Source organism: Variovorax sp. GW821-FHT10B04 (genome assembly GCF_059415645.1).
The window spans coordinates 163,770-218,297 of sequence record NZ_JBWKNQ010000011.1 but is presented as its reverse complement, the minus strand read 5'-3'; the positions used below and the strand labels follow the sequence as shown (position 1 = coordinate 218,297).

At 65.5% G+C, this 54,528-nt stretch carries 60 protein-coding genes and 1 tRNA gene (1 of these 61 cut by a window edge); 21 read left to right on the top strand and 40 right to left on the bottom strand.

The features are described from left to right. From AC07PZ_RS24605 to AC07PZ_RS24585, 5 genes are all read right to left on the bottom strand, one after another. Positions 1-788 carry the start of a type VI secretion system Vgr family protein gene (locus AC07PZ_RS24605; protein ID WP_495297768.1) on the bottom strand. The gene continues 1,801 nt to the left of window position 1, outside the view, so 788 of the gene's 2,589 nt are visible here — the first part of the coding sequence; it begins with the start codon at positions 786-788; the stop codon falls past the left edge of the window. A gap of 237 nt (positions 789-1,025) precedes the next feature. Further along, entirely contained in the window at positions 1,026-1,688 is a 663-nt protein-coding gene (locus AC07PZ_RS24600) for a glutathione S-transferase (protein ID WP_495297793.1), read from the bottom strand. 13 nt (positions 1,689-1,701) lie between these two features. Further along, positions 1,702-1,959 carry a hypothetical protein gene (locus AC07PZ_RS24595; RefSeq protein WP_495297767.1) on the bottom strand — a complete coding sequence of 86 codons (258 nt, stop codon included), beginning with the start codon at positions 1,957-1,959 and terminating at the stop codon, positions 1,702-1,704. Positions 1,960-1,970: 11 nt separating this feature from the next. Beyond that, a complete protein-coding gene (locus AC07PZ_RS24590) occupies positions 1,971-2,735 on the bottom strand; it encodes an SDR family NAD(P)-dependent oxidoreductase (RefSeq protein WP_495297766.1) in 765 nt (254 codons plus the stop codon). A gap of 4 nt (positions 2,736-2,739) precedes the next feature. After that, positions 2,740-3,537, bottom strand: a complete 798-nt coding sequence (locus AC07PZ_RS24585) for a Crp/Fnr family transcriptional regulator (RefSeq protein WP_495297765.1) — start codon at positions 3,535-3,537, stop codon at positions 2,740-2,742. Positions 3,538-3,621: 84 nt separating this feature from the next. Between AC07PZ_RS24585 and AC07PZ_RS24580 the strand changes: the two genes are divergently transcribed. The 7 genes from AC07PZ_RS24580 (at position 3,622) to AC07PZ_RS24550 (ending at position 12,092) form a co-directional block, all read left to right on the top strand. After that, positions 3,622-5,583 (top strand): AMP-dependent synthetase/ligase, encoded by a 1,962-nt coding sequence (locus AC07PZ_RS24580; RefSeq protein WP_495297764.1) that lies wholly within the window; start codon positions 3,622-3,624, stop codon positions 5,581-5,583. Beyond that, positions 5,580-6,449 carry an ABC transporter ATP-binding protein gene (locus AC07PZ_RS24575; RefSeq protein WP_495297763.1) on the top strand — a complete coding sequence of 290 codons (870 nt, stop codon included), beginning with the start codon at positions 5,580-5,582 and terminating at the stop codon, positions 6,447-6,449. Before AC07PZ_RS24580 ends, AC07PZ_RS24575 begins: the two co-directional genes overlap by 4 nt. Then, positions 6,449-7,378 carry a branched-chain amino acid ABC transporter permease gene (locus AC07PZ_RS24570; protein WP_495297762.1) on the top strand — a complete coding sequence of 310 codons (930 nt, stop codon included), beginning with the start codon at positions 6,449-6,451 and terminating at the stop codon, positions 7,376-7,378. Before AC07PZ_RS24575 ends, AC07PZ_RS24570 begins: the two co-directional genes overlap by 1 nt. Before the next feature lie 13 nt (positions 7,379-7,391). After that, entirely contained in the window at positions 7,392-8,456 is a 1,065-nt protein-coding gene (locus tag AC07PZ_RS24565; RefSeq protein ID WP_495297761.1) for a branched-chain amino acid ABC transporter permease, read from the top strand. Between the two features lie 82 nt (positions 8,457-8,538). Then, positions 8,539-9,816 (top strand): ABC transporter substrate-binding protein, encoded by a 1,278-nt coding sequence (locus AC07PZ_RS24560; RefSeq protein ID WP_495297792.1) that lies wholly within the window; start codon positions 8,539-8,541, stop codon positions 9,814-9,816. Positions 9,817-10,003: 187 nt separating this feature from the next. After that, positions 10,004-10,816 carry an ABC transporter ATP-binding protein gene (locus tag AC07PZ_RS24555; protein ID WP_495297760.1) on the top strand — a complete coding sequence of 271 codons (813 nt, stop codon included), beginning with the start codon at positions 10,004-10,006 and terminating at the stop codon, positions 10,814-10,816. Between the two features lie 31 nt (positions 10,817-10,847). Next, a complete protein-coding gene (locus AC07PZ_RS24550; RefSeq protein ID WP_495297759.1) occupies positions 10,848-12,092 on the top strand; it encodes a phenylacetate--CoA ligase family protein in 1,245 nt (414 codons plus the stop codon). Positions 12,093-12,135: 43 nt separating this feature from the next. Here the strand turns inward: AC07PZ_RS24550 and AC07PZ_RS24545 are convergent, their stop codons facing one another. Then, on the bottom strand, positions 12,136-13,128 hold the full coding sequence (locus AC07PZ_RS24545; RefSeq protein WP_495297758.1) for an SDR family oxidoreductase: 993 nt from the start codon (positions 13,126-13,128) through the stop codon (positions 12,136-12,138). A gap of 209 nt (positions 13,129-13,337) precedes the next feature. On the opposite strand from AC07PZ_RS24545, the gene AC07PZ_RS24540 reads away from it, so the two are divergent. After that, positions 13,338-14,327: a tripartite tricarboxylate transporter substrate-binding protein gene (locus tag AC07PZ_RS24540; RefSeq protein WP_495297757.1), complete on the top strand. Its 990-nt coding sequence runs from the start codon at positions 13,338-13,340 to the stop codon at positions 14,325-14,327. Between the two features lie 102 nt (positions 14,328-14,429). Here the strand turns inward: AC07PZ_RS24540 and AC07PZ_RS24535 are convergent, their stop codons facing one another. Beyond that, positions 14,430-15,194 (bottom strand): SDR family oxidoreductase, encoded by a 765-nt coding sequence (locus AC07PZ_RS24535; RefSeq protein ID WP_495297756.1) that lies wholly within the window; start codon positions 15,192-15,194, stop codon positions 14,430-14,432. Positions 15,195-15,305: 111 nt separating this feature from the next. Here AC07PZ_RS24535 and AC07PZ_RS24530 point away from each other — a divergent pair, with 111 nt between their 5' ends. After that, positions 15,306-16,229: a LysR family transcriptional regulator gene (locus tag AC07PZ_RS24530; protein ID WP_495297755.1), complete on the top strand. Its 924-nt coding sequence runs from the start codon at positions 15,306-15,308 to the stop codon at positions 16,227-16,229. A gap of 118 nt (positions 16,230-16,347) precedes the next feature. Next, on the top strand, positions 16,348-17,364 hold the full coding sequence (locus AC07PZ_RS24525; protein ID WP_495297754.1) for a Bug family tripartite tricarboxylate transporter substrate binding protein: 1,017 nt from the start codon (positions 16,348-16,350) through the stop codon (positions 17,362-17,364). A 9-nt stretch (positions 17,365-17,373) separates the two neighbouring features. Here AC07PZ_RS24525 and AC07PZ_RS24520 read toward each other — a convergent pair whose 3' ends face one another. Beyond that, positions 17,374-17,700: a DUF1840 domain-containing protein gene (locus AC07PZ_RS24520; protein ID WP_495297753.1), complete on the bottom strand. Its 327-nt coding sequence runs from the start codon at positions 17,698-17,700 to the stop codon at positions 17,374-17,376. Between the two features lie 4 nt (positions 17,701-17,704). Next, positions 17,705-18,967, bottom strand: a complete 1,263-nt coding sequence (locus AC07PZ_RS24515; RefSeq protein ID WP_495297752.1) for a class I SAM-dependent methyltransferase — start codon at positions 18,965-18,967, stop codon at positions 17,705-17,707. 123 nt (positions 18,968-19,090) lie between these two features. On the opposite strand from AC07PZ_RS24515, the gene AC07PZ_RS24510 reads away from it, so the two are divergent. Genes AC07PZ_RS24510 through AC07PZ_RS24485 form a run of 6 tightly spaced genes read left to right on the top strand, consistent with a single transcriptional unit; the run spans position 19,091 to position 25,975 of the window. After that, entirely contained in the window at positions 19,091-21,442 is a 2,352-nt protein-coding gene (locus tag AC07PZ_RS24510; protein ID WP_495297751.1) for a bifunctional salicylyl-CoA 5-hydroxylase/oxidoreductase, read from the top strand. Further along, positions 21,442-21,918, top strand: coding sequence for a MarR family winged helix-turn-helix transcriptional regulator (locus AC07PZ_RS24505; protein ID WP_495297750.1), 477 nt, complete (start codon positions 21,442-21,444; stop codon positions 21,916-21,918). The genes AC07PZ_RS24510 and AC07PZ_RS24505 overlap by 1 nt, the downstream gene beginning before the upstream one ends. Next, the gene (locus AC07PZ_RS24500; RefSeq protein WP_495297749.1) at positions 21,915-22,769 is read left to right on the top strand and encodes an enoyl-CoA hydratase family protein; all 855 of its coding nucleotides are present in this window, start codon (positions 21,915-21,917) and stop codon (positions 22,767-22,769) included. Before AC07PZ_RS24505 ends, AC07PZ_RS24500 begins: the two co-directional genes overlap by 4 nt. 3 nt (positions 22,770-22,772) lie before the next feature. Next, the gene (locus AC07PZ_RS24495; RefSeq protein ID WP_495297748.1) at positions 22,773-23,966 is read left to right on the top strand and encodes an acyl-CoA dehydrogenase family protein; all 1,194 of its coding nucleotides are present in this window, start codon (positions 22,773-22,775) and stop codon (positions 23,964-23,966) included. A gap of 3 nt (positions 23,967-23,969) precedes the next feature. Beyond that, on the top strand, positions 23,970-25,580 hold the full coding sequence (locus AC07PZ_RS24490; RefSeq protein ID WP_495297747.1) for an AMP-binding protein: 1,611 nt from the start codon (positions 23,970-23,972) through the stop codon (positions 25,578-25,580). Continuing rightward, a complete protein-coding gene (locus AC07PZ_RS24485) occupies positions 25,577-25,975 on the top strand; it encodes a RidA family protein (protein WP_495297746.1) in 399 nt (132 codons plus the stop codon). Before AC07PZ_RS24490 ends, AC07PZ_RS24485 begins: the two co-directional genes overlap by 4 nt. A 274-nt stretch (positions 25,976-26,249) precedes the next feature. Here AC07PZ_RS24485 and AC07PZ_RS24480 read toward each other — a convergent pair. The 18 genes from AC07PZ_RS24480 to rplN all read right to left on the bottom strand — a co-directional run bounded on the left by AC07PZ_RS24480 (position 26,250) and on the right by rplN (position 35,144). Further along, a tRNA-Met gene (locus AC07PZ_RS24480) sits at positions 26,250-26,326 on the bottom strand. 18 nt (positions 26,327-26,344) lie between these two features. Then, positions 26,345-26,746 (bottom strand): 50S ribosomal protein L17, encoded by a 402-nt coding sequence (gene rplQ, locus AC07PZ_RS24475; RefSeq protein ID WP_495297745.1) that lies wholly within the window; start codon positions 26,744-26,746, stop codon positions 26,345-26,347. An 80-nt stretch (positions 26,747-26,826) separates the two neighbouring features. Next, entirely contained in the window at positions 26,827-27,816 is a 990-nt protein-coding gene (locus AC07PZ_RS24470; RefSeq protein ID WP_495297744.1) for a DNA-directed RNA polymerase subunit alpha, read from the bottom strand. Between the two features lie 127 nt (positions 27,817-27,943). Continuing rightward, positions 27,944-28,567, bottom strand: a complete 624-nt coding sequence (gene rpsD, locus AC07PZ_RS24465; protein WP_495297743.1) for a 30S ribosomal protein S4 — start codon at positions 28,565-28,567, stop codon at positions 27,944-27,946. Between the two features lie 130 nt (positions 28,568-28,697). Beyond that, the gene (rpsK, locus tag AC07PZ_RS24460) at positions 28,698-29,102 is read right to left on the bottom strand and encodes a 30S ribosomal protein S11 (RefSeq protein ID WP_009124825.1); all 405 of its coding nucleotides are present in this window, start codon (positions 29,100-29,102) and stop codon (positions 28,698-28,700) included. Positions 29,103-29,114: 12 nt separating this feature from the next. Continuing rightward, the gene (gene rpsM / locus AC07PZ_RS24455) at positions 29,115-29,480 is read right to left on the bottom strand and encodes a 30S ribosomal protein S13 (protein WP_495297742.1); all 366 of its coding nucleotides are present in this window, start codon (positions 29,478-29,480) and stop codon (positions 29,115-29,117) included. A 23-nt stretch (positions 29,481-29,503) separates the two neighbouring features. After that, complete coding sequence (gene rpmJ, locus AC07PZ_RS24450; RefSeq protein ID WP_013544106.1) at positions 29,504-29,617, bottom strand: 50S ribosomal protein L36; 114 nt, start codon at positions 29,615-29,617, stop codon at positions 29,504-29,506. 94 nt (positions 29,618-29,711) lie between these two features. Next, positions 29,712-31,022: a preprotein translocase subunit SecY gene (gene secY / locus AC07PZ_RS24445; RefSeq protein WP_495297741.1), complete on the bottom strand. Its 1,311-nt coding sequence runs from the start codon at positions 31,020-31,022 to the stop codon at positions 29,712-29,714. A gap of 22 nt (positions 31,023-31,044) precedes the next feature. Further along, positions 31,045-31,476, bottom strand: a complete 432-nt coding sequence (gene rplO / locus AC07PZ_RS24440; RefSeq protein WP_495297740.1) for a 50S ribosomal protein L15 — start codon at positions 31,474-31,476, stop codon at positions 31,045-31,047. An 11-nt stretch (positions 31,477-31,487) separates the two neighbouring features. Then, entirely contained in the window at positions 31,488-31,670 is a 183-nt protein-coding gene (rpmD, locus tag AC07PZ_RS24435; protein WP_019653974.1) for a 50S ribosomal protein L30, read from the bottom strand. Between the two features lie 22 nt (positions 31,671-31,692). Next, positions 31,693-32,211, bottom strand: coding sequence for a 30S ribosomal protein S5 (rpsE, locus tag AC07PZ_RS24430; protein ID WP_495297739.1), 519 nt, complete (start codon positions 32,209-32,211; stop codon positions 31,693-31,695). Positions 32,212-32,229: 18 nt separating this feature from the next. Next, a complete protein-coding gene (rplR, locus tag AC07PZ_RS24425) occupies positions 32,230-32,595 on the bottom strand; it encodes a 50S ribosomal protein L18 (RefSeq protein WP_495297738.1) in 366 nt (121 codons plus the stop codon). 14 nt (positions 32,596-32,609) lie between these two features. Then, positions 32,610-33,143 (bottom strand): 50S ribosomal protein L6, encoded by a 534-nt coding sequence (gene rplF, locus AC07PZ_RS24420; RefSeq protein WP_495297737.1) that lies wholly within the window; start codon positions 33,141-33,143, stop codon positions 32,610-32,612. Positions 33,144-33,167: 24 nt separating this feature from the next. After that, positions 33,168-33,563: a 30S ribosomal protein S8 gene (rpsH, locus tag AC07PZ_RS24415; protein ID WP_495297736.1), complete on the bottom strand. Its 396-nt coding sequence runs from the start codon at positions 33,561-33,563 to the stop codon at positions 33,168-33,170. A 20-nt stretch (positions 33,564-33,583) separates the two neighbouring features. Next, positions 33,584-33,889, bottom strand: coding sequence for a 30S ribosomal protein S14 (gene rpsN, locus AC07PZ_RS24410; RefSeq protein ID WP_495297735.1), 306 nt, complete (start codon positions 33,887-33,889; stop codon positions 33,584-33,586). 8 nt (positions 33,890-33,897) lie between these two features. After that, the gene (gene rplE / locus AC07PZ_RS24405; RefSeq protein WP_495297734.1) at positions 33,898-34,437 is read right to left on the bottom strand and encodes a 50S ribosomal protein L5; all 540 of its coding nucleotides are present in this window, start codon (positions 34,435-34,437) and stop codon (positions 33,898-33,900) included. An 11-nt stretch (positions 34,438-34,448) separates the two neighbouring features. Then, positions 34,449-34,766, bottom strand: a complete 318-nt coding sequence (rplX, locus tag AC07PZ_RS24400) for a 50S ribosomal protein L24 (protein WP_495297733.1) — start codon at positions 34,764-34,766, stop codon at positions 34,449-34,451. Between the two features lie 9 nt (positions 34,767-34,775). Beyond that, complete coding sequence (gene rplN, locus AC07PZ_RS24395; RefSeq protein ID WP_093382552.1) at positions 34,776-35,144, bottom strand: 50S ribosomal protein L14; 369 nt, start codon at positions 35,142-35,144, stop codon at positions 34,776-34,778. 320 nt (positions 35,145-35,464) lie between these two features. Here rplN and proC point away from each other — a divergent pair, with 320 nt between their 5' ends. Then, the gene (proC, locus tag AC07PZ_RS24390) at positions 35,465-36,307 is read left to right on the top strand and encodes a pyrroline-5-carboxylate reductase (protein WP_495297791.1); all 843 of its coding nucleotides are present in this window, start codon (positions 35,465-35,467) and stop codon (positions 36,305-36,307) included. Positions 36,308-36,362: 55 nt separating this feature from the next. Here proC and ubiA read toward each other — a convergent pair whose 3' ends face one another. The 4 genes from ubiA to recG form a co-directional block, all read right to left on the bottom strand. Further along, entirely contained in the window at positions 36,363-37,253 is an 891-nt protein-coding gene (gene ubiA, locus AC07PZ_RS24385) for a 4-hydroxybenzoate octaprenyltransferase (protein WP_495297732.1), read from the bottom strand. Positions 37,254-37,339: 86 nt separating this feature from the next. After that, the gene (locus AC07PZ_RS24380) at positions 37,340-37,939 is read right to left on the bottom strand and encodes a Dps family protein (RefSeq protein WP_495297731.1); all 600 of its coding nucleotides are present in this window, start codon (positions 37,937-37,939) and stop codon (positions 37,340-37,342) included. Positions 37,940-38,056: 117 nt separating this feature from the next. Continuing rightward, positions 38,057-39,016 (bottom strand): LysR substrate-binding domain-containing protein, encoded by a 960-nt coding sequence (locus tag AC07PZ_RS24375; RefSeq protein WP_495297730.1) that lies wholly within the window; start codon positions 39,014-39,016, stop codon positions 38,057-38,059. A 44-nt stretch (positions 39,017-39,060) separates the two neighbouring features. Beyond that, on the bottom strand, positions 39,061-41,247 hold the full coding sequence (recG, locus tag AC07PZ_RS24370; protein WP_495297729.1) for an ATP-dependent DNA helicase RecG: 2,187 nt from the start codon (positions 41,245-41,247) through the stop codon (positions 39,061-39,063). A 96-nt stretch (positions 41,248-41,343) separates the two neighbouring features. On the opposite strand from recG, the gene queA reads away from it, so the two are divergent. Together queA and tgt are read left to right on the top strand one after the other, a co-directional pair. Further along, the gene (queA, locus tag AC07PZ_RS24365) at positions 41,344-42,387 is read left to right on the top strand and encodes a tRNA preQ1(34) S-adenosylmethionine ribosyltransferase-isomerase QueA (protein ID WP_495297728.1); all 1,044 of its coding nucleotides are present in this window, start codon (positions 41,344-41,346) and stop codon (positions 42,385-42,387) included. A 5-nt stretch (positions 42,388-42,392) separates the two neighbouring features. After that, entirely contained in the window at positions 42,393-43,565 is a 1,173-nt protein-coding gene (gene tgt / locus AC07PZ_RS24360) for a tRNA guanosine(34) transglycosylase Tgt (protein WP_495297727.1), read from the top strand. 60 nt (positions 43,566-43,625) lie between these two features. On the opposite strand, the gene AC07PZ_RS24355 is transcribed toward tgt, so the two are convergent. The 6 genes from AC07PZ_RS24355 to AC07PZ_RS24330 all read right to left on the bottom strand — a co-directional run bounded on the left by AC07PZ_RS24355 (position 43,626) and on the right by AC07PZ_RS24330 (position 49,223). Continuing rightward, entirely contained in the window at positions 43,626-44,030 is a 405-nt protein-coding gene (locus tag AC07PZ_RS24355; protein WP_495297726.1) for a DUF3597 domain-containing protein, read from the bottom strand. Between the two features lie 48 nt (positions 44,031-44,078). Continuing rightward, the gene (locus tag AC07PZ_RS24350) at positions 44,079-45,161 is read right to left on the bottom strand and encodes a serine endopeptidase (RefSeq protein WP_495297725.1); all 1,083 of its coding nucleotides are present in this window, start codon (positions 45,159-45,161) and stop codon (positions 44,079-44,081) included. A gap of 58 nt (positions 45,162-45,219) precedes the next feature. Continuing rightward, the gene (locus tag AC07PZ_RS24345) at positions 45,220-46,017 is read right to left on the bottom strand and encodes a DUF2145 domain-containing protein (protein WP_495297724.1); all 798 of its coding nucleotides are present in this window, start codon (positions 46,015-46,017) and stop codon (positions 45,220-45,222) included. Further along, positions 46,017-46,445, bottom strand: a complete 429-nt coding sequence (locus tag AC07PZ_RS24340) for a hypothetical protein (RefSeq protein WP_495297723.1) — start codon at positions 46,443-46,445, stop codon at positions 46,017-46,019. Before AC07PZ_RS24340 ends, AC07PZ_RS24345 begins: the two co-directional genes overlap by 1 nt. Positions 46,446-46,581: 136 nt before the next feature. Beyond that, complete coding sequence (locus AC07PZ_RS24335; RefSeq protein ID WP_495297722.1) at positions 46,582-47,283, bottom strand: phosphatase PAP2 family protein; 702 nt, start codon at positions 47,281-47,283, stop codon at positions 46,582-46,584. Continuing rightward, complete coding sequence (locus tag AC07PZ_RS24330) at positions 47,283-49,223, bottom strand: MFS transporter (protein ID WP_495297721.1); 1,941 nt, start codon at positions 49,221-49,223, stop codon at positions 47,283-47,285. Before AC07PZ_RS24330 ends, AC07PZ_RS24335 begins: the two co-directional genes overlap by 1 nt. 188 nt (positions 49,224-49,411) lie before the next feature. Between AC07PZ_RS24330 and AC07PZ_RS24325 the strand changes: the two genes are divergently transcribed. Further along, positions 49,412-50,143 (top strand): helix-turn-helix domain-containing protein, encoded by a 732-nt coding sequence (locus AC07PZ_RS24325; RefSeq protein WP_495297720.1) that lies wholly within the window; start codon positions 49,412-49,414, stop codon positions 50,141-50,143. A gap of 174 nt (positions 50,144-50,317) precedes the next feature. Next, positions 50,318-50,917, top strand: a complete 600-nt coding sequence (locus AC07PZ_RS24320; RefSeq protein WP_495297719.1) for a hypothetical protein — start codon at positions 50,318-50,320, stop codon at positions 50,915-50,917. 14 nt (positions 50,918-50,931) lie between these two features. On the opposite strand, the gene AC07PZ_RS24315 is transcribed toward AC07PZ_RS24320, so the two are convergent. From AC07PZ_RS24315 to AC07PZ_RS24305, 3 genes are all read right to left on the bottom strand, one after another. Next, positions 50,932-51,693, bottom strand: coding sequence for a LytR/AlgR family response regulator transcription factor (locus AC07PZ_RS24315; RefSeq protein WP_495297718.1), 762 nt, complete (start codon positions 51,691-51,693; stop codon positions 50,932-50,934). Beyond that, positions 51,690-52,370, bottom strand: coding sequence for a hypothetical protein (locus AC07PZ_RS24310; RefSeq protein ID WP_495297717.1), 681 nt, complete (start codon positions 52,368-52,370; stop codon positions 51,690-51,692). The genes AC07PZ_RS24315 and AC07PZ_RS24310 overlap by 4 nt, the downstream gene beginning before the upstream one ends. A gap of 384 nt (positions 52,371-52,754) precedes the next feature. Continuing rightward, positions 52,755-54,528, bottom strand: a 1,774-nt coding sequence (locus tag AC07PZ_RS24305; protein ID WP_495297716.1) for an Ig-like domain-containing protein, incomplete at its 5' end; no start/stop codon positions are given.

The window sequence follows — 54,528 nt, the reverse complement described above, 5'->3', positions numbered from 1 at the left end:
TACTCCCGGCTGCGGTACGCGCCGCTGGTGAGGCTGTCGCTGATGATGAACTCGTCGATGAACTCCTCGTCGATCTGGTTCTTTCCGTCATGAAAACGCACGCGCCGATACGCTTCGCTGGGATGGGCCGGGAATGCGCCGTTGTTGTCGCACAGCACCAGCCTGTGGCCACCGTCGCTGTGCTCGAAGTGGAAGTTGATGCCCCATTCCTGGCACAGCCGCAACATGAAATCGGCATCGGTCTCGTTGAGTTGCGTCTGCGTATCACGCTCGGGATAGCGGGTGCCGAGCCGCTTCTCGACAGGAAAGACATAGTCGGCAAGCACTTCTTCAAGAATCTCGACGACAGTCTTGTTCTGGAAGATCCTGCAATCGCTGGTGAGCGTCGCCAGATGCAGCCATGGTCGCAAGGTGTACTCGTAATACGCATGCCGGTCCGATGCGCGCAGAAAACGTGCCTTCGTCACGATGCCGCTGATCTGGCGCTCGCCTGCGCCAAACCCTGAGGCGGTGGGTCCGACAAGGCCCGGGACGAATGTGCCCATGCCCTCCAGCTCGATATGAACCGTCAGCTCGCGACCGACCGCCTCGTTGAGCTTGATATCCAGCGCCACGCTGGGGCTGAAGCTCCGATGGTCGGGCGTCTTGAGCAGCAAGCGGTACTCGAAGAGGCGGTTCACCGCTTCGGTACCTTCCAGCCGGACAGGCGTCAAAGCAGGCTCGCCCTGCCACTTCGGCACGGCTGCGCCGGACACGCGCAATGCGCGCGCACTGGATCTGATGGTCATCTTCTACTCCCTGAAACGGGAGGCAGTCTGCCATCCGAACCCATGTGGAGCGGTCCTGGATTCGCCAGAACTTTGCTCACGTCGCAGGCCAGCCACACAACGTGAAATCCAGTCGCCTGACTCGAAATCCAAAGATTACAAAACGAATTCGCAATCTAAACGCGACGCATGTGACGCGTCACGCCAGCGGCATCCGTCAGCCGCATGAAGCGCCGCAGCGGCCTATGGTCTACCGCCTCACGGCGGAAAGGCGACGCCCTCGCCGGCCTTCCAGGCCTCGTACTTGCCCATCACGCGCTCGAAGGCGGCACCGCCTTCCCACGCGGCCAGCCACTCGCGCAGCCGCGGCCACGGTTTGGCGCCGAACCACGCCGGGTCGACCATCGCGAACTGCCGCACGAAGGGTGCGATGGCGGCATCGGCCAGCGCTTCGCGCGGCCCCGCCAGGAAGCGCCGCTGCTGCAGGCGTGCATTGAGCTGGCGCAGGAACGACGCGCCCGTCTCGCGGTGCATCAGCGGATCGGTGTCGCCGTAGCGGCCGGGGTACTTGTAGCGATCAAGCTCGGGCTTGAAGTGCAAGTCGCACTGCGCCACCAGCGCCAGCATGTCGTCGAACGATGCATCGCCCGGCTGCAGCCAGCCTGACGGGTCATGGCGCCGCAACGCCCACAGCATGATGTCCAGGCTCTGCTCGATGACCGCGCCATCGGTGGTCACGAGCACCGGGACCGTGGCCTTGGGCGATACGGCGAGCAACGCGGCCGGCTTGTCGCGCAGCACGACCTCGCGCAGTTCGCAGCGCTGGCCGCTCGCCAGCAGCGCCAGCCGTGCCCGCATCGCATACGGGCAGCGGCGGAAGGAATAGAGCACCGGCAGCGCCGTGCCGATCGGGTCCGCCATGTCGTCCACCGGCTCAGTCCGGCACGAACTTCGCCTTGAACTTCGTCTCGTCGGCGGCGTCCTCGAACGTGACGAGCTGGCCCGACTTGTTGTCGGACAGCCGGTGCGCGGCAAACAGGCTGTAGCGACCCTTCAGGTAGTAACCCTCCATCTCGATCAGCATGTACGGGTAGGGCACGAACACCTGGTGCTCGAACACCACGCGATGGACGTTGCGCGGATTCGGGAACAGCTTGTACTCGGCCGTGGTGATGGCTTGTGCGGTGGCCATGTCGGATGTCTTCAGACGTCGCGCACATCGGCCACCGGCTTGCTGCCGAAGTCCGCGCGCGCGAGATAGGCCAGCACCTTGCCGGCGGCCGTGGCGGGCGAGTCGAGCAACCCGTCGTCCTTGAGCTTCAGGAAGCGGCTGCGGTCGGGGAACAGGCCGGCGTCGGTGCCGCGCATCTGCACCTGCATGTCGGTGTCGATCACGCCCGGTGCGAGCGACACGATCTTCGCGCCGTTCGGCAGCGCGGCTTCTTCCAGCGCGACGCAGCGCGAGAAGTGGTCCATGCCGGCCTTGGCCGCGCAGTACGGCGCCTGGCTGGCCATCGCGTTGCGGCCCAGTCCGGACGAGATGTTGAGCACCTTGCGAACGCCGCGCCACGACTGCGTGGCCGCGAGGAAGGCGGCCGTCAGCAGCATCGGCGCCTCGAGCCCGATGCGCAGCGACTGCGCGAGGTCAGGCGACGCGGCGGCCGACAGCGGGCCGAGCCGGCCGACGGTGCCCGCGTTGTTGATCAGCGTGACGCTGTCGAAGGCCGCGCCGTCCTGCTGCGCAAGCCACGTGCGAACGCGCTCGGCCGCCGCCGCCGGCTCGGCCAGGTCGAAGGACCATTGCTCGAGCGACGCGCCGGCCTGCTGAGCCTGGCCCGCCAGCGCCTCGTCGGTCTTGCGCGAGATGCAGACCAGCGCGTGGCCGGACTGCAGCAGTTGCCCCGCCATGGCACGGCCCATGCCGCGCGAGGCGCCGGTGATGAGGGTGAGGTGTTTCGATGAAGTCATGTGTCTATGCGCCTGAGCTGCTGGAGGAAAGGGAAAGGTCGGCGCGCGCTGCGCGCCGTGGGGAAAGAGACGAAGCCGGAGAGGCCGCCACGCTGCCGCGCAGTGCCGCGAGATCGATCACCCGCAGGCCGCCGTATTCGACCCGGATCATGCCCTGTGCCTCGAGCGCGCGCAGCGCCTCGTTCACGCGCTGGCGCGACAGGCCGATCAGGTAGGCCAGTTCCTGTTGCGTGATGCGCAGCATGCCGCCCACACCGGGGAACAGCACCGGGTTGAACAGCGCCGCGAGGTTGCGCGCCACCCGCGCGTCGGGGTTGTTGAGCCGGTCGGCCTCGCGCGCCGCGATGAACTGGCCGAGCCGCTCGTTGAGCTGGTTCATCACGAAGCGGTTGAAGCCGATCGAATGGTCGAGCAGCCAGTGGAACTCGTCGATCGGCAGGCCGGCCACGAGGCTGCGGCGCAGCGCCTGGATGTTGTAGCGGTAGGGCTCGCGCTTCATCGCCGTGCCCTCGCCGAACCAGCCGCCCGGCGGCAGGCCGCTGTAGGTCATCGACGTGCCGTCGGCGCGGTCGTTGCTCATCTTCAGCAGGCCTTCGATCACGCCGAACCAATAGGTCGGCGGACGGCCGATGCGGCAGACCAGATCGCCGGGCTCGGCCTCGCCGACCACCACGGCACCTTCGGCGCGGCGACGCTCGGCCGGCGCCAGCGTGTGCAGCCACGGGACGTTGTCGAGCTCGGCGGCGGTGGCCGCACGCACGCGGTCGCGGATCGAATTGCCGCTGGGACTGCCGATCGGCATCGGGAAACTCCGGGGAGTGGTATCCCGGAGATTGTCGTCGCAACGACAACTTGGCGTCAAAGTGCAACCTACGATCCGCCCACTGTGACGACACCTCCCACCACCTTTCCCCGCCTGCTGCTGGCCCATGCACGGCAACAGCCCGACGCTCCGGCCGTGCGCGAGAAGGACCTCGGCATCTGGCAGACCTGGACCTGGGCGGACACGGCGCAGGCCGTGCGCGAGATGGCCTGCGGCCTCGCGAGCCTGGGCTTCCGGCCCTTCGACAACCTGGCCATCGTGGGTGCCAACCGGCCGCATCTCTACATGGCGGTGATCGCGGCGCAGAGCCTGCGCGGCGTGCCGGTGCCGCTCTACCAGGACGCGGTGGCGAGCGAGATGGTGTTCATGCTGGACGACGCGGGCATCGAGTTCGTGATCGCGGAAGACCAGGAGCAGGTCGACAAGCTGCTCGAATGCCGCGAGCTGCAACGGCAGGCAGGCGGCGTGCAGCGGCTGCGCCACATCGTCTATGACGACCCGCGCGGCCTGCGCCACTACGACCAGCCGGGGCTGATGAGCTTCGCGCAGCTGCGTGAACTCGGCCGCGGCTTCATGGCCACCGACCCGGACTTCTTCGACGCGGCCGTCGCGAGCGGCGAGCCGGACGACGTCGGCGTGATCCTCTACACCTCCGGCACCACCGGCCGGCCCAAGGGCGTGTGCCAGACGCATGCGAGCTTCATCGCGGCGGGCCGCGGCGGCGTGACCACCGACCGGCTCGGCCCGGGCGACGACGTGATGAGCTACCTGCCGATGGCCTGGGTCGGCGACCACCTGTTCTCGGTGGCGCAGTGGCTGGTGGGCGGCTTCACGCTCAACTGCCCCGAGTCGGCCGCGACCGTGATGAACGACATGCGCGAGATCGGACCGAGCTACTACTTCGGCCCGCCGCGCACCTTCGAAGGCCTGCTGACCTCGGTGTCGATCCGCATGGAAGACGCGGCCGCGCCGAAGCGCTGGCTGTATGCGAAGTTCATGGCGCTGGCCCGCCGCGTGGGTGCGGACATCCTGAACGGCGCGCCGGTGAGCGCCGTCGATCGCTTCATGTACGGCGTCGGCAACGTGCTGATCTACGGCCCGCTGCGCAACGTGCTGGGCATGAGCCGCATCCGCGTGGCGTACACCGCGGGCGCGGCGATCGGCCCCGACCTGTTCCGCTTCTACCGCTCGATCGGCGTCAACCTGAAGCAGTTCTACGGCCAGACCGAAACCTGCGCCTACGTGTGCCTGCAGGAAGACGGCAAGGTCAAGCTGCAGACCGTGGGCCCGGCGGCGCCCGGCATGGAACTGCGCATCGCCGACAACGGCGAGGTGCTGGTGCGCGGCGTGTCGGTGCTCAAGGAGTACTACAAGCGCCCCGACGCCACGGCCGAGGTGCTCGACGCCGATGGCTTCTTCCACACCGGCGACGCCGGCGTGCTCGACAGCGAAGGCCACCTGCGCATCATCGACCGCGCGAAGGACGTGGGCCGCATGGCCGGCGGCGCGATGTTCGCGCCCAACTACATCGAGAACAAGCTCAAGTTCTTCCCGCAGATCAAGGAAGCCGTGTGCTTCGGCGACGCGCGCGACGCGGTCTGCGCCTTCATCAACATCGACTACGAGGCGGTCGGCAACTGGGCCGAGCGGCGCGGACTGGCCTATGGCGGCTACGTCGACCTGGCCGGCAAGCCCGACGTGCTGGCGCTGGTGGCCGACTGCGTCGCCCAGGTGAACGCCGACCTGGCCGCGGAACCCGGCATGGCCGACACGCAGGTCGCGCGCTTCCTGGTGCTGCACAAGGAACTCGACCCGGACGACGACGAGATGACCCGCACGCGCAAGGTGCGGCGCGGCTTCGTGGCGCAGAAATACGCGGTGCTGGTCGATGCGCTGTATGGCGGCAAGGCCGAGCAGTTCATCGAGACGCAGGTGAAGTTCGAGGACGGCCGCACCGGCTCGGTCAGCGCGACGCTGACGATCGTCGATGCGAAGCGGTTCGCTGAAGTGAAGGCGGCAGCATGAGTTCAGAAAAAAGCAGGGCGACGACGGATGGCCAGAAACCATCCTTCGACAGGCCGTCCAAGCCTGCACAGGCAGGCTCGGAGCCACGGCCTGTCGTCCTCGACATCCAGAACATCTCCCTGAGCTTCGGCGGCGTGAAGGCGCTGACGGACATCAGCTTCAACGTGCGCGAGCGCGAGGTGCGGGCCATCATCGGACCGAACGGCGCGGGCAAGAGCTCGATGCTCAACTGCATCAACGGCGTCTACCAGCCGCAGCAGGGCTCCATCACCTTCCGCGGCGAAGTCTTCAAGCACATGAACTCGCGCCAGGTGGCCGAGATGGGCGTGGCGCGCACCTTCCAGAACCTGGCGCTCTTCAAGGGCATGAGCGCGCTCGACAACATCATGACGGGGCGCAACCTCAAGATGAAGAGCGGCCTGCTGGCGCAGGCCTTCCGCAACCCCTTCGGCTGGGGCTCGGCCGAGCGCGAGGAGCTGGAGCAGCGCGAGTTCGTCGAGCACATCATCGATTTCCTCGAGATCCAGGCGTATCGCAAGACGCCGGTCGGCCAGCTGCCCTACGGCCTGCAGAAGCGCGTCGACCTCGGCCGCGCGCTGGCGATGGAACCGCAGGTGCTGCTGCTCGACGAGCCCATGGCCGGCATGAACGTGGAAGAGAAGCAGGACATGAGCCGCTTCATCCTCGACGTGAACGACGAGTTCGGCACGACCATCGTGCTGATCGAGCACGACATGGGCGTGGTGATGGACATCTCCGACCGCGTGGTGGTGCTCGACTACGGCAAGAAGATCGGCGACGGCACGCCGGACGAAGTGCGCAACAACGACGACGTGATCCGGGCTTACCTCGGGGTGGAACACTGATGGGCTTTTTCCTCGAAACCCTGTTCGGCGGCCTCATGGTCGGCATGCTGTACGCGCTGGTCGCGCTCGGCTTCGTGCTGATCTTCAAGGCCTCCGGCGTCTTCAACTTCGCGCAGGGCGCGATGGTGCTGTTCGCGGCATTGGCGATGGCGCGCTTCGCGGAATGGCTGCCGCGCTGGCTGGGCTTCGACAGCCTGCTGCTGGCCAACGTGCTGGCCTTCATCGCGGCGGCGCTGTGCATGGTCGGCGTGGCCTGGGCGGTGGAACGCTTCGCGCTGCGCCGGCTGGTCAACCAGGAAGGCATCACGCTGCTGATGGCGACGCTCGGCATCGCCAACGTGCTCGACGGCGGCGGCCAGCTGATCTTCGGCAGCGCCACCTACAAGATCGACATCGGCATGCCGAAGGATCCGCTGCTGGTGCTCGAGAACATCTTCGAAGGCGGCCTGCTGCTGAACCAGGAGGACCTCTATGCTGCGGTGGCCGCCGCGGCGCTGGTCGCGCTGCTGACCCTGTTCTTCCAGAAGACGCGCACCGGCCGCGCACTGCGCGCCGTGGCGGACGACCACCAGGCCGCGCAGTCGATCGGCATTCCGCTCGGCCGCATCTGGGTCATCGTGTGGTCGGTCGGCGGGCTGGTCGCGCTGGTGGCGGGCCTGATCTGGGGCAGCAAGCTGGGCGTGCAGTACTCGATCTCGCTGGTCGCGCTGAAGGCCTTCCCGGTCGTGATCCTCGGCGGCCTCACCTCGGTGCCGGGCGCGATCCTGGGCGGACTGATCATCGGCGTGGGCGAGAAGCTGTCCGAGATCTACCTCGGCCCGTACGTGGGCGGCGGCATCGAGAACTGGTTCGCGTACGTGCTGGCGCTGGGCGTCTTGCTCATTCGTCCTCAAGGCCTCTTTGGCGACAAGATCATCGACCGCGTCTGAAGAGATCGACACCATGTTCTACAGAGAAAACGGTCAATTCAAGAGCAGCTATCGGGCCGACCTGGCGCTGTTCCCGATCGCGCAGGACCGCTGGGCCATGCTCGCGCTGGCGGCGATCTGCTTCGTCGCGGTGCCGATGCTGGTCAGCGACTACACCTTCCGCGCGGTGCTGATCCCCTTCCTGATCCTCGCGCTGGCGGCCATCGGCCTGAACGTGCTGGTCGGCTACTGCGGCCAGATCTCGCTCGGGACCGGCGCCTTCATGGCGGTGGGCGCCTATGCGGCCTACAACCTGCAGGCGCGCATCGAGGGCATGCCGCTCATCCTGTCGATCCTCGGCGGCGGACTCGCAGCCACGGTGCTGGGCGTGCTGTTCGGCATTCCGAGCCTGCGCATCCGCGGGTTGTACCTGGCGGTGGCGACGCTGGCCGCGCAGTTCTTCATCGACTGGTTCACCAACCGCGTGAAGTGGGTCACCAACGACTCGCCCTCCGGCTCGGTCGGCGTGCGCGTGCTGCAGATGCTGGGCTACGAGTTCAGCACGCCGGTGCAGAAGTACCTGCTGTGCCTGTGCTTCGTGGTGGTCTTCGGCTTCCTTGCGAAGAACCTGGTGCGCGGCGCGATCGGCCGCGAATGGATGGCGATGCGCGACATGGACGTGGCCGCGGCCGTCATCGGCATCCGCCCGGTGTACGCCAAGCTCACGGCCTTCGCGGTCAGCAGCTTCATCGTCGGCGTGGCGGGCGCGCTGTGGGGCTTCGTGCACCTGGGCGCCTGGGAGCCCGCGGCCTTCGGCATCGACAAGTCGTTCCAGCTGCTGTTCATGATCATCATCGGCGGGCTCGGCTCGATCGCCGGCTGCTTCTTCGGCGCCGCCTTCATCGTGCTGCTGCCGCTGCTGCTGAACTACGTGCCGCATTGGCTCGGCCTGTCGATCTCGACGGCCACCGCGTCGCACCTGGAACACATGATCTTCGGCGCGCTGATCGTGTTCTTCCTGATCGTCGAGCCGCACGGCCTGGCGCGGCTGTGGTCCACCGCCCGACAGAAGCTGCGCCTGTGGCCCTTCCCACACTGAAGACCTCCCCATTCGCTTCCCGTGACCTGACCAACTAGGAGACAAGAGAATGAAACTCAGAATGCAGATCGTCGCCGCAGCCATGGCTGTGGCATCTCTGGTGGGCGGTGCGTCCGTCGCCACGGCGCAGCCGGCCGAGCAGTTCGTGCCGCTGCTGGTCTACCGCACCGGCCAGTTCGCGCCGCTGGGCATTCCATGGGCCGACGGCAAGCAGGACTACCTGAAGCTGGTGAACGCGCGCGACGGCGGCGTCAACGGCGTCAAGCTGACCTACGAGGAATGCGAGACCGCGTACGACGCGGCCAAGGGCGTGGAGTGCTACGAGCGCCTGAAGACCAAGGGCACCGGCGCATCGGGCTTCGACACGCAGTCGACCGGCATCACCTTCGCGGTGACCGACAAGGCCTTCGTCGACAAGGTCGTGGTCGAGACGCCCGGCTACGGCCTGTCGCAATCGGCCGACGGCACGGTGTTCGAGTGGAACTTCCCGCTGCTGGGCACCTACTGGACGGCTGCCGACGTGATGATGCAGGACATCGCGAAGAAGGAAAAAGGCAACCTCAAGGGCAAGAAGATCGCGCTGGTCTACCACGACTCGCCCTATGGCAAGGAGCCGATCACGCTGCTGCAGAAGCGCGCCGCCGCGCAGGGCTTCGAACTGTCGCTGTTCCCGGTCACGCCACCCGGCGTGGAGCAGAAGTCGACCTGGCTGCAGATCCGCCAGCAGAAGCCGGACTACGTGCTGTTCTGGTCGGCCGGCGTGATGACGCCCGCCGGCATCCGCGAGGCGCAGGCCAGCGGCTATCCGCGCGAGAAGATCTACGCGATCTGGTGGGCCGGCTCCGACCATGACGTGAAGGACATCGGCACCGGCGCCAAGGGCTACAACGCGATCACCATCCACAACAGCGCGGCCAAGGACAAGGTCCAGGACGACCTGAAGAAGATCGTCTACGACAAGGGCCAGGGCACCGGCCCGGCCGAGAGCGTCGGCTCGCTGGCCCACACCCGCGGAATGATGATCTCGATGCTGCAGGTCGAGGCGATCCGCGCCGCGCAGGAGAAGTACGGCAAGGGCAAGGCGATGACGCCCGAGCAGGTGCGTTGGGGCTTCGAGAACCTGAACCTCACGGCCGACAAGCTGAAGGCGCTGGGCTTCGGCGAGATCATGCGGCCGGTCAAGACCTCGTGCAGCAACCACATGGGTGACGACTGGGCACGCATCGTCCAGTGGGACGGCGCCAAGTGGGAGATCAAGTCCGACTGGTACCAGTCCGACAAGAGCTTCATCGACCCGCTGGTGAAGGAATACGCGGAGAAGTACGCGAAGGACAAGAACATCAAGCCAAGGGCCTGCTGAACCCCAGTCTTCGCGCACTTCGTGTCGCTTCGCCAACCCCCTCACCGGGGGCAGCACCAGCGACCCGGCAAAGCCGGTCCCGCGGTGTTTCCCGAAGGGAGCGCGTAGCGACCGCTGTCGGCTCGCAAGAGCCGGCATGTGAAAGGCGGGCGCAGGCCACGGCCTTTCACATGCTTCGGACCACACCATGAGCGAACCCAACATCCTCCTCAACGTCAACGGCATCGAGGTCATCTACAACCACGTGATCCTGGTGCTCAAGGGCGTGTCGCTGACGGTGCCCGAAGGCGGCATCGTCGCGCTGCTCGGCGGCAACGGCGCCGGCAAGACGACCACGCTGCGCGCCGTGAGCAACCTGCTCGCCGGCGAACGCGGCGCGGTGACCAAGGGCACGATCGAGCTGCGCGGCGAGCGCATCGAGGCGCTCACGCCCTCGGCGCTGGTGCAGCGCGGCCTGGTGCAGGTGATGGAAGGCCGCCACTGCTTCGCGCACCTGACGATCGAGGACAACCTCATGACCGGCGCCTACACGCGCACCGACGGCAAGGCCGCCGTGGCGCAGACGCTGGAGAAGGTCTACGCCTACTTCCCGCGGTTGAAGACGCGCCGCGGCTCGCAGGCGGCCTACACCTCCGGCGGCGAACAGCAGATGTGCGCCATCGGCCGCGCGCTGATGGCCAACCCGAGCATGGTGCTGCTCGACGAGCCGTCGATGGGCCTGGCGCCGCAGATCGTCGAGGAGGTCTTCGCGATCGTGAAGGACCTGAACGAGAAGGAGCGCGTGACCTTCCTGCTCGCCGAGCAGAACACCAGCATGGCACTGCGCTTCGCCGACTACGGCTACATCCTCGAGAACGGCCGCATCGTGATGGACGGCGAAGCGAAGAGCCTGCGCGAGAACGAGGACGTCAAGGAGTTCTACCTGGGCGTCGGCGGCGCCGACCGCAAGAGCTTCCGCGACGTGAAGAGCTACAAGCGGCGCAAGCGCTGGCTGGCCTGAAGCCGACAAGGCACAACAAGGGAGCAACGGCATGTCCGACCACTACGACGCGCTCGAACTGCGCGCACCCGCCGAACGCGAAGCTGCACTGATGGTGGCCTTGCCGCGCCAGCTTCGGCACGCGCAGTCCGCCGCACCGGCCTTCGCCGAGGTCCTCGCAGGCATCGACTGCGGCACCGTTGCGACACGCGAGGCGCTGTCGAAGCTGCCCGTCACGCGCAAGACCGACCTGCTGGAACGCCAGAAACGGCTGCGCGCGAGCGACCCGTTCGGCGGCTTCAGCGCGATCGGCCGCGGCTCGGCCATGCCGCGCATCTACGCCAGCCCCGGCACCATCTACGAGCCCGAAGGCGCGGGCCGCGACTACTGGCGCACCGCGCGGGCGCTGCATGCCGCGGGCTTTCGCGCGGGCGAGCTGGTGCACAACAGCTTCAGCTACCACCTGACACCGGCCGGCACGATCCTCGAAAGCGGCGCGCATGCGCTGGGCTGCACCGTGTTCCCCGGCGGCACCGGCCAGACCGAGCAGCAACTCGAGGCCATGCTGGAACTGCGGCCGAACGGCTACGTCGGCACGCCGAGCTTCCTGCGCATCCTGATGGAGAAGGCGGCGGCGGCGAACCTCGCACTGCCGAGTCTCACCAAGGCGCTGCTCTCGGGCGAAGCCTTCCCGCCCAGCCTGCGCGACTGGCTGGCCGAGCGCGGCGTGCAGGGCATGCAGTGCTATGCGACCGCCGACGTGGGCCTGATCGCCTACGAGACGCAGGCGCGCGAGGGGCTGGTGCTCGACGAGGGCGTGCTGCTGGAGATCGTGCGCCCCGGCACCGGCGACCCGGTGCCGGAAGGCGAGGTCGGTGAAGTGGTCGTGACCACCTTCAACCGCGACTATCCGCTGGTGCGTTTCGGCACGGGCGATCTGTCGGCCGTGCTGCCCGGCGCCTGCCCCACCGGCCGCACCAACACGCGCATCCGCGGCTGGCTCGGACGTGCCGACCAGACGACCAAGGTGCGCGGCATGTTCGTGCATCCGGGGCAGGTCGCCACGGTGCTCAAGCGCTTTCCGGAAGCAGCGCGCGCACGGCTGGTGGTCGAAGGCGAGATGGCGGACGACCGCATGACGCTGCACGTCGAGGCTGCAGCCGACGAAGCCCTGGCCACGCGCATCGCGGACGCCGTGCGCGAAGTGACCAAGCTGCGCTGCGCCATCACCTTCGTGCCGCTCGGTGGCTTGCCGAACGACGGCAAGGTGATCGAGGACGCACGCAGCTACAAGTAGCGGGCCGCGCCCGCCACGCCGTCGGAGGCGGCAGCGTCGACGCTCAGATCGCGGCAACGCTGCCGGTGACGGGCAGCACGATGCCGGTGATGTAGCCCGCGCAGACCGGCGAAGCCAGGAACACATAGGCCGGCGACAGCTCCTCGGGCTGCGCAACGCGCTTGAAGTCCGTCTCCTTGCCGAACTTCTTCACGTCGGAGGCGGTCTTGTCGGCCGGATTCAGCGGCGTCCACACCGGGCCGGGCGCAACCGCATTCACGCGGATGCCGCGGTCGATCACGTTGAGCGCCAGCGCCTTGGTGAACGCGTGGATCGCGCCCTTGGTCGCCGAATAGTCGATCAGGTTGCGGCTGCCCTGCAGCCCGGTGCGCGAGCCCGTGTTGATGATCGAGCCGCCCGCCGGCAGATGCGGCAACGCGGCGCGCGCCATGCGCATGTAGCCGCCGATGTTGGTCTGCAGCGTGAGGTCGATGCGCTCGTCGCTGATGTCCTCCAGCGACTCGGCATGCATCTGGAAGGCGGCGTTGTTGACCAGCACGTCGAGCCGGCCGAAGGTCTTGACGGCTTTCTCGACAGCACGCTGGCAAAAGGCCGCGCGCCGCACGTCGCCCGGGATCAGCAGGCAGCGCCGGCCTTCGGCCTCGACCGCGGCCCGGGTCTCTTCGGCATCGGCGTGCTCGTTCAGGTAGACGACGGCGACGTCGGCGCCTTCGCGCGCGAACAGCACGGCGACCGCACGGCCGATGCCGGAATCCCCGCCCGTCACGATCGCGCTCATGCCGGCCAGCTTGCCGCTGCCCTGGTAGCCCGGCGCGTTGTAGCGGGGCCGCAGCTTCATGTCGGCTTCGCGGCCCGGTTTCTTCTGCTGCTCGCCGGTCTGCCGGCTGGGCTGCACGCGTGCGCCGGCCTGCACCGCCTTCGTACTCTTCTTGGCCGGTGCGGCTTGGTCCCTGGTTTTTTGACCGCGCTGGATCGCGCGATGCGTCTGTGCGAGTGCGCTGCCGTCGGCGTTGCGCGAGGGGCTGGAACGGGCCACGGAAAGCTCCTGTGCAGATGGATGACGTGTCCACGCTAGCCAACGCCCGGCCCGGGGCCTGTCGTCCAACACCGATGCCGATCGCCCGAAACGCGGCCTCCGAACCCCTCTGTTTTCGAGGGTTTTTACTAAGGGTTTCCAAGCTGGGTCAGTTGGCGGTCAGCCCCTAAGATTTCCGGTTTTGTAACTTTTGCAACCAGGACGAGACCATGAAGAAGCTGCTTGCGCTCACGGCTGTTGCCGTGGCCACATTGACCGCGCATACCGCACAGGCGGAAGACTTTCCCGGCAAGGACAAGGTGATCACCATCGTCGTCCCCTTCGCAGCCGGCGGCCCGACCGACCGCGTGGCACGCGACCTGGCCGAAGCGCTGCGCAAGCCGCTGGGCGGCGTCAGCATCGTGATCGACAACGCGGCCGGCGCCGGCAGCACCATCGGCAATGCCAAGGTCGCGCGCGCCAAGCCCGACGGCTACACGCTGCTGGTCACCCACGTGGGCATGGCCACCACGCCGGTGCTCTACCGCAAGCTGCCCTACAACTACGAGACCGACTTCGAGTACCTGGGCATGATCAACGACGTGCCGATGACGCTGATCGGCAAGCCGCAGCTCGAAGCCAAGAACTTCGGCGAACTGCGCAGCTGGATCGCCAAGAATCCGGGCAAGGTGAACCTGGGCAATGCCGGCATCGGCTCCGCCTCGCACCTGTGCGGCCTGCTGTTCCAGAACGAACTGAAGGCTGAAATGACGACGGTGCCGTACAAGGGCACGGCACCGGCCATCGCCGACCTGCTGGGCGGCCAGATCGACATCCTGTGCGACCAGACCACCAACACCACGAGCCAGATCGAGGCCAAGAAGGTCAAGGCCTATGGCGTGACCACGCTGAAACGCCTGACCACGCCGGCGCTGAAGGACCTGCCGACGCTCGACGAGTCGGGCCTGAAGAACTTCCAGGTCACGATCTGGCACGGCCTGTACGCGCCCAAGGGCACGCCGGCACCGGTGCTGAAGGCGCTCAACGACGCACTGAAGGTCGCGCTGAAGGACCCGGAATTCATCACCAAGGAAGAAGGCCTGGGCGCGGTGATCGTCAACGACAAGCGCGTCGAACCTGCCGAACACAAGAAGTTCGTGATGTCCGAAGTCGCGCGCTTCGGTCCGGTGATCAAGGCAGCGGGCGTGTACGCGGACTGATCCGCCGTACCGTCGCCTGAATAACGGCCAAGGCCGCCGCACTTCGGTGCCGGCGGCCTTTTTGCTTTCGGCCGGCCGTGGCAGCCGGCACGGAGCGCAGCCTCAAGCCGCGAAGCCGCCATCGATCGTCAGGTTCGCGCCGGTAACGAAGCCCGCCAGCGGACTCGCGAGGTAGGCGACCATGCCGGCGATCTCTTCGGCGCGGCCGAAGCGTGGCAGTGCCATCAGCGAACGCAAGCCCTCGGCGTTGGGGCCGTCGGCGGGATTCATCTCGGTGTCGACCGGACCCGGCTGCACGTTGTTGACCGTGATGCCGCGCGGGCCGAGGTCGCGCGACAGGCCCTGCACCAGCCCTTGCAGCGCGGACTTGCTCATCGCGTAGACGCTGCCGCCGGCGAAGGGCATGCGCTCGGCGTTGGTGCTGCCGATGTTGATCACACGGCCGCCCTCGCCCATGTGCGCCACGGCGGCCTGGGTGGCCACGAACACGGCGCGGATGTTGACCGCCACGGTCTGGTCGAAGTCGGCCAGCGAGAAGTCGCCGATGCCGCCGAGCCGCAGCACGCCCGCGTTGTTGACCAGGATGTCGAGCCGACCGAAGCGGCGCGCCACGTCGTCGATGCCGGCACGCAACGCGGCGGCATCGGCGCTGTCGATGCGCAGGGCGAGCGCACGTCCGCCTTCGGCCTCGATGCTGCGCACCAGCGCATCGGCCGCTTCGCCGGAGCTGCTGTAGCTGAAGGCGACGGTGGCGCCGTCCTGCGCGAGGCGACGCACGATGGCGGCGCCGATGCCGCGCGAACCGCCGGTCACGAAGGCGATCTTGCCGGTCAGAACGGTGGGGAGAAGAGTGGAAGCGGTGGTCATGTGGAAGTCCTTGGTTGCTTGTTGAAGGCCTCCAGTCTCGGTTTTTCATTGCTTCTCCGGTAGCCATGAATTCCGTCAATCAGATTCAACTCATGGTTGAAAATAGAGTGCATGGAACCGCTCAATCACCTCGAATCCTTCGTCCAGAGCGCCGAGGGCGGCAGCTTTTCCGCCGCGGCGCGGCGGCTGGGCCTGACGCCTGCGGCCGTGAGCAAGAACGTGGCACGGCTGGAGGCGCGGCTCGGCGTGCGGCTGTTCCAGCGCAGCACACGGCGCCTGACGCTCACCGAAGCCGGCGAGCGCTTCCTGCAGCAGGTGGGCGGTGCACTCGCGACGCTGCAGGACGCGGTGGCCGGTGTCGACAAGGACGACGGCCAGCCGGCCGGAACGCTGAAGGTCAGCATGGGCCAGGCCTTCGGGCGCGCTTATCTGGTGCCGATGCTCGGCGACTTCCTGGCCCGTTGCCCCAAGGTACTGCCCGACTGGCATTTCGACAACCGGCAGATCGACCTTGTCGGCGAAGGCTTCGACGCGGCGATCGGTGGCGGCATCGTGCTCACGCCCGGCGTGGTGGCGCGCGAGCTGGCACGGGTGCACGTGGTCGCGGTCGCATCGCCGCACTACATGGAAGGCCGCGCGACGCCGAAGCGGCCGGCGGACCTGGCTGCGCTCGAGGGCATCGCGCGACGTTCGTCACCGACCGGCCGCGTGCACGTCTGGACGCTGCGCAATGCACGCGGCCAGGAAGGCACGGTCGAGTTTCGGCCGCGCGCGATCTTCAGCGACCCCGAGGCGCAACGCCAGGCGGCGCTGATGGACCTGGGCGTGGCGCTGCTGCCGATGCCCTTCGCGGCGCCCGCGCTGCAAAGCGGCGCGCTCGTTCGGTTGCTGCCGGGCTGGTACGCGGATGCGGGGGCGCTGTCGCTCTACTACCCGAGCAAGAAGCTGCTGCCGGCCAAGACGCGTGCTTTCGTGGACTTCGTGGTGGAGCGCTTTCGCTCGGACGGCTTTGCGGCAATGGTCGACGGGCGCTGAGGAACGCGGCCGAAGTGCTCTGGCCGGCGCGCCGGCCACCGTGCCACCGGGGTTACTACCGGCGGAAAAGCGGGCACGGCGCCTGTACAACGGTCTCTGCAAAAAACGGAGACACACCATGACCCAACACATCCACCGCAGCCGGCGCAGCGCGCTCGCCGCCGGCGCGGCGGCGTCCCTGCTGCTGCTGGCAGGCGTTGCGGCCGCCGACACCGGCTGGCCGACCAAACCGGTGCGCATCGTCGTGCCCTTTGCGGCCGGCGGCACCACCGACATCCTGGCACGCGCCATGGCGCCCGAACTGTCGAAAGCCTTCGGGCAGCAGTTCATCGTCGACAACCGCGCCGGCGCCGGCGGCAACGTGGGCACGGACATCGTGGCGAAGGCGCCCAACGACGGCTATACGCTGCTGATGGGCACGGTCGGCACGCACGGCATCAACCGGGCGCTGTATCCGAAGCTGCCCTTCGACCCGATCAAGGATTTCGTGCCGATCACGCTGGTGGCGGCCGTGCCGAACGTGATGGAGATGAACACCGAGAAGGCCAAGGCGCTCGGCATCCGCAACGTGGCCGACTTCGTGGCCTATGCCAAGACGCATCCGGGCAAGCTGAACATGGCGTCCAGCGGCAGCGGCACGTCGATCCATCTGGCAGGCGAACTCTTCAAGAGCATGACGGGCAGTTTCATGACCCACATTCCGTACCGGGGATCGGGGCCGGCGCTGCTCGACATGGTGGCTGGCAACGCCGACGTGATGTTCGACAACCTGCCGTCGTCGATGCAGCAGATCAAGGGCGGCAAGCTGGTTGCGCTGGCCGTGACCAGCGCGCAGCGTTCGCCGGCACTGCCGGATGTACCGACGGTCGAAGAGGCCGGCGGCCCGGCGCTGAAAGGCTTCGAAGCCAGTTCATGGTTCGGCCTGCTGGCGCCCGCCGGCACCTCGCCGGAGATCGTCAACCGCATTCAGCAGGAGGTGGCGAAGTCGCTCGGCACGCCAGCCATGAAGGAGAAACTGATGGCCCAGGGCGCGATTCCCAGTGGCAACACGCCTGCCGAATTCGTGAAGCTCATCGACAGCGAGCACACCAAATGGGCCAAGGTCGTGAAGGACTCTGGCGCCACGGTGGATTGAAGCGCCTGGTCAAACGGTCCAGACGATCGCCTTTTGGTCTTCGAGCGACCGCTTGATCATCTCGATCAGCGGCGCGGCGCGCTGGTGCAGGCCGACATGCTCGCGTTCGGCCTTGGTGTCGTGATCTTCCACCGCATACGCATCATGGTTGTGCGGGCTGACGGAAGCTTCCTGGCCGATGGCGGTTTCCAGTGCCGACAGCGCGGCCGGCATCTGCTCCAGCGTGATGACGCCTTCAGGTGCCACCGGCTTGCCGATGATGTTGAACAGTTGCCGCGCGTTGGTCTCGAGCATGACGACGTCGGCAGTGGCTTGCGATTTGAATCGATAGAGCATTGGATTATTTGTAGATGTAGTCCCGGGTGAAAGGGTACACCGATTGCGCGCCCCGCAGGGAGCGGGCCGCCACCTTGCCGTCGGGGCGCGTCGACAGCATCTGGTGCAGCGAGATCCAGCCCTGCTCGAAGCTCATCGCCGAACCCGCCAGGTAAAGGCGGTACGCACGCAGCACCCGCTCGGCCTGTTCGGCGTTGCTGCTGCGCGTGAGAACCGCACGTGCCTCGTCGAGTTGCGCCTCGAGCGCGTCCGACCAGGCCCACAGCGTGCGCGCGTAGTGCGGACGCAGGCTTTCCGTGTCGACCATCTCCAGGCCGGACGCCGCGGTCTCACGCAGCACATGGGTGACGTGCAGCAGCTCGCCGCCCGGGAAGATGTATTTCTCGATGAAGTCGCCCATGCCGGCGCCCAACTGCTGATAGTCGAGTCGGCCCGAGGTGATGCCGTGGTTCAGCACCAGCCCGCCCGGCTTCAGCAGCGAGTAGATCTTGTTGAAGTACACCGGCATGTTGGCGCTGCCGACGTGCTCGAACATGCCGACCGACGAGATCTTGTCGAAGGGCTGCGCCACGTCGAGCTCGCGGTAGTCGCGCAGTTCGACGCGCACGCGGTCCTGCAGGCCCTTCTCGGCGATCAGCTTCGTGACGTGCGCATGCTGGTTCTTCGACAGCGTGATGCCGGTCGCATCGACGCCGTAATGCTCGGCGGCCCAGAGCAGCAGCCCGCCCCAGCCGGAGCCGATGTCGAGCAGGCGCTCACCCGGCTGCAGATTGAGCTTGCGGCAGATGTGGTCGATCTTCGCTTCCTGCGCCTGGGCCAGCGTCATGCCGTCCTCGCGGTAGTAGGCGCACGAATAGACGCGGCGCGGGTCGAGCCACAGCGCGTAGAAATCGTCCGATACGTCGTAATGGAACTGGATCTGCGCGGCGTCCTTGCGCAGGGTGTGCAGGCCACGCGACTTCGCGTGCGTCATGAAGCGGCCCCAGAAACCGGGCCGCGCCTCGGCCGGGTTCTCCGGCAGCAAGCCGACCGTGGCATCGATGATGTCGCGCATCGCACCTTCGATCTGGACGCGTCCTTCGACATAGGCCTCGCCGATGGTGCCCACCTGCCGGGCCGCCAACTTGGCCAGCGCGGACCACTCGGTGAAAGCGAGGGTCACCCGGGAATTCGGCTGGGCGACGCGCCGACCGTCCGGTAGCTGAAGGGCAATAGGGACAGGCAATGTTGCCAGTTGGGACTCGATTTTCGGGATCAGGCTGGACATGTTGTCAATATAAACCTTTGGGGAATTCGGATTTTTGCGAGCGAAAAAAGACTCGTCAACCGCCCCCTTCGGATAACCCCATGCCCATTGACACCAGAATGTTTATGCCTAAACTATTTATTCATGAATAACCTCGCGTCCAAGCTTCAGCGCATCCTCTGTATCGGTGGTGGTCCTGCGGGGCTCTACTTCGCCTTGCTCATGAAGGCAAGGCATCCGCAACTCGAGATCACGGTGGTCGAACGCAACCGGCCGTTCGACACTTTCGGCTGGGGTGTGGTGCTGAGCGACCAGACGCTCGCCAACCTGGCCGCGGCCGAATCCGGCACGGCCGGGCTGATCGGCGAGTCGTTCCACCATTGGGACGACATTCAGGTGTTCTACAAGGACAAGCAGGTGCGCTCGGGCGGTCACGGCTTCTGCGGCATCGGCCGCAAGCGGCTGCTGAACATCCTGCAGGAACGCTGCATCGCACTGGGTGTGAACCTGGTGTTCGAGACCAACGTCACCGACGACCAGGCCCTGGCCGCGCAGTACGACGCCGATCTCGTGATCGCCAGCGACGGCCTGAACAGCCGCATCCGCGAACGCTATGCGGATGTTTACCAGCCCGACATCGACCTGCGCAAATGCCGCTTCGTCTGGCTCGGCACGCACCAGACCTTCGACGCCTTCACCTTCGCCTTCGAACAGACCGAGCACGGCTGGTTCCAGGCGCATGCCTACCAGTTCGACGAGGACACTTCCACCTTCATCGTCGAGACACCCGAAGAGGTCTGGAAGGCGCATGGCCTCGACGCGATGGAACAGCACGAAGCCGTGGCGTTCTGCGAAAAGCTCTTCGCCAGGTACCTGGGCGGCCACGCGCTGATCAGCAACGCATCGCACCTGCGCGGCTCGGCCAACTGGATCCGCTTCCCGCGCGTGGTCTGCAAGCACTGGACGCATCGCGTCGAGATCGACGGCAAGACCGTGCCGGTCGTGCTGATGGGCGACGCGGCACACACCGCACATTTCTCGATCGGCTCGGGCACCAAGCTCGCGCTGGAAGACGCGATCGACCTGGCCGATGAATTCGGCAAGGGCGGCGAAATCGACGAAGTGCTGACCGGCTACGAAGCACGGCGCAGCGTCGAAGTGCTGAAGATCCAGAACGCTGCGCGCAATTCCACCGAGTGGTTCGAGAACGTCTCGCGCTACACCGGCATGGAGATCGAGCAGTTCGCCTATTCGATGCTCACGCGCAGCCAGCGCATCAGCCACGAGAACCTGCGTCTGCGCGACGCGGCCTGGCTGGGCGGTTTCGAGCGCTGGCTGGCCGGCGGCAAGAAGGCCATCCCGCCGATGCTGATGCCCTTGCAGGTGCGCGGCCTCCAGCTCAAGAACCGCATCGTGGTCTCGCCGATGGCGACCTACAGCGCGGTCGACGGCGTGCCGCAGGACTTCCATCTGGTGCACCTTGGCGCACGCGCGCTCGGCGGCGCGGCACTGGTGTTCGTCGAGATGACGAGCCCGACGCCGGAAGGCCGGATCACGCCGGGCTGCCCCGGCCTCTACACCGATGCGCAGGGCCAGGCCTTCAAGCGCATCGTCGACTTCGTTCATGCGCAGAGCAGCGCGAAGATCGGCATCCAGCTCGGCCACAGCGGGCCGAAGGGCTCGACGCAGGTGGGCTGGGAAGGCACGGACGAGCCGCTGCCGACGGGCAACTGGCCGCTGCTCGCCGCCAGCGCACTGGCCTACGGCGAACAGAACCAGACGCCCGCAGCCATGACACGGGCCGACATGGACCGGTTGCGCGAGCAGTTCGTCGCATCGACGCGGCGCGCGGCCGAAGCAGGCTTCGACTGGCTCGAACTGCACTGCGCGCACGGCTACGTGCTCGCGTCCTTCCTGAGTCCGCTGACCAACCTGCGCAGCGACGACTACGGCGGCGACATCGACGGCCGCGCGCGCTATCCGCTGGAGGTGTTCGACGCGATGCGCGCCGCCTGGCCGGCCGATCGCCCGATGAGCGTGCGCATCTCGGCGCACGACTGGGCCCCCGGCGGCAACACGGACGACGACGCAGTGGCGATCGCAAGGCTGTTCAAGGCGGCCGGCTGCGACTTCATCGACGTGTCTTCAGGCCAGACCACGCGTGCCGCCAAACCGGTGTACGGCCGCATGTACCAGACGCCGTTCGCCGACCGCATCCGCAACGAGGTCGGCATCGCGACCATCGCCGTCGGCGCGATCACCGACGCGGACCAGGCCAACAGCATCATCGCGGCCGGCCGCGCCGACCTCTGCGCTGTCGCGCGCCCGCACCTGGCCGATCCGGCCTGGACGCTGCACGAGGCGGCCAAGCTGCAGAGCCGGTACGTCGAATGGCCCCGGCAGTACATCGCCGGACGCGACCAGATGTACCGCGAGATCGCCAAGCAGCAACAGATGGCCGCGACCGCGGCCCGGAACGAAGAATCGGAGACCTGATGGACCTCGAAGCACGCGCGCACAGCGAACACCCCGACGAGCTGCGGCTCTGGTTGCGGCTGCTGACCTGCACTCAGCTGATCGAGAAGGATGTGCGCAACAGCCTGCGCGAGCAGTTCGCGACCACGCTGCCGCGCTTCGACCTGCTCTCGCAGCTCGAGCGTTCGCCCGAGGGCCTGAAGATGAACGAACTCTCGCGCCGGATGATGGTGACCGGCGGCAACGTCACCGGCATCACCGACCAGTTGGTGACCGAGGAACTGGTCGAACGCGTGAACGTCGAGGGCGACCGGCGCGCCTGGCGCGTCCGCCTCACGGCCCGCGGACGCAAACTGTTCCACGAGATGGCGCAACAGCACGAAGCCTGGATCGTCGAAGCCTTCGCAGGCCTCAATGCGCGCGAGATCGCGCAACTGCACAAGCTGCTTGGCAAGGTCAAGCAGCACGCTCAGCACAACACCCTGGAGACAGCATGAAGCACTACATCGGCGCAGGCAACCCCATGCACGCGCAATTCGAAGCCAAGGCAGGCTACGTGGCCCGGCATTTCAGCTGGTCGTACGACGAAGGCGTCGGCACCATCACGCTGAACCGGCCCGAGCGCAAGAACCCGCTGACCTTCGAGTCGTATGCAGAACTGCGCGACCTGTTCCGCGCGCTGCACTACGCGACCGACGTGAAGGCCATCGTCATCACCGGCGCCGGCGGCAACTTCTGCTCGGGCGGCGACGTGCACGAAATCATCGGACCGCTGACGAAGATGAGCATGCCGGAGATGCTCGAGTTCACCCGCATGACCGGCGATCTGGTGAAGGCGATCCGGCAGTGCCCGCAGCCTGTCATCGGCGCCATCGACGGCATCTGCGCCGGCGCCGGCGCGATGATCGCGTTGGCCTGCGACATGCGCTACGGCAGCCCGTCCACGCGCACGGCGTTCTTGTTCACCCGCGTCGGCCTGGCCGGCGCCGACATGGGCGCTTGCGCCCTGCTGCCCCGCATGATCGGCCAGGGCCGCGCGTCGGAACTGCTGTTCACCGGCCGCGCGATGAGCGCGCAGGAAGGCCTCTCCTGGGGTTTCTTCAACGCGCTGCACGAAGGCGATGCGTTGCTCGCCGCGGCGACGTCCGTCGCGCGCGACCTGGTGGCCGGCCCGACCTTCGCACACGGCATGACCAAGACGATGCTGTCGCAGGAATGGTCGATGACCATCGAGCAGGCGATCGAGGCCGAAGCGCAGGCGCAAGCGATCTGCATGCAGACGGCCGACTTCACACGCGCCTACGAAGCCTTCGCGGCCAAGCAGAAGCCCGTGTTCGGCGGGGACTGAAGGATGAGTTCCGGTCCCACTACCCTCGTGCCGTCGACCGCGCACCTCGCGTTGCCTTTCTTCGACGATGCACACCGCGAACTGACCGACGGCCTGCTGCCCTGGGCCGCAGCGCAGGAGGTTGACGAACGCGACGATCGCGCCGCCTGCCGCGACTGGGTTCGGCGCCTGGGCGACGGCGGCTGGCTGCGCTACTGCGTGCCGGGCGCGTCCGGCGGTGCGCTCGAACGGCTGGACTCGCGGGCGCTCGTTCTGCTGCGCGAGACGCTCGGCTTCCATTCGCCGCTGGCCGACTTCGCCTTCGCGATGCAAGGCCTGGGCAGTGGAGCCATCACATTGGCTGGCAGCGCCGATCAACAGACGACCTACTTGCGCGCCGTGGCCAAGGGCGACAAGCTCGCAGCCTTCGCGCTCAGCGAGCCGGACGCAGGCTCCGATGTCGGTGCGATGGCCATGACGGCCGTGCCCACCGCCGACGGCTGGCGGCTCGACGGCCAGAAGACCTGGATCAGCAACGGCGGCATCGCCGACTTCTACTGCGTCTTCGCCAAGACCGAGCCGACCGCCGGCACGCGCGGCATCACGGCCTTCATCGTCGACGCGACGACGCCCGGCCTGGACACCTCGGCGCACATCGAGGTGATGGCGCCGCATCCGCTCGCCACGCTGCGTTTCGACAACTGTGTGGTGCCGCGCACGGCGCAACTCGGCGAGCTGAACGGCGGCTTCAAGCTGGCGATGCGCACGCTCGACATCTTCCGCGCATCGGTCGCCGCGGCCGCGCTCGGCATGGCACGCCGCGCGCTCGCGGAAGCGATTGCCCATGCGCAGCGTCGTCGCATGTTCGGCCACACGCTGGCGGATTTCCAGCTGACGCAAGCCAAGCTCGGCGACATGGCCGCGCTGGTCGACGGCGCAGCGCTGCTCACCTACCGCGCGGCGTGGATGCGCGACGAGGCCGAACGCAGCGGCAAGCCGTCGAGCGACCTCACCGCCGCCGCCGCGATGGCCAAGATGGCAGCGACCGAGAACGCGCAGCGCGTGATCGACATGGCACTGCAGATGCACGGCGGGCTCGGCGTACAGGTGGGCACGAAAGTTGAAAGTCTGTATCGCGACATCCGGGCGCTGCGCATCTATGAAGGCGCGACCGAAGTCCAGCAATTGATCATTGGCAAATCCGTTCTGCGGGGGTAGATCTTGAGCGCGCAAATCGACCGATTCGTCCACGACGGGCTGCCGCCCGCCGACCAGTTGCCGATCTTCCGGTATGACCTGCCGGAACTTCAGCTGCCCGATCAACTGAACCTGGTCGAGGAACTGCTCGACAAGGCGGCCGCCAAGGGCTTCGGCGACCGGCCGATGCTGCGCTCGCCGAACCGCACGCTGACCTATGCGGAAGCCGCGCTGGAAGTCAACCGGATCGCACAGGTGCTGACGGAAGACCTCGGCCTGGTGCCGGGCAATCGCGTACTGCTGCGCGGCGGCAATTCGATTCCGATGGCGCTCGGCTGGCTGGCGGTCGTCAAGGCCGGACTGATCGCCGTGGCCACGATGCCATTGCTGCGCGCGCGCGAGCTGGGCGACATCATCGACAAATCGCGCCCGGCGGTTGCGCTGTGCGAAGGCCGTCTGCTCGAAGAGATGCAGCTGGCACAGCAGGCCTTTCCGTCGCTGCACACGATCGTCCCGTTCCGCTCGGACGCGCCCGATTCGTTGGAAGCACGCGCGGCCACCAAGAGCGGACACTTCCCCGCCTGCCCGACCGCAGCCGACGACATCGCCCTGCTCGCCTTCACGTCCGGCACGACCGGCAAACCGAAGGCCCCCGCCACCACGCACCGCGACGTGCTCGCGATGTGCGAGACCTGGCCGCGCCACATCCTGAAGGCGACGCCGGACGACATCGTGCTCGGCTCGCCGCCTCTGGCCTTCACCTTCGGGTTGGGCGGCCTGCTGATCTACCCGATGTGGGCCGGATCATCGATCTACTACCCGGACGTGCCTTACACACCCGAAGGCATGGTCAAGCTGATCAACGAGGTCGGCGCCACCATCTGCTACACCGCACCGACTTTCTATCGCCAGATGGCGCCCTTCGCGAAGCAACACGGCCTGCGCACGCTGCGCATCACAGTGAGCGCCGGCGAGGCGCTGCCCGATGCGACGCGCCAACTCTGGAAGGACGCCACCGGCATCGAGATGCTCGACGGCATCGGCGGCACCGAGGTGTTCCACATCTACATTTCCGCAGCCGGCCATGAAGTGCGACGTGGCGCGATCGGCAAGGCCGTGCCTGGCTTCACGGCCAAGGTCGTCGACAAGGACGGCAACGAGGTACCGCGCGGCACCATCGGACGGCTCGCACTGATCGGCCCGGTCGGATGCCGCTATTTCGACGACGTTCGCCAGAAGGACTATGTGAAGGACGGCTGGAACTACCCGGGCGATTCGTTCACGCAGGACGATGACGGCTATTTCTTCTATCAGGCACGCGCCGACGACATGATCATCACGGCCGGCTACAACGTCGGCGGCCCCGAGGTCGAGGATGCGCTGCTGCAGCACCCGGCCGTGGCCGAATGCGGCGTGATCGGCAAGCCCGACGACGATCGAGGCATGATCGTCAAGGCCTACTGCGTGCTCAAGCCGGGCACGGATGGCGACGCTGCGTTGGTCAAGGCCCTCCAGGATCATGTGAAGGCAACCATCGCACCTTACAAATACCCGCGAGAGATCGAGTTCGTGGCGGTGCTTCCTCGCACCGAGACCGGCAAACTCCAGCGATTCAGACTCAGACAGACATCATGATGAACAAACTCCTGCAACCGGCCGGCTGGCTTCCGCCCAAAGGTTATGCCAACGGAATCGCGGCACGCGGTACACAGATCTTCGTTGGCGGCCAGATCGGCTGGAACGGACAACAGCAGTTCGAATCGGACGATTTCATCGAACAGACTGGACAGGCCCTGCGCAACATCGTCGAGGTGCTGCGTGAAGCCGGTGCCGGCCCGGAGCATATGGTCCGGATGACCTGGTACATCACGGATCGCGACGAATACAACAGCCGGCTCGCCGAACTCGGGCCGGTGTATCGGGAAGCAATGGGCCGAAACTTTCCGGCCATGACCTGCGTGCAGGTGGCCGCGCTGGTCGAGGCGCGTGCGAAGGTGGAGATCGAGGTCACGGCCGTCTTGCCTGATTAGGCTTCCCCAGGGCCGCGGCACGCCTTGTGTCGCTTGGCCGACTCTCGTCCGCTCGGGATCCCGGCTGCCCGGGCACGGCTGGGGTCTTTGGGGCGCGTCCCCGATTCTTGTCCGGGCTTACTCGTCGTGCTGCCAGCGAGACTTCAAACTCCAGCACTTTTCAGCGAATTCAACCAGTACAACCAACTTCGCAGTTGCGTGCTTTTTGCTTTTTTGGAAAAGCGATTCGGAAATAGAAAAAGCCTCTTTGATTTCTCAAAGAGGCTTTCCGATTTGGTTGCGCGAGCAAGATTTGAACTTGCGACCTTTGGGTTATGAGCCCAACGAGCTACCAGGCTGCTCCATCGCGCGGCAGACTTAAATTATAGCTTATTCCGAAGCGCTTTGCGAATCTTCCGAAACTTCTTTTTCCTCAGCACGGTCGACCAGCTCGACGAGCGCCATCGGGGCATTGTCGCCCACACGGAAACCCATCTTCAGGATGCGGGTGTAGCCGCCTGGACGTGCCGCAAAGCGCGGGCCCAGATCGTTGAACAGCTTCACGACGCTGTCGCGATCACGCAGGCGGTCGAAAGCCAGACGCTTGTTGGCGACGGTGGGCTTCTTGGCCAGGGTGATCATCGGCTCGATGACGCGGCGCAGTTCCTTGGCCTTGGGGACCGTGGTCTTGATGACTTCATGCTCGATGAGCGAATTCATCATGTTTTGCAGCATCGCAAGGCGGTGCGAGCTGGTGCGGTTGAGTTTGCGGAGTCCGTGTCCGTGACGCATGGTGCTTTTCCTTTACTTTATAAAACAGGCAGCCGTATCAGGTACTGCCCGGTGCACTGGCCTGAGAGGCCTTTGAAAAATTAACGGCGATCGAGGCCGGCCGGTGGCCAGCTTTCGAGCTTCATACCCAGGGTGAGGCCGCGCGAAGCGAGCACTTCCTTGATTTCGTTGAGCGACTTGCGACCCAGGTTAGGCGTCTTCAGCAGCTCATTCTCGGTACGCTGAATCAGGTCGCCGATGTAGTAGATGTTCTCGGCCTTCAGGCAGTTCGCAGAACGCACCGTGAGTTCGAGTTCATCGACCGGACGCAGCAGGATCGGATCGAACTGCTGGGCGCTGCGCGGTGCCGGTGCATCGAATGCAGCGAGTTCGCCGCCTTCGAGCTGCGCAAACACAGCCAGTTGCTCGACCAGGATTTTAGCCGACGCGCGCACGGCATCTTCTGCCGTGATCGCGCCATTGGTCTCGATCTCGATCAGCAGCTTGTCCAGGTCCGTACGCTGCTCGACACGAGCGCTTTCGACGGTGTAACTCACGCGCTTGACGGGCGAGAAGGATGCGTCGAGCACGATCCGGCCGATCGACTTGGTCGGTTCATCAGCGTAGCGACGCATCGTGCCGGGCACGTAGCCGCGACCCTTTTCAACCTTGATCTGCATGTCGAGCTTGCCGCCTTGCGACAGGTGCGCGATCACGTGATCTGGGTTGATGATTTCGACGTCATGCGGCGTCTGGATGTCGGAAGCGGTAACCGGACCTTCGCCGTCCTTGCGCAGGCTCAGCGTGACTTCATCGCGGTTGTGGAGCTTGAACACCACACCCTTGAGGTTCAACAGGATGTTGACGACGTCTTCCTGAACGCCGTCGATCGACGAATACTCGTGGAGCACGCCTGCGATCGTGACTTCGGTGGCCGAATAACCGACCATCGACGACAGCAGCACGCGACGCAGTGCGTTGCCGAGCGTATGACCGTAGCCGCGCTCGAAAGGCTCGAGCGTGACCTTGGCCTTGTTGGCCGCGAGTTGCTCGACCTGGATGGTCTTGGGTTTCAGCAGGGTGGTTTGCATGCAGACTTCCTCTCAATACCCCCGGTTCGTTACACCGGTAAGGCTGGTGAAGCGCCCGGCGCACGTGCAGGGCGCGCCAGGAACGGGAACAACAAAAACAACTCGCGCCAGAGGCGCGAGCAGGGGATCAACGCGAATACAGTTCGACGATCAACGACTCGTTGATGTCGGCAGCGAATTCGTCGCGATCCGGCACCTTCTTGAAGGTACCTTCAGCCTTGTCGGCATTGACTTCGACCCATGCCGGCATGCCGACTTGGGCCGCCAGTTGCAGCGCTTCGGCCACGCGGGTTTGCTTCTTCGACTTGTCGCGCACGGCGATCACGTCGCCGGTCTTCACCAGGTACGACGGGATGTTCACCGATCGGCCGTTGACCGTGATCGCCTTGTGCGACACGAGCTGGCGTGCTTCGGCGCGGGTCGAACCGAAGCCCATGCGGTACACCACGTTGTCCAGACGGGACTCGAGCAGCGACAGCAGGTTCGCGCCGGTGTTGCCACGGCGGCGATCGGCTTCTTCGAAGTAACGGCGGAACTGCTTTTCGAGCACGCCGTACATGCGCTTGACCTTCTGCTTTTCACGCAGCTGCAGACCGAAGTCCGACGTGCGTTGGCCCGAAGTACGGCCGTGCTGGCCTGGCTTGGAATCGAACTTCGACTTGTCCTGGATCGAGCGACGAGCACTCTTCAGGAACAGGTCGGTGCCTTCACGGCGGGAGAGTTTGGCCTTGGGGCCGAGATAGCGTGCCACTTGAGCTTCCTTTTATGTCATCTACCGCAGACTCTGCGGGAGCCGTTGGCGGCGTGCCGACGGCGGTGGGCTTGTTGAAAAGCAAAAATGCGCAGCCGCTGTGAAGCGGACTGCGCGTTGCATCGCACGCTTAGATGCGACGACGCTTCTGAGGACGGCAACCGTTGTGCGGCACCGGGGTCACGTCGGCGATCGAGTTGATGCGAATGCCCAGTGCGGCCAGGGCGCGCACCGACGATTCACGACCTGGGCCGGGGCCCTTGATCTCGACGTCGAGGTTCTTGATGCCTTGTTCGACAGCAGCGCGACCAGCAACTTCGGAAGCAACCTGGGCAGCGAACGGCGTCGACTTGCGCGAGCCCTTGAAGCCTTGGCCACCCGACGAAGCCCACGACAGAGCATTGCCCTGGCGGTCCGTGATCGTGATGATCGTGTTGTTGAACGAGGCGTGCACGTGAGCAATACCGTCCGCAACGTTCTTGCGAACCTTCTTGCGAACGCGCTGTGCGGCGTTATTGGCAGGAGCTTTAGCCATGCTGTTTTATCCTTACTTCTTCAGGGACTGCGCGGCCTTGCGCGGACCCTTGCGGGTGCGGGCGTTGGTGCGCGTGCGCTGACCGCGCATCGGCAGACCGCGGCGATGACGGAAGCCGCGATAGCAACCGATGTCCATCAGGCGCTTGATGTTCATCGTCGTTTCGCGACGCAGGTCGCCTTCGATCGTGAACAGCGCGATCTGGTCGCGGATCTTTTCGAGATCGGTGTCCGTCAGGTCCTTGATCTTCTTCGAATACTCGATGCCGCTCGCTTCGCAGATTTGACGGGCGCGGGTGCGACCGATACCGAAGATGGCGGTCAGGCCGATCTCAGCGTGCTTGTGCGGCGGAATGTTGATGCCAGCAATACGTGCCATGTGCGTCCTCTAAATCTCTTTGATCAACCCTGGCGCTGCTTGTGGCGCGGGTCGGTACAGATCACGCGCACAACACCCTTGCGGCGAATGACCTTGCAATTGCGACAAATGGTTTTGACCGAAGCCGAAACTCTCATTTCATTCTCCTAAACTTTTTCAACGCGGCGAACGATCGCCTGAAACACAATGCGCGTCCGCCTTTCGGCGTCTACTTTCGAATCTTCCAGACCTCTAGGAGGTCTTGAAGTTGGCCTTTTTGAGCAACGACTCGTACTGCTGCGACATCATGTAGTTCTGCACTTGGGCCATGAAGTCCATCGTGACGACAACGATGATCAGCAACGACGTTCCACCGAAATAGAACGGCACGTTGTACTTGAGGATCAGGAACTCCGGCAGCAGGCAAACAAAGGTGATGTACACCGCGCCAGCCAGCGTCAGACGAACCAGGATCTTGTCGATATAGCGCGCGGTCTGATCACCCGGGCGGATGCCCGGAATGAATGCACCGCTCTTCTTCAAGTTGTCGGCCGTTTCGCGGCTGTTGAACACGAGCGCCGTATAGAAGAAGCAGAAGAACACGATCGCCGTGGCGTAGAGCATCACATAGATCGGCTGTCCGGGTGTGAGCGCACCGGCAATGTCCTTGACCCAGCGCATGCTTTCGCCCGTGCTCAGCCAGCCAACGAGCGTTGCCGGCAGCAGGATGATCGATGACGCGAAGATCGGCGGAATGACACCGGCCATGTTCAGCTTGAGTGGCAGATGCGACGACTGACCGCCGTACACCTTGTTGCCGACTTGCCGCCGCGCATAGTTCACAAGGATCTTGCGCTGGCCACGCTCAACGAACACGACGAAGTAGGTCACGAGCACGACCACTGCCACGATGAACAGTGCAACCAGCACGTTCATTGCACCAGTGCGGACGAGCTCCAGCAAACCGCCGATCGCGTTGGGCAGACCAGCCGCAATACCCGAGAAGATCAGGATGGAGATGCCGTTGCCAAGACCGCGTTCGGTGATCTGCTCACCCAACCACATCAGGAACATCGAGCCAGCCGTGAGGCTGACCATTGCCGTGAGACGGAAACCGAAACCAGGCGAAATAACCAGACCTGCCGACGACTCCAGGGCCACCGCGATGCTGAACGACTGGAACAGCGCCAGTGCCAACGCGCCATAACGCGTGTACTGAGTGATCTTGCGTCGTCCGGACTCGCCTTCCTTCTTCATCTGCTCGAAGGTCGGAACCACGTACGTCATCAGCTGCATGATGATCGATGCAGAGATGTACGGCATGATGCCGAGCGCGAACACGGTGAAGCGCGACAGCGCACCGCCCGAGAACATGTTGAACAGGCTCAGGATGCCGCCTTGCTGTCCCTGGAACAGCTGTGCCAGCTGATCCGGGTTGATGCCCGGCACGGGGATATGCGCCCCGATCCGATACACCACGAGAGCGAGCAGCAGAAAGACCAGCCGACGACGCAGGTCGCCGAACTTGCCTGTCTTTGCGAGCGTTGCCGCGTTGGTTGCCACGAAGAACTACTTTCGTCCGGTCTTAGGCAACGCTGCCGCCGACTGCTTCGATTGCAGCCTTGGCAGCGGCAGTCGCACCGATGCCCGTCAGCTTGACGGCCTTGGTCAATTCACCAGTCTTGATGATCTTGACGACCTTGGCGATCTGACCCACGAGCCCAGCTTGCTTGAGCGCCAGCAGATCCACTTCAGCCAAACCGAGCACTTCGAGTGCGGTCAGCGTGACTTCGGCGTTGTACTTCAGGGTTTGCGACTTGAAGCCACGCTTCGGCAGGCGCCGTTGCAGAGGCATTTGACCGCCTTCGAAGCCCACCTTGTGGAAACCACCTGCGCGCGACTTCTGACCCTTGTGACCACGACCCGCGGTCTTGCCGATGCCCGAACCGATACCACGGCCAACGCGACGCTTGGCGTGCTTGGCGCCTGCGGCTGGCTTGATGCCATTGAGTTCCATATCAGTCTCTCTTACAGAACTTTGACCAGATAACTGATCTTGTTAATCATGCCGCGCACTGCGGGCGTGTCCTGCAGCTCGCTCACGCTGTTGAGCTTGCGCAGGCCCAGGCCACGCACGGTCGCACGATGCGATTCCTTGGTGCCGATGGGGCTCTTCACGAGCTGCACCTTGAGGGTTTGTTGTTGCGTCATTTGAATACTTTCCGTATTGCGCTTACGCGAACAGCTCTTCGACGGTGAGGCCGCGCTTGGAAGCGACAGCGGAAGCAGTCGTCGAATTCTTCAGACCGTCGAGCGTGGCGCGAACCATGTTGTAGGGATTCGAAGAACCATGGCTCTTGGCCACGATGTCGGTGATACCCAGGACTTCGAACACGGCGCGCATCGGGCCGCCAGCAATGATGCCGGTACCCTTGGGAGCCGGGTACATGACCACCGACGAGGCGCCATGATGACCCTTCACCGCGTGATGCAGCGTGCCGTTCTTGATCGAGATCTTGAACAGGTTGCGACGCGCTTCTTCCATGGCCTTCTGCACGGCTGCCGGCACTTCTTTCGACTTGCCCTTGCCCATGCCAACCTTGCCATCGCCATCACCGACGACGGTGAGTGCCGCGAAACCGAGAATACGACCACCCTTCACCACCTTGGTGACGCGGTTGATCGCGATCATCTTCTCGCGCAAACCGTCTTCAGGGCCTTCGTTCTGCGTTCTTGCTTGAATCTTTGCCATTTTGAATCTCGTGTCCGGTTAGAACTGCAGGCCAGCTTCGCGGGCTGCGTCGGCGAGTGCCTTGACACGGCCGTGGTACGCGAAACCTGCGCGGTCGAAAGCGACCTTCTCGACGCCGGCAGCCTTCGCCTTTTCGGCGATGCGCTTGCCGATGGCCGTGGCAGCGGCGGCATTGCCACCCTTGCCAGAACCGCCCAGCGACGCACGCACTTCGGCTTCGGCCGTCGATGCGGTGGCAATCACCTTGGCACCGTCGCCGGAGATGACCGTGGCGTAGATGTGGAGATTGGTGCGGTTCACGGTCAGGCGTGCAACGCCTTGCGTCGCAATCCGGATACGGGTCTGACGCGAGCGGCGCAGACGTTGTGCTTTTTTGGTCAACATCATTTTGCTGCCCCTTACTTCTTCTTGGTCTCTTTGATCACGATCTTCTCGTCCGAATAACGGATTCCCTTGCCCTTGTAGGGCTCAGGCGGACGAACAGCGCGGATCTCGGCAGCGATCTGACCGACACGTTGGCGATCGGCGCCCTTGATCACGATTTCAGTCGCGGTCGGCGTCGTCACCGTGATGCCTTGCGGCATGTCGATGTTGACCGGATGGGAGTAACCCACTTGCAGGTTCAGCTTCGCACCTTGCGCAGCAGCCTTGTACCCGACGCCGACGAGATTGAGCTTCTTTTCGAAGCCCTTGGTCACGCCGACGACCATGTTGTTCACCAGCTGACGCAGCGTACCGCTCATCGCATCCGCTTCACGCGAATCGTTGGCGGGCGCGAAGCTCAGCTTGCCGTCGTTGTTCACGACGGTCACCAGAACGTTGCGTTGCAGGTTGAGCGTACCGCCCGCACCCTTGACGCTGATCTGATCTTCCTTGATCGAGACATCCACACCTGCGGGGATGACGACCGGCATTTTTCCGACTCGGGACATTTCAGTAACTCCTCAATGTCTCGGTTAGGCGACGTAGCACAGAACTTCGCCACCAACACCGTTGGCGCGTGCCTTGCGGTCGGTCATCACGCCCTGGGGGGTCGTGACGATCGCAACGCCGAGGCCGTTCTGGACTTGCGGAATGGCAGCGCTGCCCTTGTAGACGCGCAGGCCAGGACGGCTCACACGCTCGATGCGCTCGATCACAGGGCGGCCGGCGTAGTACTTCAGGGAAATCAGAAGCTCGCTCTTGCCAGCTTCGGTATTGACCTGGAAACCGTCGATGTAGCCTTCGTCCTTCAGGACTTGTGCGATCGCGATCTTCACCTTGGAAGACGGGACCGACACGGTGGGCTTCGCCACCATCTGCGCGTTGCGGATACGCGTCAGCAGGTCGGCAATGGGATCACTCATGCTCATGTTGTTTGCTCCTGCCTGGCTTACCAGCTGGCCTTGGTGACACCGGGGATGTCGCCGTTGAAGGCCAGTTCACGGATCTTGGCGCGGGCCAGACCGAATTGGCGGAAAGTGCCACGCGGACGACCGGTGATTTCGCAACGGTTGCGCTGGCGCGTCGGGTTGGCGTTGCGCGGGAGCTTTTGCAGGCCCAGACGCGCAGCTGCACGCTCTTCGTCGGTCTTCGACAGGTCGGAGGCGATCGCCTTCAGTTCAGCGTGCTTGGAAGCGTACTTGGCGACCAGCTTGTCGCGCTTGAGTTCGCGCTGGATCAAAGATTGTTTTGCCACGGTTCGCCTCAGTTCTTGAACGGGAAACGGAAGCCAGCGAGAAGCGCCTTGGCTTCTTCGTCGGTCTTGGCCGTCGTCGTGATGCTGATGTTGAGACCACGCAGGGCATCAACCTTGTCGTATTCGATCTCGGGGAAAATGATCTGCTCTTTGACGCCGATGTTGTAGTTGCCACGGCCGTCGAAAGCGCGACCGGAGATACCACGGAAGTCGCGAACGCGGGGCAGAGCGACCGTCACGAAACGATCCAGGAATTCATACATCGTCACGCCGCGAAGGGTGACCATGCAGCCGATCGGCTGTTGCTCGCGGATCTTGAAGCCGGCGATGGCCTTCTTCGACTTGGTGATGACAGGCTTCTGACCGGCGATCTTGGTGAGGTCGCCAACGGCGTTCTCAAGAACCTTCTTGTCAGCAACCGCTTCACCCACACCCATGTTGAGCGTGATCTTGGTGATACGGGGAACCTGCATCGGCGAGGTGTAGCCGAACTTTTCAGCCAGGTCCTTCGCGATCTTTTCGCGATAGATTTGTTGGAGACGTGCCATGTGAGTATTCCTTAGGCGAACTTGATTTCGTCGCCGCTGGACTTGAAGACGCGCACGCGCTTGCCGTCCGCGATCTTGATGCCCACGCGATCGGCCTTGCCGGTAGCGGTATTGAAGATGGCCACGTTCGACTGGTGAATCGGCATGGTCTTTTCGACGATGCCACCGGTCGTACCCTTGAGCGGGTTCGGCTTGGCGTGCTTCTTGACGATGTTGATGCCGTCGACGATCACATAGGAGTCGTCCTTGCGCAGCGAAACCGTGCCGCGCTTGCCCTTGTCACGACCGGCCAACACGATGACCTGGTCGCCTTTGCGAATCTTGTTCATGGCTTGTCCTTACAGAACTTCGGGGGCCAGCGAAACGATCTTCATGAACTTTTCGGTGCGCAGCTCGCGCGTCACCGGTCCGAAGATGCGGGTGCCGATCGGCTCCAGCTTGGCATTGAGCAGCACGGCGGCATTGCCGTCGAACTTGACGAGCGAACCGTCTGCACGACGGATGCCCTTGGCAGTGCGCACCACGACGGCGCTGTAGATTTCGCCCTTCTTGACACGACCGCGGGGAGCGGCTTCCTTGATGCTGACCTTGATGATGTCGCCCACGCTGGCATAACGCCGCTTGGAGCCACCCAGCACCTTGATACACAGGACGGACTTCGCGCCTGTGTTGTCGGCCACTTCGAGCCTGGATTCAGTTTGGATCATTTCGATTAGTTCCCAACTTGTACCGAGGCCCCGACGACGCCGAATGGCGCCAAACAAGAACCGCAGTCAGTCTTGGGCCCGTCGTCCACGCCCCAAACCACTTGGAGCGCTTCCGCTGGGCAGAAGCTTCGCCTTTTTGTAGCGAAGCCCGCGATTGTTGCACAGCGGTCTGGCGATGTCAACTACCTCGCCCCAGCCAGGATGCATCGCTGCTGCGCAACGGCGACAATTCCACTGTGATTGCACGCGGGATCGCTCCGCACGCCAGTCCCGACGATCTGCTGCTCCAAGTTCAGCGACCCGACCTCATCGCCAACACCATGCCTGAAAACACCGCTTCCGCCGCCTCGCTCCCGCCCATCGCCTTCATCGGAGGAGGCAACATGGCCAGCGCCATCATCGGCGGGCTGGTGAAGCAGGGCCTGCCGCCAGCCTCGGTGGAGGTCGTCGAGCCGTTCGAGGAAGCGCGTGTGCGTTTGGCGCAACAGTTCGGCATTTCGGCGCAAGCCGAAGCGGGGCCCGCCATTGCGCGTTGCGCCGTGGTCGTGTGGGCCGTCAAACCGCAGATCTTCGCGGAAGCCGCCCAGCCTGTTCGGGCGGCGGCAGCGCAAAGCTTGCACCTGAGCGTCGCCGCCGGCATCCCGTCGGACAGCATCGCGCGCTGGCTCGCCACCGAGCGAGTGGTGCGCGCGATGCCGAACACGCCAGCCCTCGTCGGCAAAGGAATGACCGGCTTGTTCGCCCGTGCAGCCGTGTCGGCGCCTCAGCGTGCGCTCGTCGAGCAAGTGCTGGCCCCAACTGGCGAACTGCTCTGGGTCGACGCCGAGCCGGCGCTCGACGCCGTGACTGCCATTTCCGGCTCGGGCCCGGCCTACGTGTTCTATTTCGTCGAAGCCATGGTCGAGGCGGGTGTCGACATGGGCCTGACGCCGCAGCAGGCACACCAGTTGGCGGTCGGCACCTTCACAGGCGCCTCGGCGCTGGCGGCGGCATCGAGCGAGGCGCCGTCCGTACTGCGTGCACGCGTGACGTCCAAGGGCGGCACGACGCATGCGGCGATCAGCGCGATGGAAGCCGCGCAGGTCAAGCCCTTGTTCAAGACGGCCATGCGCGCCGCAGAACTGCGCGCCCGCGAACTGGGCGAGGAATTCGGCCGCAGTTGAGTTGATCTCCAAAGATTGACGCCCGCCGCCCGCCGCCGCGGGCGTTGGCAATCGATCAGCGCAGCGCGTACCCGGCGACGACGCCGGCAAACACGGCGAATCCCAGCCAGTGGTTCTGCCGGAAAGCCTGAAAGCACCCTTCGCGCGTGCGATCCTTGATCAGCTTCCAGTGCCACAGCGCCTGCGCGGTCGCAACGGCCAGGCCCGCCAGAAAGGCTGGCCCCAACCCATGGCGCACGCCGATCACGCCCCAGATCGCCAGAAAGAGCAGGTAGCAGGCCATGACGATCGTCACGTCGAGCCGGCCGAACGTGATCGCCGAGGTCTTCATGCCGATCTTCAGATCGTCGTCACGGTCGACCATGGCGTACTCGGTGTCGTAGGCCAGCACCCAACCCAGATTGCCGATGAGCAGTGCCCAGCCATATGCTGGCACCCGCGCGAAAGCGTCCAGCGCCGGTACGCCACCACCGCCGGCGGCGCAGAACGCCATGGGGATGCCGATCGAGAACGCGATGCCCAATACCGCTTGCGGGATCGAGACGAATCGCTTGGCGAAAGGGTAGGCCAGCGTCACGGCCAGACCGATGAAAGCCCAGACGATCACCGCTGCGTTGGTCGTCAGCGCCAGCGCAAAGGCGGCGAGCGCCAGCAAGGCACCGAAGCCGAGCGCCTGCTTGACAGAGATGGCGCCGCTGGTCACCGGCCGCTGCGCCGTGCGCTTCACATGGCGGTCGAAGTCGCGATCGGCCACGTCGTTGATGCAGCAACCCGCACTGCGCATCAGGAAAGTGCCCAGCACGAACACCGTCAGGAGATGCCAGCCAGGCCAGCCGCCTGCAGCAAACCAGAGTGCGCCGAGCGTCGGCCACAGCAACAGCAGCCAGCCGGCAGGCCGGTCCCAGCGGATCAGATCGAGATACAGCGCCACGCGCCCGGCAGCCATCAAGCGAGCTCCAATGAAAAAGGAGCGGCGATTGTGCCGCTCCTTCCCTTTACTCTATCGACGCGCCGCCGCCCGGGCGGGCGAGCTCAGTCTTCCAGCAACGAGCGCAGCATCCACGCGGTCTGGTCGTGCACGGTGCAGCGCGCGGTCAGCATGTCGGCCGTCGGGTCGTCGCTGGCCTCCTCGGCAACCGGGATGAATTCACGCGCGATGCGCGACACGGTCTCGTGGCCCTTGACCAGGATGCGCACCATCTCGGTCGCCTTCGGCGGGGTCTGCGGCACATCGGGCACGGTCGCGATCTTGCTGAACTCGGCGTACGAACCCGGCGCGTAGTGGCCCAAGGCCCGAATGCGCTCGGCGATCACGTCCGTCGCGCTCCACAGCTCGGTGTATTGCGTCATGAACATGGCATGCAGCGAGTTGAAGTGCGGCCCGGTCACGTTCCAGTGGAAATTGTGGGTCGTGAGGTACAGCGTGTAGGTGTCGGCCAGCACGCGGCTCAAGCCTTCGGCAATGGCGGCGCGGTCCTGGTGGCTGATGCCGATGTTGATGATCGGCGCATTGCGGCTACCCGATTCCTGCGAAACCAGTGCCCCACCCTTGGTCGGCACCTTGCCGCCGGACGAGGCAGCGATGTCGGGCAGTTTCGATTTCTTCAACGGCTTGCTGGGTGCTTTGGCCATGGCAATGGATCCTTGTTGGTTTGAGTGACAGGTAGCGACTGTAGAAGCCGATCAGCGGCATCGCAACAGCGAGACTCTATCTCGCCGATTGGGACGCCCCGTCAGTCGACGCCGGACTCAGGAGAGACGTTTGACGCCGGCCAGTTCGCAGGCGTAGATCGCATTGCGCAGCGCCGCGATCGCTTCGTAGCGGGTGAAGCTGCGGCGCCAGGCCAGCACGACGCGGCGCGTTGGCGGCTCTCGGCCCTGGCCATCGCTGATCGGCAGGTAGCGGACCATCTCGCTGTCCTTGCGCCCGCGCTTCGGCTTCAGCGCGTCGTTCGGCACCGACAGCCGCGGCACCAGCGTCACACCCATGCCCGAAGCCACCATGTGCTTGATCGTCTCCAGCGACGAACCCTCGAAGCTCTTGCGAATGCCCTCTGCGTTGCTGGAAAAGCGCGCGAACTCGGGGCACACCTCCAGCACGTGATCGCGAAAGCAGTGGCCGGTGCCGAGCAGCAGCATGGTCTCGTTGCGCAATTCGGCGGACGTGATCGACGTGCGTGCGGCCAGCGGATGCGCAGCCGGCACCACGGCGACGAAAGGCTCGTCGTACAGCGCGGCGATCGCCAGGCCGGTGTCCGGGAAGGGCTCGGCCATGATGGCGCAGTCGATTTCGCCGGCGCGCAGCATGTCCAGCAGCTTGGCGGTGAAGTTCTCCTGCAGCACCAGCGGCATCTGCGGTGTGCTCGCGATGTTCTGGCGCACCAGGTCGGGCAGCAGGTAGGGGCCGATCGTGTAGATCACGCCGAGGTTCAGCGGGCCGGCCAGCGGGTCCTTGCCGCGCTTGGCGATCTCCTTGATGCTGGCCGCCTGGTCGAGCACGGTCTGCGCCTGCTGCACGATCTGCTCGCCGAGGGGCGTGACGGTCACTTCGCCGGCACTGCGCTCGAAGAGCTTCACCTCGAGTTCGTCCTCGAGTTTCTTGATGGCGACGGACAGGGTCGGCTGCGAGACGTAGCAGGACTCCGCCGCCTTGCCGAAGTGCCGCTCCCGCGCCACGGCAACGATGTATTTGAGTTCGGTCAGGGTCATAGCTTTTAACAATTATCGCCCGCCCTCGATGACGCGATGCCGCGTCAGGCTTTCAGGTACTCGGCCTTGCTGCCGAGCCAGCGATCGATGTGCTTGCGGGCCAGGTCGGGATGCTGATCGAGCATGCGGGGTGCGAGTTCGCGCGCCCAGTCGAGCAGCAGGACATCGGTTTCGAGGTCGGCGAAGCGCAGCAGGGGTGCGCCGGACTGACGGGCGCCGAGGAACTCGCCGGGGCCGCGGATCTCGAGGTCGCGGCGGGCGATCTCGAAGCCGTCGGAGGTTTCCGCCATCGCGCGCAACCGTGCCCGCGCGGTCTCGCCGACACGTCCGCCCTCGTTCGGCGCATAGAGCAGCACGCAGGCCGAGGCCGCGGCGCCACGGCCGACCCGTCCACGCAACTGGTGCAGCTGCGACAAGCCGAAGCGCTCCGCATGTTCGATCACCATCAGCGACGCGTTCGGCACGTCGACCCCGACCTCGATCACCGTGGTGCTGACCAGCACCTGCACTTCGTTGGCCGTGAAGCGCGCCATCACCTCCTGCTTCTCGGCGGTCGGCATGCGCGAATGCAGCAGCCCGACCTGCACGTCGTCGCCGAGCATGCCGGCCAGCTCGTCGCGGGTTTCGGTGGCGTTGCGCAGGTCGACGGCCTCGCTCTCCTCGATCAGCGGACAGACCCAGTAGACCTGCCGGCCCTGCGCCAGCTGGTGGCGGATGCGGTCGATCACCTCGTCGCGGCGGTGCTCGGCGATCAACCGCGTGATGATCGGCGTGCGGCCGGGTGGCAGTTCGTCGAGCGTGGAAACATCCAGGTCGGCGTAATAGCTCATCGCCAGCGTGCGCGGGATCGGCGTGGCGCTCATCATGAGCAGGTGCGGCTCGAGGCCTGGCGCCGGCACGCCGTGGCCGCCGTGGCCGGAGTCGGCCTCCGCCGCCTTGCCGCGCAGCGCCAGCCGCTGGGCCACGCCGAAGCGGTGCTGCTCGTCGATGATCGCGAGCGCCAGGCGCTTGAAGCGCACCTTCTCGGAGATCACGGCGTGCGTGCCGATGACAAGTGCGGCCTCGCCGCTCTCGACGGCGCTGGCCATCACGTCGCGCTCCTTCTTCTTCTGGCTGCCGGTGAGCCAGGCAACGCGCAAGCCACGCGCGGCCAGCAACGGGTCGAGCCAGCCGACCAGCTTGCCGAAATGCTGCGCAGCGAGGATCTCGGTCGGCGCCATCAGCGCGCATTGGAAGCCGGCGTCGATGCAGCGTGCCGCCGCCAGCGCCGCCACCACGGTCTTGCCGGAACCGACGTCGCCCTGCAGCAGCCGGTGCATCGGCGCATCGCGCGCGATGTCGCGCGTGATCTCGTCGACCACGCGGGCTTGCGCGCCGGTCAACGCGAACGGCAGCACCGCCATCAACTGCGCGTAGAGCGCGCCGGGCGCATCGGAAGGCGGCAACACCGGCGCGCGCTGCGCCGCGCGTTCGCGCCGCGCCTGGTGCTGCGACAGCTGCTGCGCGAGGAGTTCCTCGGCCTTCAGTCGCTGCCAGGCCGGATGGCTGTGGTCTTCCAGCGCGGCGATCGACACGTCGGGCGTCGGGTAGTGCAGGAAGTTCAGCGCGCGGCGCAGGTCCCACGCGTCGCCCCGCAAGCCGACCGGACCGGGCACGGTCTCGTCCAGCACCGCACGCGCCAGACCGGCGCGCACCTCGCGCCGCAACGCAGGCTGCGCGAGCCCGGCGACCGTCGGATACACCGGCGTCAACGCCTCGGGCAACTGGGTGCCGGCCGCCTTCACGACCGGATGCATCATCTGCCGCCCCAGGAAGCCGCCGCGCACCTCGCCACGCAAACGCACGCGCGCGCCGACTTCCAACTGCTTCTGCTGCGACGGATAGAAATTGAAGAAGCGCAGCTGGCAGGTCTCGCCGCCGTCGTCGACCATCACGATCAGCTGGCGGCGCGGACGATAGCTGACCTCGCTCTCGATGACGGTGGCCTCGATCTGGCCGCTCTCGCCATCGCGCAGATCGGCCAGCCGCACGATGCGGGTTTCGTCCTCGTAGCGCAGCGGCAGGTAGAGCGCGAAGTCGATCGGCCGCAGCAGGCCGAGCTTGCGCAGCGCACGCTGGACCGGGCTCAGGCCGGAGCCGGGCGCAGCCGGCGGCGCGGGAACGGCCAACGGCGCTGCCCCGGCGGTGGTGCGGGGCAAAGACGGGGCGGCGGGCACCTTGGCAGTCGGCATGGGACAATTCTGCCCGGCTCCAGGCACCGTCCTGGCGCCATTCCCATTCATTTCCCACCGCCTCCTTGGCACGGGCCCGTCCGGCCCTCAAGCACCATGCGCGCCTTCACGCTTTCCGATTTCGATTTCGACCTGCCCCCCGAACTGGTGGCGCAGCACCCCGCCACCGAGCGCACATCGTCCCGCCTCCTCGACGGCACGGCCGAGCAGCCGGTCGACCGCATCTTCCGCGACCTGCCCGATCTGCTGCGCAGCGGCGACCTGCTGGTCTTCAACGACACCCGCGTGGTCAAGGCACGGCTGTTCGGCGAAAAGCCGACGGGCGGCAAGCTGGAGCTGCTGGTCGAGCGCGTGCTGCAGGGCCAGGAAGCGGTGTGCCACATGAAGGTCAGCAAGAAGCCACCCGTCGGCACCACGCTGCAGATGGTCGGCGGCTTCACGGCGACGCTGCTCGGCCGCTGGCCGGAACAAGACGGCGCCCTCTTCCGCTTCGCCTTCGAGAGCCCGGCCGGCGAAGACCCGTATGCGCTGATGGCGCGCTGCGGCCACGTGCCGCTGCCGCCCTACATCGAACACACCGACTCGGCCGAGGACGAAAGCCGCTACCAGACCGTGTTCGCGCGCGTGCCCGGCGCGGTGGCCGCACCGACCGCCGCCTTGCACTTCGACGAGGGCCTGCTGGCCGCGCTCGAGGCCCGCGGCGTGCAGCGCGCCAGCGTCACGCTGCACGTCGGCGCCGGCACCTTCCAGCCGGTGAAGACCGAGAACATCGCCGAACACACCATGCACGCCGAGCGCTACGAAGTGCCCGACGCCACGCAACGCGCCATCGCCGACTGCAAGGCGCGCGGCGGGCGCGTGGTCGCGGTCGGCACGACGACCGTGCGCACGCTCGAGTCGTGGGCGAAGAGCGGCGAGCCGTCGGGCGACACGCGCATCTTCATCACGCCGGGCTTCGACTTTGCGCACGTCGACCTGCTGATCACCAACTTCCACCTGCCCAAGAGCACGCTGATGATGCTGGTCAGCGCGCTGGCCGGCTACGAGCGCGTGATGACGCTGTACGCGCATGCCATCGCCGAGCGCTACCGCTTCTTCAGCTACGGCGACGCCATGCTGCTGGCGCGCCAATCCGATTGAACGACATGCTGAACTTCGAACTCCTCAAGACCGACCCGGCCAGCCATGCGCGCCGCGGCACGCTCACCCTGAACCACGGCGTCGTGCAGACGCCGATCTTCATGCCCGTGGGTACCTACGGCACCGTCAAGGGCGTGATGCCGCGCAGCCTGGAAGAGATGGGCGCGCAGATCATCCTGGGCAACACCTTCCACCTGTGGATGCGGCCCGGCCTCGACGTGATGGCCAGCTTCGGCGGGCTGCACGGCTTCGAGAAATGGGACAAGCCGATCCTGACCGACTCGGGCGGCTTCCAGGTCTGGTCGCTCGGCGCGATGCGCAAGATCAGCGAGGAAGGCGTGAAGTTCGCGTCGCCCGTCAACGGCGACAAGCTGTTCCTCACGCCCGAGGTCTCGATGCAGATCCAGACCATCCTGAACAGCGACATCGTCATGCAGTTCGACGAGTGCACGCCCTACGACACCAACGGCCACATCACGACCGAGGCCGAGGCGCGCACGTCGATGGAACTCAGCCTGCGCTGGGCCAGGCGGTGCCAGGCCGAATTCGACAAGCTGCAGAACCCGAACGCGCTGTTCGGCATCGTGCAGGGCGGCATGTTCGAGAACCTGCGCGAGGAGTCCCTCGCAGCGCTGGTCGACATGGACTTCCCCGGCTATGCGATCGGTGGCGTGAGCGTGGGTGAGCCCAAGGACGAGATGCTGCACATCATGGGCCACACACCGCACCGGCTGCCCGCCCACAAGCCGCGCTACCTGATGGGCGTGGGCACGCCCGAGGACCTGGTGCAGGGCGTGGCCGACGGCGTCGACATGTTCGACTGCGTGATGCCGACGCGCAATGCGCGCAACGGCACGCTGTTCACGCGTTTCGGCGACCTGAAGATGCGCAACGCGCGCCACAAGAGCGATCCGCAGCCGATCGACCCGAGCTGCACCTGCCACGCATGCGCCGGAACGTCGGGCGTGTCATGGAACGACGGCGGCCGCGAAGGCTTCAGCCGTGCCTACCTGCACCACCTCGACCGTTGCGGCGAGATGCTCGGGCCGATGCTCACGACCATCCACAACCTGCACTACTACCTGAACCTGATGCGCGAGATCCGCGAGTCGCTCGATGCCGGGCGTTTCGCGGAATTCAGGCTGCAGTTCAAGAGCGAGCGGGCGCGCGGCGTCTAGCGCGCCCCCAAAAAAAGCCCGTCGACGACGGGCTTTTTCATTGGCGAGCCGATGAACGAATCAATCGCGAAGTTCTGCCGGCACCGTGCCGCCGTTCGCGGCCAGCTTCGTCATCACCTGGCGATGCAGCCAGATGTTCATCTTGGCGCTGTCGCTGGTGTCCTCGCCGTAGCTCAGCTCGGCGGCCAGTTCCTTGCGCGCCGCGAGGCTGCTGTCGAGGCCGAGCAGCTTCATCAGGTCGACGATCGAGGTGCGCCAGTTCAGGCTCTTGGCGCCGGGCATGGCGTCGAGCACCGCAGCGACGTCGACCAGGGGAATGGCGGGCGGCGGTGCCGCTGCGGCGGTCGACGCCGGTGCCGGCGCGACGGGTGCGGTCGGCGCGGCCGGCGCAGCGGATGGCGCCGGCGAAGGCGCTGCCTGGGATGACGGGAAGATCTTGCCGAGGATGCTGCCGAAGATGCTCATGGAAACTCCTGAAGTGTCGTGTCTGCTGAAAAGGCCGCCCAGGTTCTATCACGCGCCCGCGACGGTTGGCGTCGTCGAATCCCCCAAGCGCGGCACGCCATGGGCCGCCGCGCCACAGGCATGGCAGTACTTCGAAAACGCGCTCTTGCGGGCGTCGCAGCGGCCGCAGTGGTCGAACAGTCCGATACCGCAATGCGGGCAGAAGTCGATCTCCGGATTCTTCAGGTCGACCGGCCGCTCGCAGCCGGGGCACACGCCCTTGGCGAGCCGCGCCAGCGCGGTGTCGTAGCCCAGTTCCTCGCGCCGCACGGTTTCCGGCTGTGCCTCCGCCAGCTTCTGCCGCGCCAGGTAGCGGTTGAGCCCGACGATCGCATAGCGCCCGACCAGCACCGTCAGCACGATGCCGACCAGGTAGCGCACATAGCCGCCGTAGCTCGGCAGGTACGGCACGAGCTCGACGAAGAACGCGAACAGCGCGAAGAAGATGAAGCCCCAGACGAAGGGCCAGTAGGTGCTCTTGCGCTTCTTCGCGAACAGCCAGCCGGCCACCACCAGCAACGGCAGCGTGAGCGCCAGCCGATAGCCGAACACGCGCAGCTCGACGCGGCGGTATTCGGCATCGAGCCGTTGCTGCGCGGCCTGTTCGAGCACGTCGAGTTCGCTGCGTGATCGCTCGGCCGCCTGGCGTGCATCGAGCGCGATCTGCTGCTGGGCACCGACGTCCCGCTGCGCGGCCTCCTCCTTCTGCTTGAGCGCGTCGAGCGCGCGGGTGCGTGCGATCAGCTCGGGGTCCTGGTCGGGCTGGGCGGTGGCGCGTCGTGTCGCGATCCAGTTGGCGAAGGTTTCGCGCGCGTTCTGGCTGGCCTGCTGGGCGGCAGAGAGCTTGAGCTCGGCTTGCGCCAGGTCGCCGTCGGCCTTCGTCTCTCGCCGCGCGCTCTGCTCGAGCGCGGCGCGCAGCGGGTCGGCGGCCGCACGGTCGATGAAATCGTCGAGCTTCAGGGCGTGCTCCACCTTCGGCAGGTCGCCGACGAGGGTGCTGCCGAGGCCGATGAGGAAGCTCGCGAACACGAAGGCGACCAGCCAGAGGCCGCGACGGAACCATTTTTCGGACAGGCGCAAGGACTTGCTCATGGAATCTCCTGATGGGTTCTTGTCGATTGGCGGACGGATACAGCCGGACCATTCTGGTTCATGGCTGCAGCACGACCGGCGCCGTGCCCAGGCCGGCACGCGGCAGCCAGTCGAAGACCGAATCGGCCGTGACGGTTTCGATGCGGTCCGAGAAGCGCTTGTCGTTCGGATGGTCGTCGAAGGCCACGTTGGCCGCCGTCATCCGACCGCCCAGACGCGTGAGCGGGCCGAGCTTCAGCACGGTCGGCTCGTAACCCTTGAACTGCAGCCAGGCCTGCGCCTGCGCGCGCGTGCCGATGGTGGCGGGCTCCATCGCCGCGGCCAGCGTCTCGATCGCCCACTGGTTCGACTGCTGGTAGCGCTGGCCCCAGGCATAGCTCACCAGGCTGTACGGCGCCACATGCAGCCGGGTGATGCGCGCGGGCGGCTGCTGCAGCAAGGCCAGCCACTGCGCCTGCACGGCCGGCGTCGGCACCGACCACGCGGCCTGGTAGCGCCACAGGCCGTCGAGGAAGAACTCGCCGAGCCCCTGCCGATAGATCGCGGCCACGGCGGTGCCGCATTCGTTCAGCTTGTGGACCACGCGCCATGAACCCTCGTCGGTCCGGTAGGCGATGCCCATGTGCGACCAGCGCAGGCCGTAGCGGCCGAGGTCCTGGCCGGTGCGCGCCAGCAGCACCACGCGCGCACCGCTCGCATCCAGCGACTGCGCGGTCCGCTCGGCCAGTTGCATGCCCTTCGTGATGGACGCAGCGGTCTGCCGAAGCGGCTCGCAGGAGCGCCCGGCATGCGCGCCGGCGGCCAGCAGGCCCAGCGATGCGATCGCCAGGGTGAAGGAGATCCAAAGCCGGCGCATCACGTCAGCCTCTCGTTGTGCAACAGCGCGCGGCCGAGCGCGTTCGGAATGAAAGCCAGCACCTCGCCGGCGGCCGACAGCACGACGCCGCTGCCGATCACGCTCACGGCGACCGCGGTTCCGGCCACCATCGAGGCACCCTGCGCCACCTGCCCCGACACGCGGACGCTGACGCGGGCACCGTCAGAGACGCGTTCGAGCAGGTAGACCGTGCCGTCGACCGATGCTTCGACCGCCACCACCGCGAGCACCGCGCCGCCGACCGACAGCGCCGCCGGCAACGCGACGACCGAACCGGCCGCAGCGCCCGCAGACGCCGCTGCGCCCACCACCGATGCGACCGGCAGCATCGACAACGCGGCCGATGCCTCGCTCTGCGCGCTGGCCGTGGAAGGAAGGGAGAAAGCAAGTGCCGCGGATGCGGCCATGCAGAGGGCGCCGAGAGAAGTCCTGATCCTCATGATGCGTGCCGGCAGGGAGACTGCCGCGAAGTGAAGGTGGCCGGATGATGGGCCGCCACCTTCTCCTCGGCATCGAATCAATATGCCGGTGCCACGCCGTGCGTCATGAAGTAGCTGTATTCGATACCCGCGACTTGGGCCTCGAATCGCGATGCAGGTCGTAGCGGTTGTACGGGCGCTCGATGCCGGCGAGCCGCACCGCGATCGCTTCCAGCAGGTTCTGCGTCGGTGCGGGCAGGCCCGGTGGAAAGATCAGCAACGGCAGCAACAACCCCGCGACCACCAGTGGCCAACGCAGGTCGGGCCGCGCCTGACGCCGCGCCAGGGCCAGGAACACCGCGCTCACGGTGACGCCGAGCACGTAGCCGGTCACGACCTCCGACACCGAATGCGCATCCACCGCCAGCCGCGAAAAACCGATCCCGGCCGCCAGCAGCCAGCCGAACACCACCGCGCCGATGCGCACCGGCCGGCGCCAGCGTGCCGCCAGCAGCCACAGCACGACCGGCCAGACGCTGGCCGAGATCGCCGTGTGGCCGCTGAAACCGGTGAAGTTGAAGCTGCGGCTGCCGATGCCCCAGCCCATGAAGGCCAGCTTGGACAGCAGGATCACCAGGCTGCCCGCACCGAACACGACGCACCAGAGCCAGGCGGTGCCGCGCGTGCGTGGGGCAATGGCCAGCGCCAGCAGGATCAGCAGCGACGCGGGTATCAGCAGGCCGCTGTCGCCCAGCCAGGTAAAGGCGTGCCAGAAAGCGGGCGGGATGATGCCGGGCAGCGCCCAGGACGGGTCGACCGCGCGCATCAGGCCGCGAGCAATCGGCCGACGCGATCGCGCAGCACGTCGGGCTCGACCTCCGCCGGCGCCATCGGCGTGCCGACGTGGAGGCCGACGCGGCTGTAGAAGCCGCGCCGGAAAGGCTTGGCCATCGCGACGTGCTTGCCATCACGCACTTCCACGCGGCTGAAGAACGAGCCCCAGAGGTTGGTCAGCGCCATCGGCACCACCGGCGGCTCGACGCCGCGCGCGGCGGCCATCTCGAGGATCTTCATCACGCCGCCCTTGAACGGCTGCAGCTCGCCGTCGCGGGTGAGCGCACCCTCAGGAAAGATCGCCAGCAGGTCGCCGTCCACCAGCACCTGAACGGCCTGCGCGAACGCAGCTTCGTAGGCGGCCGGGTCTTCTTTCTGCGGCGCGATCGGGATCGCCTTGGCAAGCTTGAACACGCGGCCGAGCAGCGGCACGCGAAAGATCTGGTGGTCCATGATGAAGCGGATCGGCCGCGGGCTGGCCGCCATCAGCAGCACCGCGTCGATGAAGCTCACGTGGTTGCACACCAGCACCGCCGCGCCCTCGGCCGGAATGTGTTCGGCGCCGCGGATGCGAAAGCGATAGACGAAGTTCGACAGGCCCCAGGACAGGAAGCGCAACAGGTATTCGGGCACGAGCATGAAGATGTAGAAGGCGACCACCGCGTTCGCGATGCCGGTGAAGAGAAAGATCTGCGGGATGGTGAACCCTGCTCCCAGCAAGACGCCTGCCAGCACCGAGCTGGCGATCATGAACAGCGCATTGAGGATGTTGTTGGCCGCGATGATGCGGGCGCGATGTGTCGGCTGGCTGCGCATCTGGATCAGCGCATACATCGGCACGCTGTAGAGCCCGGCAAACAGCGACAGCAACCCGAGGTCGGCCATCACGCGCCAGTGCGCGGCCTGCGCCACGAAAGTGCGCAGGCCCATGCCGGCCGCTGGCGGCAGCGCACGGGAAGCGAAGTAGAGATCGATCGCGAACACGCTCATGCCGATCGCGCCCAGCGGCACCAGGCCGATCTCGACCTGGCGGCGGCTCAGCGTTTCGCACAGCAGCGAGCCGATGCCGATGCCGACCGAGAACACCACCAGCAGCAGCGACGCCACCTGCTCGTCGCCATGCAGCACGTCCTTGGCGAAGCTCGGGAACTGGCTCAGGAACACCGCGCCGAAGAACCACATCCACGAAATGCCGAGCAGCGAGCGGAACACGACGACGTTGCCATATGCCAGCCGCAGGTTGCGCCAGGTCTCGCTGAACGGGTTCCAGTTGATGGCGAGCGCCGGATCGGTCGCCGGCGCCGACGGAATCGCCTGCGCCACGCCGCGGCCGACCAGTGCCAGCAGCAGGCAGGCGACGGCGACCGTGCCATGCCCGATGCCCGGCAACGCGACCAGCAAACCGCCGGCCACCTGCCCGAGCAGGATGGCGACGAATGTCCCCATCTCGACCATGCCGTTGCCACCGGTGAGTTCGCGCGGTGCCAGCACCTGCGGCAGGTAGGCGAACTTGACCGGGCCGAACAGCGTGGAATGCAGTCCCATCAGGAACACGCAGCCCAGCAGCACCACCGCATCGGCGCGGAAGAAGCCCCAGGCCGCGATCGCCATGATCGCGATCTCCAGGTTCTTCACGAAACGGATCATCTTCGTCTTGTCGAACTTGTCCGTCAGCTGGCCCGAGGTGGCCGAGAACAACAGGAAGGGCAGGATGAACAGCGCGCCGATCACCAGGCCGGCCATCTCGGGCGGCATCCAGCTCAGCTGCAGCTGGTAGGTCACCATCACGGTGAAGGCGAACTTGAAGAGGTTGTCGTTGGCCGCGCCCGCGAACTGGGTCCAGAAGAAGGGCGCGAAGCGGCGCTGGCGCAGCAAGGCGAACTGGTTGGCGTGCGCGTCGGCAGCAGGTGCGGGGTCGGCGGGTGTGGTCATTCGGATCTCGCTGTCAGGCGTCCTCGGGCATGCGGGGCACCGCTGCGCCAGGGATTGTGCAGCAGCCATCGCGTCCGGCAGATTACGCAATGGCAAAGTCCACAGGAATCGAGATTCGATACGATGCCGCCTGAATCGCCCCTCGGTATCCTCATTCGATACTGCATCGCCTTCACCGGGAGACGCCCATGAGCACCACCGCCGACCTCGTCCTCGCCATCAAGCGCGAGCTCAAGAGTGCGCGCATGACCTACGCCGACCTGGCGCACGCGCTGGGCATGGCGGAATCGAGCGTGAAGCGCATGCTCGCCAGAGGCGACATGCCACTCGGACGGATCGACGCCATCTGCCGCGCGCTGAAGATCGACTTCGCCGAACTCGCGCGCCGCGTGGCCGACGCACAGCCGCTGCTGACCGAGCTCACGCAGGAGCAGGAAAAGGCCGTCGTGCGCGACGAGAAGCTCATGCTCGTGGCCATCAACGTGCTGAGCCAGTGGACGCTGGAACAGATCGTGTCGACCTACCGCATCAGCGAGGCCGAATGCATCGCCTGCCTCGCGCAGCTCGACCGGATCGGCATCATCGAGCTGCGCCCGCTGAACCGCTATCGGCTGAAGATCGCCAAGACCTTCCGCTGGCGGCCGCATGGCCCGGTGATGGACTTCTTCCGCGAGAACGTGGTGCTCGACTACTACCGCGGCGGCTTCGACGGCCCGTCCGAAGGTCTTCTGCTGGTGCACGGCACCATCAGCCGCGCGCTCGCACCTTCCTTCCTCGAGCGGCTGCAGCGCGTGGCGCAGGACTTCGCGCAGCAGCACCAGGCCGACCAGAAGCTGGCGGACGCCGAGCGCGAGGGCTACGTGCTGCTGCTCGGCATGCGCAACTGGGAGTTCGAGCGCTTCGCGCAGATGCGCCGCTAGCCCCTGCCGGCGTGTCCAGCTCGCCGCCGACCGCCCACGGCGCGCCCTCCCGCTTCGCTCCTCAAAACGCACTTTCGGTTCCCGGTCACGATGCGCCGGCTCCGAGCTTTCGTTTGCCGGAACGTGCCGTCGCAAGATGTGTTGCACCAGTTTCGCAACGTGGAGATTGCCACCATGGATGATGTCCAGCCCCGATACGCGCTCTCGATGCGCGCCACGCTCCTCGAGTTTGCCGGCGTCGATGCCGGCCTTCTTTTCTGCGCCTTCCTGCGCAACGCCCTGCTGTTCGTCTATGCCGATTCCGGCGTGCTGGTCTACCGGCCGCACCAGCAACGCACACTCGCCTTGCGGCTGCACACCGAATGCAGCGCCATCGCCCATCGGTTCATGTGGCTGTGCCAGGACGACTTTCGTGGCGGCGCCATCTCCGCGCGGGCCCTGGAGGGCTATTCCAGCAACGTCCGCCACATGGGCAGCCGGGCTCGTGCCGGCAGCCGCGCCGAAACCATTGCGCTGACGCGGCTCATGCGCCGGGAAGACGCCACCTTCGAATTCAGGACCAGCGCATTCGACCCGGCCCGCTATGCGCGGAACATGGAAAAGGCCCTGCAGGACAGCGTCGGTCTGTCACCGGTCGAAATGAACATCGTGTTCATGTCTTGGGCCGACGTGTTTTCCAAGGTCATGCGCGGCACCTACCTGAAGTACCAGAACGTCCTCGAAGGCTGGCCCCGCATGATGGTCGAGACGCAGCAGGACTTCGCCGACTGCTGACCTTGCGCGCGTTCTCAAAAAAACCCGTTGCGGAAAAGATGCTCATAGGGCCGCGCCACCGGCAGGCTTTCCGGCCGGTTCTGCATCCGGATGAACAAGCGCCCCAGGTCGTCGCGCTTGGCCAGCGACGCACGCCGGGCATTGATGATGTAGCCGCGATGGATGCGCCAGAACTGGTCCGCATTCACGAAAGGCTCGATGGCATACAGGCTCATGCGCAGCGTTCCCTCCTGCCCCTGCAGCACCACGCGGGTGTGCTTGCGGTCGGCCTGCAGGTACAGCACCTCGTCGAGCGGAACGATGATCAGGTCGTCGCCGCGCAGGATGCGCACCATGGTCGGCGCACTGGTGCGGCCCGACTCGGCCTGCACCGCCGACTGCGCCGCGGCCGTGCGTTCCGCCGCCAGGCGAACGGCCTGCTGCTCCGCGCGGTCCAGCGCCCGCTCGAAGCGCGCGCGCTGCACGGGCTTGACGATGAAATCGATGGCGGTCGTTTCGAAAGCCTGCAGCGCCGACGACGCGTCGCCGGTCACGTAGATGATGGGCGGCGCGGACGTCAGCTTGCGCATCACGTCGATGCCGTTCGCCTCCGCGAAGCTCACATCCAGGATGCACAGCGAGGGTCGTTCGCTTTCCAGCAGCTCCGGCAGGGCGTCGAGGTCGCGCAATGCGGCGACCACCGTCCAGTGCGGGCGCAGGGTCGCGAGAAGGTCCTGGATGTATTTGAGCTGCGCCGCGTCGTCATCGGCGATCAGCACGGTCATCGACAGCGTCATGGCGAAACCTCCCTGGCCTGCGGCACGCGCACCGTCCAGTGCAGCGTGCCGTCGTCCACCAGCATCTCGTGGTTGGGCTGTGCGCCGGCTTCCAGGCCGAAGCGTTCGGCCAGGCTGTTGACCTCCGCACGCAACTTGACGGCGATGCCGACCACCGCCTCGTCGTGCAGCGAGGCGCGCAGGCTGTAGGCCCAGGGGCCGGGCGCCAGGTCGAAAGACAGCTGCAACTGCAGCTTTGCCGTGCGCACGCTGTCGCCCGGCAGCGCGCGCATCAGTGCAGACACAAGGTCGCACGACAGATGGCGCTGCACCCGCATGCCGCTGCGGCCGGCACGGCCATCGGCCTCGGCGCCGGGCGTGAACGCGAAGGCGATGGCGAGTGCCCGGTTCACTTCCACGAGCCGGACATAGCTCAGCAGAAGTTCGAGCTCTTCATGGACCGGGACTGACCTGTCGTTGCCGTCGCGGAAAACGACGTGGAGGTAGTCGGCCACCGCGAAGAGCCGGGGATCTTCTTCCTGCGTTTTTTCATGGAAATGGGCGGCCAGCTGGTTGAGGCTGTTCATCACCAGATGAACGTCGGCGAGCGTGGGTGGGTCGGGAATGAGTTCGGCGTCGGGCGCCGCACCCACCGGATTCCGGCGAGGGCCGGGGCCTGAAAAAAGCGTTGGCGTCATGTCGATTCGAGTAAGGAGAGTGACGGCATTGGCGCCGGGGGCAGAAATTTTCAGGTGCTTTGGAGCGCGCTCTGGATGAGTGTTCGAAGGTGCATTTTTTAGGATCGAAACGGGCGGTTTGGGGATTGAATGAGGGGCTTCCGTGCGTGTGAAATCGAGTTGCGAGACTTACCTCCGATGCTTGATCTGCGAATTGATAGCAGCTCGCGAATGCCGGAAGCTCAAATCCCCATAAAAACACTTAGCAAACTTAACCTTCCATCACCTCAAAAATAAAATACCCCGCAGTTGCGGGGTATTTTCAATGCTCCGTCTGAAATTTATTCAACAACAAATTTCAGCATAACAAAGTCTTTTCTCCATGCATCACCCCTCAATTTATTATTAAATTACAACACTTAACATAACTATATTAGCCAAGGAAACACCCATCCCGCCGGCGTCGTAGGCGTCGTTTCCGAACTGCTGAATTACTCCACCAACCCATTGAGCTGGCACCGGGCCGATATTCGCGTCACCGGCATAGCCTTCATACCAAGTGGTGTTCGATGACCAAATTCTTGTCGTGTCAGCATCCGTGTTCTCAAATGGTCGAAGCGCAAGAAGCGCAGCAATGGCCTGGCTATCATCACTGCCATGGAAAGACACGGTGACGCCATTAACAACGGCGCTCACGGTGCCGCCATTTGTCACGCCTCCCGGCGCAAAGATGGCATCCAACTGAGTATGTGTAAGTTTGTCAACCTGCGGCGCTGTGTCGTCAAAAATACTTCCGCGGGTTAAAGCACCATCCTTATTTGTATCCAGGAAATAATAGACAATATTCGTGCCAGCAACCTGATATGGATCTATCAATTGCCCAATGCTACCAAGATCAATGGTAGCCGGCGGCCCCAAATAGTAATTCTGCGAAATACTATCCGACGCCGAATTGCTATTCCCAGCGTTGTCCGAATAAGCCCCGCTCGCCACTGACAACGACAGCGAGCCAGCGCCCGACCCAGTCGGCGTCGCCACCACCGAGTAATGCGTGGCATCGATCCGCGTGAATGCGCTCAACGTCGCATGGCTCGCACTGATGTCGCTCTGCGTGAAGCCGGTGACCGCTTCGGTGAAAGTGAAGTTGTAGGTCGACGGGCCGGTGATGGTTCCGCTTTGGGTGCCAGAAATGGTCAGGTCCGGCCCCGTCGTGTCGATCACGATGCTCTGCGCCGCAGAAGACACCGCGGTGTTGCCGGCGGTGTCCACCAGGTTGGCGCTCAGCGTGTGACCTGTCGACGACAAGGAAACGCCGGTGTAGTCGTAGCTCCAGGCGCCACCATTGACCGTGCTGAAGCCGACGTGCATGCCGTCGACGAACACGTCCACATGGGAGCCGTTGGCCGCGGTGCTGCTGCCTTGGATCACCAGCGTGGAGTCGTTGGTCAGGAAGTCGGTGCCCGACGAGCCGGTGTCGTTCGAGATGCCGGTCACCGCGATCGAGGCAGCGGCCAGCGGATCGGCCGCGCCACCGGGCAGCGTGGCGCCGCTCGGATCGACGATCACCTGGTGGGTCGAACTCACCGCGATATTGCCGGCCGCGTCCACCAGGTTGGCCTGCAGTTGGTAGATGCCGCTGTCGAGGGCCACGCTCCTGTAGTCATAGGCCCAGGCGCCGCTGATCACCGTGACATAGCCGAGGTGCACGCCGTTGAGCAGCACGTCGACATAGGTGCCATCGGCGGCGTTGCTGCTGCCGCTGAAGATCAGCGTCTGGTCGTTGGTGTTGAAGTCCGTGGACGACACGCCGCTGTCGATCGTGATGGCGGCGATGCCGATGGCCCTGGTCGCCAGCGGGTCGGGTGCACCGCCCGGCAGCGTGGCACCGCTCGGATCGACGATCACCTGTTGCACCGCCGAGACCACGGCGATGTTGCCCGCCAGGTCGACCAGATCGGCCTGCAACTGGTACACGCCGCTGTCCAGCGTCGTGCCGGTGTAGTCATAGGTCCACACGCCGCCGACGACCGTGGTGTAGCCCAGGTGAACGCCGTTGAGCAGCACGTCGACGTGCGAGCCATCGGCTGCATTGCTGCTGCCGCTGAAGACCAGCGTCTGGTCGTTGGTGTTGAAGTCCGTGGACGACACGCCGCTGTCGATCGTGATCGCGCCGACCGCG

What these genes read in the sequence shown, in the direction of transcription:
- AC07PZ_RS24600 (WP_495297793.1), bottom strand. Translation starts at nt 1,688, where the DNA reads ATGGCGGACCCGATCGGCACGGCGCTGCCGGTGCTCTATTCCTTCCGC.
- AC07PZ_RS24595 (WP_495297767.1), bottom strand. Translation starts at nt 1,959, where the DNA reads ATGGCCACCGCACAAGCCATCACCACGGCCGAGTACAAGCTGTTCCCG.
- AC07PZ_RS24590 (WP_495297766.1), bottom strand. Translation starts at nt 2,735, where the DNA reads ATGACTTCATCGAAACACCTCACCCTCATCACCGGCGCCTCGCGCGGC.
- AC07PZ_RS24585 (WP_495297765.1), bottom strand. Translation starts at nt 3,537, where the DNA reads ATGCCGATCGGCAGTCCCAGCGGCAATTCGATCCGCGACCGCGTGCGT.
- AC07PZ_RS24575 (WP_495297763.1), top strand. Translation starts at nt 5,580, where the DNA reads ATGAGTTCAGAAAAAAGCAGGGCGACGACGGATGGCCAGAAACCATCC.
- AC07PZ_RS24570 (WP_495297762.1), top strand. Translation starts at nt 6,449, where the DNA reads ATGGGCTTTTTCCTCGAAACCCTGTTCGGCGGCCTCATGGTCGGCATG.
- AC07PZ_RS24565 (WP_495297761.1), top strand. Translation starts at nt 7,392, where the DNA reads ATGTTCTACAGAGAAAACGGTCAATTCAAGAGCAGCTATCGGGCCGAC.
- AC07PZ_RS24560 (WP_495297792.1), top strand. Translation starts at nt 8,539, where the DNA reads ATGGCTGTGGCATCTCTGGTGGGCGGTGCGTCCGTCGCCACGGCGCAG.
- AC07PZ_RS24555 (WP_495297760.1), top strand. Translation starts at nt 10,004, where the DNA reads ATGAGCGAACCCAACATCCTCCTCAACGTCAACGGCATCGAGGTCATC.
- AC07PZ_RS24550 (WP_495297759.1), top strand. Translation starts at nt 10,848, where the DNA reads ATGTCCGACCACTACGACGCGCTCGAACTGCGCGCACCCGCCGAACGC.
- AC07PZ_RS24540 (WP_495297757.1), top strand. Translation starts at nt 13,338, where the DNA reads ATGAAGAAGCTGCTTGCGCTCACGGCTGTTGCCGTGGCCACATTGACC.
- AC07PZ_RS24535 (WP_495297756.1), bottom strand. Translation starts at nt 15,194, where the DNA reads ATGACCACCGCTTCCACTCTTCTCCCCACCGTTCTGACCGGCAAGATC.
- AC07PZ_RS24530 (WP_495297755.1), top strand. Translation starts at nt 15,306, where the DNA reads ATGGAACCGCTCAATCACCTCGAATCCTTCGTCCAGAGCGCCGAGGGC.
- AC07PZ_RS24525 (WP_495297754.1), top strand. Translation starts at nt 16,348, where the DNA reads ATGACCCAACACATCCACCGCAGCCGGCGCAGCGCGCTCGCCGCCGGC.
- AC07PZ_RS24520 (WP_495297753.1), bottom strand. Translation starts at nt 17,700, where the DNA reads ATGCTCTATCGATTCAAATCGCAAGCCACTGCCGACGTCGTCATGCTC.
- AC07PZ_RS24515 (WP_495297752.1), bottom strand. Translation starts at nt 18,967, where the DNA reads ATGTCCAGCCTGATCCCGAAAATCGAGTCCCAACTGGCAACATTGCCT.
- AC07PZ_RS24510 (WP_495297751.1), top strand. Translation starts at nt 19,091, where the DNA reads ATGAATAACCTCGCGTCCAAGCTTCAGCGCATCCTCTGTATCGGTGGT.
- AC07PZ_RS24505 (WP_495297750.1), top strand. Translation starts at nt 21,442, where the DNA reads ATGGACCTCGAAGCACGCGCGCACAGCGAACACCCCGACGAGCTGCGG.
- AC07PZ_RS24500 (WP_495297749.1), top strand. Translation starts at nt 21,915, where the DNA reads ATGAAGCACTACATCGGCGCAGGCAACCCCATGCACGCGCAATTCGAA.
- AC07PZ_RS24495 (WP_495297748.1), top strand. Translation starts at nt 22,773, where the DNA reads ATGAGTTCCGGTCCCACTACCCTCGTGCCGTCGACCGCGCACCTCGCG.
- AC07PZ_RS24485 (WP_495297746.1), top strand. Translation starts at nt 25,577, where the DNA reads ATGATGAACAAACTCCTGCAACCGGCCGGCTGGCTTCCGCCCAAAGGT.
- rplQ (WP_495297745.1), bottom strand. Translation starts at nt 26,746, where the DNA reads ATGCGTCACGGACACGGACTCCGCAAACTCAACCGCACCAGCTCGCAC.
- AC07PZ_RS24470 (WP_495297744.1), bottom strand. Translation starts at nt 27,816, where the DNA reads ATGCAAACCACCCTGCTGAAACCCAAGACCATCCAGGTCGAGCAACTC.
- rpsK (WP_009124825.1), bottom strand. Translation starts at nt 29,102, where the DNA reads ATGGCTAAAGCTCCTGCCAATAACGCCGCACAGCGCGTTCGCAAGAAG.
- rpsM (WP_495297742.1), bottom strand. Translation starts at nt 29,480, where the DNA reads ATGGCACGTATTGCTGGCATCAACATTCCGCCGCACAAGCACGCTGAG.
- rpmJ (WP_013544106.1), bottom strand. Translation starts at nt 29,617, where the DNA reads ATGAGAGTTTCGGCTTCGGTCAAAACCATTTGTCGCAATTGCAAGGTC.
- rplO (WP_495297740.1), bottom strand. Translation starts at nt 31,476, where the DNA reads ATGGAACTCAATGGCATCAAGCCAGCCGCAGGCGCCAAGCACGCCAAG.
- rpmD (WP_019653974.1), bottom strand. Translation starts at nt 31,670, where the DNA reads ATGACGCAACAACAAACCCTCAAGGTGCAGCTCGTGAAGAGCCCCATC.
- rpsE (WP_495297739.1), bottom strand. Translation starts at nt 32,211, where the DNA reads ATGGCAAAGATTCAAGCAAGAACGCAGAACGAAGGCCCTGAAGACGGT.
- rplR (WP_495297738.1), bottom strand. Translation starts at nt 32,595, where the DNA reads ATGTTGACCAAAAAAGCACAACGTCTGCGCCGCTCGCGTCAGACCCGT.
- rplF (WP_495297737.1), bottom strand. Translation starts at nt 33,143, where the DNA reads ATGTCCCGAGTCGGAAAAATGCCGGTCGTCATCCCCGCAGGTGTGGAT.
- rpsH (WP_495297736.1), bottom strand. Translation starts at nt 33,563, where the DNA reads ATGAGCATGAGTGATCCCATTGCCGACCTGCTGACGCGTATCCGCAAC.
- rplE (WP_495297734.1), bottom strand. Translation starts at nt 34,437, where the DNA reads ATGGCACGTCTCCAACAAATCTATCGCGAAAAGATCGCGAAGGACCTG.
- rplX (WP_495297733.1), bottom strand. Translation starts at nt 34,766, where the DNA reads ATGAACAAGATTCGCAAAGGCGACCAGGTCATCGTGTTGGCCGGTCGT.
- rplN (WP_093382552.1), bottom strand. Translation starts at nt 35,144, where the DNA reads ATGATCCAAACTGAATCCAGGCTCGAAGTGGCCGACAACACAGGCGCG.
- proC (WP_495297791.1), top strand. Translation starts at nt 35,465, where the DNA reads ATGCCTGAAAACACCGCTTCCGCCGCCTCGCTCCCGCCCATCGCCTTC.
- ubiA (WP_495297732.1), bottom strand. Translation starts at nt 37,253, where the DNA reads ATGGCTGCCGGGCGCGTGGCGCTGTATCTCGATCTGATCCGCTGGGAC.
- AC07PZ_RS24380 (WP_495297731.1), bottom strand. Translation starts at nt 37,939, where the DNA reads ATGGCCAAAGCACCCAGCAAGCCGTTGAAGAAATCGAAACTGCCCGAC.
- AC07PZ_RS24375 (WP_495297730.1), bottom strand. Translation starts at nt 39,016, where the DNA reads ATGACCCTGACCGAACTCAAATACATCGTTGCCGTGGCGCGGGAGCGG.
- recG (WP_495297729.1), bottom strand. Translation starts at nt 41,247, where the DNA reads ATGCCGACTGCCAAGGTGCCCGCCGCCCCGTCTTTGCCCCGCACCACC.
- queA (WP_495297728.1), top strand. Translation starts at nt 41,344, where the DNA reads ATGCGCGCCTTCACGCTTTCCGATTTCGATTTCGACCTGCCCCCCGAA.
- tgt (WP_495297727.1), top strand. Translation starts at nt 42,393, where the DNA reads ATGCTGAACTTCGAACTCCTCAAGACCGACCCGGCCAGCCATGCGCGC.
- AC07PZ_RS24355 (WP_495297726.1), bottom strand. Translation starts at nt 44,030, where the DNA reads ATGAGCATCTTCGGCAGCATCCTCGGCAAGATCTTCCCGTCATCCCAG.
- AC07PZ_RS24350 (WP_495297725.1), bottom strand. Translation starts at nt 45,161, where the DNA reads ATGAGCAAGTCCTTGCGCCTGTCCGAAAAATGGTTCCGTCGCGGCCTC.
- AC07PZ_RS24345 (WP_495297724.1), bottom strand. Translation starts at nt 46,017, where the DNA reads ATGCGCCGGCTTTGGATCTCCTTCACCCTGGCGATCGCATCGCTGGGC.
- AC07PZ_RS24340 (WP_495297723.1), bottom strand. Translation starts at nt 46,445, where the DNA reads ATGGCCGCATCCGCGGCACTTGCTTTCTCCCTTCCTTCCACGGCCAGC.
- AC07PZ_RS24335 (WP_495297722.1), bottom strand. Translation starts at nt 47,283, where the DNA reads ATGCGCGCGGTCGACCCGTCCTGGGCGCTGCCCGGCATCATCCCGCCC.
- AC07PZ_RS24330 (WP_495297721.1), bottom strand. Translation starts at nt 49,223, where the DNA reads ATGACCACACCCGCCGACCCCGCACCTGCTGCCGACGCGCACGCCAAC.
- AC07PZ_RS24325 (WP_495297720.1), top strand. Translation starts at nt 49,412, where the DNA reads ATGAGCACCACCGCCGACCTCGTCCTCGCCATCAAGCGCGAGCTCAAG.
- AC07PZ_RS24320 (WP_495297719.1), top strand. Translation starts at nt 50,318, where the DNA reads ATGGATGATGTCCAGCCCCGATACGCGCTCTCGATGCGCGCCACGCTC.
- AC07PZ_RS24315 (WP_495297718.1), bottom strand. Translation starts at nt 51,693, where the DNA reads ATGACGCTGTCGATGACCGTGCTGATCGCCGATGACGACGCGGCGCAG.
- AC07PZ_RS24310 (WP_495297717.1), bottom strand. Translation starts at nt 52,370, where the DNA reads ATGACGCCAACGCTTTTTTCAGGCCCCGGCCCTCGCCGGAATCCGGTG.